Raw genomic sequence first — 53,652 nt, forward strand, 5'->3', positions numbered from 1 at the left:
GGGTCGGGGTCGCCGGTCCAGTGCAGGTGGTTGAGGATCTTGCCGGTGCCGGGGCCGGCCGGCGCGGCAGCTTCCCGGTGGGTCAGGCGAGGTCCTGCACTGAGCGGGACAGGATGCAGAACTCGTTGCCCTCGGGATCGGCGAGGACGACCCACGACACGTCCGGGCCCTGGCCGACGTCGGCGCGCCGCGCGCCGAGGGCGAGGACCCGCTCGGCCTCCTCCTGCTGGGTGCCGCCGTCGGCGCGCAGGTCGAGGTGCAGGCGGTTCTTCAGCGTCTTGTGCTCGGGCACCCGGACCACGTCGATGCCGGGCAGGGCGCCGGCCGCGGGCGCGAGGCTGAGGACGTCCGGCTCCTCCTCGACGATCTGCCAGCCGAGCACCGCGGCCCAGAACTCGGCGACGGGGCGGGGCTCGATGGCGTCGATGGCGATGGCGGCGAGGCGACTGGTCATGATCAAACGATAGGCGCGGCCCCGGCCCGGCCCGGGTCCGTCAGCCGGGTGACGGTCGCGCGCACCTGCAGCGGCAGGGCCGCCGGGTCGTCCAGGGCGCCGCCGACCACGATGCCGTCGCGGATCGCCATGAGGATCGTCGCGGTGCCGTCCGGGTCGGGGTGGGCGGACGCGGCCAGCAGGTCGCGGAACAGGCCGCGGTTCCAGCTGCGGTAGTCGGCGATGGTCCGGCGCACCGGGTGGTCCGGGTCCGGGTACTCGGCGGCGGCGTTGGTGAACGGGCAGCCCCGGAAGCGCGGGTGGGCGGCGTTGTCGACGAGCAGCTCGAAGATGCCCAGCAGGGCCTCGCGCGGGCCGGCCGCGGCGCGGTGCACGGCCTCCAGGGCATTGCGCTGGCGTTGGTACTCCTCCACGAGATACCCGCGGACGAGCTCGTCCTTGCTCGCGAAGTGGTGGTAGAAGGTCGCCTTGGCCACGCCCGCCCCGGCGATGATGCGGTCGATGCCCACGGCGTGGATGCCCTCGGCGTAGAACAGCGCCGTCGCCACCGCCATGAGGCGGTCGCGCGCTGGTGGCTGGGTCACCTCTTGACTGTACCAGACAGGTCTGTCTACTCTGCCCTCGTAACTAGACAGACCTGTCTACCCAGTAGAGCGGAGCGGATCATGGGATCGATAGTGCGTGAGATCGCCGTCGGGGCCCCGGCGGATGCGGTGTGGGCGATCGTCGGCGACTTCGAGGGCGGGCCGGTGCGCATGACCGGCGGCGCCGTGCGCGAGAGCAGCCTGGTGGAGCCCGACGTGCGGGCGCTGACCTTCGCCGACGGCACGGTCGTGCGCGAGCGCCTGGTCGGCCGCGACGAGCCGGCCCGGCGCATCGCATACGCGTGGGTCGGCGACGAGGTCGCCCACGACAACACCTCGATGCAGGTGTTCCCGGAGCCCGACGGCACCAGTCGCCTGGTCTGGGTGCACGACACCCTGCCCGACGACCTCACCGGCTGGCTGTCCACGACCATGGACCGCCTCGCGCCGGTGCTCGGCCGGGAGCTCGGTCGCTAGGTCCTGTCCTGCCGGTCATGTCGAGCCGAGACGGAATCTGGGCCCGGCGCAGGCCGGCATGACCGGCAGGAAAGGACCTGAGTCAGGATCACTGGGTGGATCTGCAGGCCGGAGCAGCTGTCGGTGGTCCACGCCGGCCGGGTCGCCGGCCCGGCCCCGGTGCCGGTGCGCGGGTCAGCCCTGCTTGAGGCGCCAGGTCTTGCTGTCGAAGACGACGCAGATGCTGGGTGACATGACGATCACGCGCAGGGTGCCGTCGGACTCCTGGTAGTCGACGCCCTCGACCTCGAACGCGCCCGAGCAGGCGCTGGCGAGGGGGGCCTGGCGCAGGGCGGTCACGCGGCCGGTCACGTCCGTGCCGTCCGGGGTGCGCGCCAGGTCGATCCGCAGCAGCGGCTTGGTGATGCCGAACAGCGTGCCGTCGGGGTCGTCGGACGAGCACAGCAGGGCCGTCGCGGAGAGGAAGTCGCAGCCCTGCACGTCGCGCACCGGGCGGTCGAGGCGCACGGTGAAGGCGAGCGGCAGGTTCGCGCCGGGCACCGCGGCGGGGTTGAGGCCGGGGGTGGCGAAGCCGAGGAGGCGGTCCATCGTGCCCCACTCGCCGGCCAGCATCCACGCGCCGCCCGGGGTGATCGCGTCCCACGAGTTGTTGTACTGCTCGCCGGCCGCGAGGGCGTGGCGGTACTCGGTCCAGGCCCCGCCCGGTGACTGGGCGCGGAACATCTTGCCGTTCTGGTCGCCGCGCTGGTACGGCTCCACGTACCAGCCGGCCACCGAGTCCGGGTCGCCGACGTGGTCGAACCCGCGCGCGGCCACGTCGGGCGGGATGGTGCCGACGCCGGTGTAGCGGTACTCGACGCCGGTGCCGCGGCGGATGACGGTCAGGCCCTGGCTCTCGTCGAGCGCGCGGGCGCGGTCGGAGCCGACGGTGACCCAGCCCGTCGCGGCGTGCGCGGGCGCGGCGGAGGCCAGGACGGCGGCGAGGACGGCGGCGGCGGCGACACCGCGGCGCAGAAGGGAGGATCGCATGCCGCGGAGCCTGTCAGGCATAGATGGCCGTCGCTAGTATGCGGCGTTGAGGCACTATGGAGCGGTGACGGACAATGTGCTGGACGAGCAGGTGGGGTACTACCGAAGCCGGGCGGGCGAGTACGACGTGACCGCCTACGGCGACGTCGAGGCGGCCCGGCGGCGCATCGCGCGGCTCGTCGCGGCCATGGCGCCGCGGGGGCGCGTGCTCGAGCTCGCCTGCGGCACCGGGATGTGGACCGAGGCGCTCGCCCGCGAGGCCGGGTCGGTGCTCGCCGTCGACGCCGCGCCCGAGGCGATCGAGATCGCCCGGGCGCGGGTGCGGGACGGGGACATCGCGTTCGAGGTCGCCGACCTGTTCGCGTTCCGGCCGCAGGAGCGCTTCGACGTCGTGTTCTTCGCGGCCTGGCTCTCCCACGTGCCGGAGGACCGGTTCGACGAGTTCTGGGCGCTGGTCCGGTCGCTGCTCGCCGACGAAGGCCGGGTGCTCTTCGTCGACGAGCACGTGGACGAGCAGGGCAAGGAGGCGTTCGTCGGCGCGGAGGTGGTCGAGCGGCGGCTCAACGACGGGCGCGCGTTCCGGATCGTGAAGCGCTTCGTCGACCCGCGGGCGCTGCGCGACCGGCTCGCCGGGCTGGGGTGGCAGTGCCGGGTCGAGCGGGACGGCGCCGACTGGATCCTGGCGACGGCGACCGTCAATGAGAGCCGCGGCTGAGCAAAGACCGGGCGACCGTCAGCGGGAGCCGTGGCTGAGCAAAGACCGGGCGACCGTCAGCGGGAGCCGCGGATGAGGAACGACCGCGCCGCCCACAGTGCGCCCAGGACGATCGCGCCGATCACCGCGAAGGTGCCGAGCGCGTCGGAGTCGGTCACGGCCACGATCGCCACCGCGGCGCCGTAGCAGACGGACAGGATCAGCATGATGTTCATCGTCAGGCGAGGAGTCATGGGCCCAGGCTCCCGCCGCCGGGCGGCCGGCACATCCAACGACCGTTGGATGTGCGCGCGGCGAAACCCGGCGATGCTGGTGCGATGAGCGACCCGGGGCAGCACGAGTGGCACCGCCTCGCGGTCGGGGTCGGGCTGTGGATCGGACGGATCATCGACCAGAGCGCGCACCGGGCCCGGCTCGTCGCCGAGCTCGCCGCCACCCGGGCCGAGCTCGCCGAGGTCAGTCGCGAGGCGGGGGTCCTGGCCGAGCGGGCGCGGATGGCCCGCGACATCCACGACACCGTCGCGCAGGGGTTCACGAGCGTCCTGCTGCTGCTCGACGCGCTGGAGTCCGAGCTCGGCGACGGGCCGGAGCAGGCGCGGGTGTACCTGCAACGAGCCCGCGACACCGCCCGCGACAACCTCGGCGAGGCCCGTTCGCTGATCGAGGCCGCCACCCCGCCCGGGCTGCGGGCCGCGTCGCTGCCGGCCGCCCTGCGCCAGGTCGTCGACCGGCTCGGGCCCGACCTGCCGGGCGGGGCCACGCTGACCGTCGAGGGCGAGCCGCGCCCGCTCCCCGCCGAGCTGGAGGTCGTCGCGCTGCGGGCCGGGCAGGAGGCGCTCGCGAACGTCCGCCGGCACGCGGGGGCGTCGCGGGTGGAGGTCTGCATCCGGTACAGCCGCGGGCTCCTGGGTCTTCGGGTCAGCGACGACGGGCGGGGCTTCGACCCGGGCGCCCGGAACACCGGCTTCGGCCTCGCCGGGCTGCGTGAGCGCGTGACGGCCGCGGGGGGTTCGGTGGCCGTGCGGAGCAGCCCCGGCGCGGGCGTCACCGTCGACGTGGAGCTGCCGGCGTGAACACCGTGCGGCTGCTCGTGGTCGACGACCACCCCATCGTGCGCGAGGGGCTGCGTGCGGTGCTCGACCGCGAGCCCGACCTGGTCGTGGCGGCCGACTGCGGCCGCGGGCAGGACGCGGTGCGGCTCGCCGCGGCGCTGCGCCCGGACGTCGTGCTCATGGACCTGCGCCTGCCCGACCTCGACGGGATCGCCGCGATCGAGCGGATCACCGCCGAAGGCACCGCCCGCGTCCTGGTGCTGACCAGCTACGACACCGACGGCGACGTGGTGCGGGCGGTGGCCGCGGGCGCGGTCGGGTACCTGCTGAAGGGCTGCAGCCGCGAGGAGCTGACCGCGGCCGTGCGCACCGCGGCCCGGGGCGGCACCGCGCTCGCCGCCCCGGCCGCCGACCGGCTCGTGCGGCACCGGCGCGGCGACCTGCCGCAGCTGACCAACCGCGAGCTCGACGTGCTGCGCTGCCTCGCCCGCGGCCTGTCCAACCCGGAGACCGGCCGCGAGCTGTTCGTCAGCGAGGCGACCGTGAAGAGCCACGTCATGCGGATCTTCGACAAGCTCGGCGTGAAGGACCGCACCGCCGCCGTGACCACCGCCATCGCCCGGGGCCTGCTGCCGCCGCTGTGATCAGTCGACGCCGATGCGGTCGCGCAGGTCGTCGGCCCAGAGATCGGCGGTGTACACGGTGGTGCCCGGCTGGTGCTTGCGCCCGCCGTCGGCCAGCCCGCCCGCGTCGACCGGCTCGAAGCCGAGCTGCTCCACCAGGTCGAAGACCCGCCACTTGGCGTCCTGGTCGTCGGCCGACACCGGGATGCCGTAGCGGCGGTTCGCCCCCGCCGAGTGCCCGTAGGAGCGCAGGTGGTCCCAGCGCATCGCGTTGAAGGCCTTGACCACGTGGGCGCCCGGCAGCTCCCACTGCACCAGCTCGCTGCTGGTCACCCGGCCGTCCTCGAGCTCGGCGAAGCGGCCGTCGCGCGGCCGGGAGTAGTTGCACGCGTCGACCACGGTCTTGCCGGCCAGCTCCGCGGCGGGCAGGTCCCGGTACTGCTCGAACGGCACCGCGAGCACCACGATGTCGCCGAAGCGGGCCGCCTCGCCGGGCGTCGCCGCGTGCACCTTCGGCCCCAGCTCCACCTCCAGGTCGTGCAGAGTGTCCGGCCCGTGACGGTTGGCGATGAGAACCTCGTCGCCCGCCTCGGAGCATAAGTACGCCAGCGTCGAGCCGACGTGGCCCGCACCGATGAGTCCGATTCGCATGCGCCCCGGCTACCCGGTCGCCGGGCGGTTCACGCAAAACTTGCCGGAGGCTACGCTTCTGGTGTGCGCCCCGAGGCCGCGGACCAGCACATCTGCTGGACGTACGACGACCGGCGGGAGCTGCGCGCCTACGCCCGGTCGTACCTGGCGGCCGGCATCGCGGCGGGGGAGCGGGTCTGGTTCGCCGGCCCCGGCGACCCCGGATGGCTGCCTGCGGGCGCGGAGTTCGTCTCCCTCGACTCCACCTACGCCGCCGGCGCCGCCGTGGACCCGCACGCCCAGGTCGCCGCGTACGCCGCCGCCACCGAGGCCGCGCTCGCCGCCGGGCACACCGGCCTGCGCGTCTTCGCCGACTGCACCGCGCTCGTGCGCACCGGGGCCGGGCTCGACGCGTTCGCGCGGTACGAGGCGCTGGTCGACCGCTACATCGCCGTCGCGCCGATGCGGGCCGTGTGCGCGCTGTACCGCCCGGAGGCCGGCGACCGGGCCGTCGGCGAGCTGGCCTGCCTGCACCCGGCGACCAACGCCGGCGACGTGCGCTTCGCCCTGCGCGGCGACCCCGGCTCGCCCGGGACCGCCCTGCTCAGCGGCGAGCTCGACGGCGACGCCGAGCGGCTGTTTCCGGCGGCGCTGGGCCGGGTACAACCGCAACCGGAGAACGGACAGATCGTGTTCGACGCGCACCGGCTGCGCTTCGTCGACCACCGTGCGCTGCTGCACCTGCAGCGGTACGCGGAGCGGCACGACGCCACCGCGGTGCTGCGCACCCCGCTGACGACCGCGACGCACCTGGTCGAACTGCTGCGGCTGTCGCGAATTCGGGTAGAGGCGGCGCGATGAGGACGGGGGCCGGGGCCGGGCGGTCCGGGTACGTGCACGAGGCGGTGTGCTACGACTCCGACGAGCACCTGCTCGCCGTCGTGGTGCCGTTCCTGCTCGGCGGTGTCGCGGCCGGCGAGCCGACCCTTGTCTCGTTCGGCGAGCGCAACGCGGCACTGGTCGCGGCCGCGCTCCCGCCCGGTTGCCCGGTGACGTTCCTGACCGGCGGCGACGTCTACGCCCGCCCGGCCGGGGCGATCCGCGCGTACCGCACCCTGCTCGCCGACCACATGGTCACCGGCGCCGCGCAGATCCGCATCGTGGGGGAGCTGGGCCGCGAGCAGCTCGGCGACTCCTGGGACTGGTGGGCCCGGTACGAGTCGGCGATCAACTACGCGTACGACGAGTACCCGCTGTGGAGCATGTGCGCGTACGACACCCGGGCCACGCCCGCCGCCGTGCTCGCCGACGTGCGGCGCACCCACCCGACGACCGCCGGGCCGCGCGAGCGGCACACGGCCAACGCGGAGTACACCGGCCCGGAGACGTTCCTGCTGGAGAACCGGCCCGAGGCCGCCGACCCGCTGCAGCGCCACGCCCCGGCCGCCGACGTGGCGGACGTGGCGCCCGACGCGGCCCGCCGCATCGTCCGCGCGGTCGGCGAGGGCCGCGTCGGCCCGGCGAAGCTCGACGATCTCACGCTCGCGGTGAGCGAGATCGTGGCGAACGCGCACCGGTACGGCCGCCCGCCGGTGCGGGTCCGGGTCTGGGCCGCCGATGGGCGCGTCGTGGTGACCGTCGACGACGCCGGCCCCGGCCCGAAGGACCCGTTCGCGGGCCTCCTGGCGGCGCCCAGCGAGCGCTCGGCCGGCTTCGGGCTGTGGATCACCCACCAGGTCTGCGACCACGTGAGCCTGCAGCGCACGCCCGACGGCTTCGCGCTGCGGATGACCGTCGGCGGTTAGGCCGGCTGGGGCGCCGGCTGCAGCCGCACCGCGAGGTCTTCCGCGGCCAGCGGGCGGGCGTAGAGGTAGCCCTGGCCCAGCTCGTACCCCTGCCGGCGCAGCACCTGCGCCTGGTGGCCCACATGAGCACGCGGGGCGCGGGGAGCCCGGCGGCGAAGAACGCGGTCCACGCACAGCCGAGCCCGAAGATGCCCAGACACAGCAGCAACAGCGGCCGCGTGTCGGCGCGCTCGGCCCGCAGGTCCGTCCAGCCCCGTGGCGGATCGACGGCGCTGCCGGGCTACGGCAGCGCGGCGAGGATCTGGGCCGCGTGCCTGGCGGGCTCAGCTTTCGTCGTGTCCAGCCTGAGGTGGTAGGTCATGCCGGCGTGGGCGTGGCGGGCGGACCAGAGGGCCAGGCCGGGCCGGTTGCCACGGGCCCGCTCCCGGCGGACCAGTTCCTCGTCGCTGCAGTACACGCCGACGAGCAGCGGCTGCCATGGGGTGAGGACGTCGAGCCAGTCGTCGCGGGCGCGGTCGTCGAGGAGCACCTCGTCGACGATGACCGGGTTGCCGGCCCGGGCGAGCTCGACCACGGCGCGGCGGAAACCGGCCAGCATCCGCCGGCCGACGTCGCCGTAGGTGATGGCGAGCATCGGGTGGCCGTCGTCCTCGGGCAGCTCGCGGTAGGCGAACCCGTCCCGGCTCAGCGGCCCGCCGCGGCCGCCACCCCACTTTGGCGGCACCATCGCGAAGCAGGTGTCGAGGCCGAGCAGCAGGAACGGGTCGTCGGCGAGCTCCTGGACGGCCTTGCCGATCGTGGTCTTCCCGGCTGAGGACGCGCCATTGAGGAACACGATTCGGGCCATGCGGGCATTGTTCCAGGCCGCCGGGTCAGCCGGTGTGGTGGCGTGTCCAGGTGGTGGCGGCGGCTCGCACGCAGCGCGGTAGTGGGCAGGCACGACCGCTGTTCGTCGGGTGCGAGTCCTCAGCCGGTGGTGACGGGCAGCTCGGTGATGAGCTGCTCGACGCGGCGCTTGATCTCGTCGCGGATCGGGCGGACGGCGTCGATGCCCTGCCCGGCCGGGTCTTCGAGCTTCCAGTCGAGGTAGCGCTTGCCGGGGAATACGGGGCAGACGTCGCCGCAGCCCATGGTGATGAGCACGTCGGAGGACTCGGCCGTCTCGTAGTCGAGTTTCCGCGGGGTGTTGGCGGTGATGTCGATGCCGACCTCGCGCATCGCCTCGACGGCGACCGGGTTGATCTGGTTCGCCGGTTCGGAGCCGGCGGAGCGGACCTCGACGGTGTCGCCGGCGAGGTGGCGCAGCCAGCCGGCGGCCATCTGGGACCGGCCGGCGTTGTGCACGCATACGAACAGGACGGTGGGTTTGGTGCTCATGCGGTGGTTCCTCCGAAACGGCAGTGCGGTCGGTTCAGGAGCGGACGGACTCGTCGGGGTGGGCGACGACGACGTCACCGGCGGCGCTGCCGACGGACGGATAGAGCGCGAGGAGCAGCCCGACCCCGACGGCGAGGCCGACGAGCTGCGCGACGACGAACCCGGGCACCGAGGCGGGGGCGATCCCGGCGAAGGTGTCGGTGAACGCGCGGCCGATCGTGACCGCCGGGTTCGCGAACGACGTCGACGAGGTGAACCAGTACGCGGCGCCGATGTACGCGCCGACCGCGGCCGGTGCGACCGCGGCGCGGCCGGAGCGGGCCAGGGCGAAGATCAGCAGGAGCAGGCCGGTGGTGGCGACGACCTCGCCGAGCCACAGGTCGGTGCCGGTGCGGTGCTTGTCCGAGAAGTCGACGGCGGGCAGCTTGAACATCAGGTCCGCCAGGACCGCGCCGCCGATCGCCCCGGCCACTTGCGCGACGACATAGCCGCCGAGATCCCGGGCCGACAGGCCGGTGCCGGTCCGGCGGCCGAGGAACCAGTCCGCGGCCGACACGACCGGGTTGAAGTGCGCGCCGGAGACGGGCCCGAAGGTCAGGATGAGGGCGCCGAGCGCGAACGCGGTCGCGACGGAGTTTTCCAGGAGTTGCAGGCCGATGTCGTCGGAGAGGCGGGTGGCCATGACGCCGGAGCCGACGACCGCGGTGACGAGCAGGGCGGTGCCGACGAACTCGGCGAGCAGCCGCCGCCACAGGGTGGGGTTCACGTACGTAGCAGTCCTGTCTCGAGGTTCAGGAAGTTCGGCACGCTCGACAGTTCGGCGAACTGGTCGTAGCTGGTGTGCAGGAGCCGTTCGATCGTCTCGGCGCCGTAGGTCCCGTCGGCCTCCCGCGCGGGACGGCTCGCGGCGGTACGCAGCGCGAGCTGCTGGTCGACGGATAGATCCGGGTGGTAGAAGTGCGCAAGCGATTCGGTCATGACGAAGACTCCAAGGTCATTCCGGACGGCACTGAGCGGGGGTGACCGCGGGCGCCAGGCGGGTGATCCGGTCGGCGAGATCGGTGTAGGCGGCCTCGAACGCCGCATCGGTGTCGACCCGGACCGGGTCCGGGACCGACCAGTGCAGCCGCGGGTGCACTGGCGCGTCCGGGCCGGCGAGGTCTTCGTGGGCGTTGTCGCAGACCGCGATGACGAGGTCCCCGTCGTGCACGACGTCGGTGACGTACGCGGTCCCGGCCGGGTCGAGGGCGAGGCCGTGGCGGTGGGCGACCTTGACTGCCCGCGGGTGGACTCGCTGCGCCGGATGCGTGCCGGCGGAGGCGACCGGGCCGCCGACGCGGTGGCGCCATAGCGCGGCGGCCAGCTGCGAGCGGGCCGAGTTGTGGGTGCACACGAACACCACCCGCTCGGCGGCGCCGAGGCCGGGCGGGGTGAGGGAGGCGAGGATCTCAGGGACGAGGCGGAGATAGGTGCGGCGGCGGTCGCCCTCCGAGCGGATGCGGGTGACGAGGCCGGCGTCCTGCAGCACCTTGACGTGGTGTGCGACCAGGTTGGTCGGCAGCCCGAGGGCGTGGCCCATCTCGCCTGGCGAGGCGTCGCCGTGGACGAGGGTGTCGACGATCGCGAGGCGGGCGGGGTCGCCGAGCGCGGCGTGCACCCGGGCCCGCACCTCTACGGAAGAAAGCTCGGCGTTCATTGAGGCAATGATTGCTGAACTATTCTCCTCGCGTCAAGAAGCATAGCCTGGCTATATGTAGCTCGGCTACTTAGGTGAACGGAGGCGGCGATGCGGGTCTTCGGGTTGGTGGTTCCGGATGCCGGGCCGCTGTTCGTCGGCGTGCTGGTGGTACACATCGCGGCCGGGCTGGCCGGTGTGGTGACGGCGACGGTCGCCTGCCTGGCGCGGAAGCGGCCCGGGACGCATCCGCGGTGGGGGCGGATATACCTGTGGGCGCTCGGGGTGGTCGCGTCGAGCGCGGTCGCGCTGGCCGTGATCCGCTGGCCGGCCGACGTGCACCTCGCGGTGATCGGGATGGTGGCGGCCGGGCTGGCCGGGTTCGGGTGGCGGGCGCGGCGACGGCACCGCCCGGGCTGGCCGGTGCGGCACGCGATCGGGCTGGGCGGTTCGTTCGCGGCCCTGCTGACCGGCTTCTACGTCGACAACGGCCCGCAGTTGCCGGTGTGGCGGTCGTTGCCGCATCTGACGTACTGGCTGCTGCCCACGGTCGTGGCCGCGGTGCTGATCCGGCGGGCGCTGCGCCGGTTCGCGGCCGGGGTCAGTTCGCGGCCGCGCGCAGCCGGACCACCCGCCGCCAGGCCGGCGCCGCCGCGATGAGCCGGACGCCGCTCGCCGTGGCCGCGGCGAGCAGCGCCCATCCGGCGGGCGCGGCGCCCAGCAGGACCCGGCCGGCGCCGCGGACGTCGCCGCGGCCGATCCGCGCAGGCCAGGCTGTCGGCCATTTCGGCGCGGATGGCCGCGCGGGCCCGGCGCCCCGCCGGCAGCGCGCCCGTCACCTCGTCGAGGTAGGCGCCGATCCGATTCGTGGCCGACGGGCTCATACCGCCGATGCTACGGCCGTGCCGCGGCTTCCTGCACGGTCAGCAGCGCGGCGAGCTGGTGCATGATGCCCGGGCGGGCGCGGTAGTACACCCAGGTCCCGCGCCGGTCCGCGTCGACCAGGCCCGCCTCGCGCAGCGTGCGCAGGTGGTGCGAGATCGTCGGGCCGGACAGCTCGAACGCCGGGGTCAGATCGCACACGCAGATCTCGCCGCCGGCGGCGGAGGCGATCATCGACATGAGCTGCAGCCGCACCGGGTCACCGAGCGCCTTGAACGCCGGCGCGAGGACGGCGGCGGTCTCCGGCGGCAACGCCTGCTGCGCGATCGGCGGGCAGCACGGCTCGCCCGCGTTGAGGTCCGTGAGCGTCAACGGCCCCGACTGTTTCGACATGCCTCTAGGTTGACAGATCTCGAAACAGCGTGCAACTGTTGATTAGACGGACGTCGAGACAGTCTCGGCGTCACGGCTCAGGAGGTCGTCATGTTCCGTACGCTGCGCCGCTCCCGGTCGCGGGCCGAGGTCCGGTTCTGCGACGGGTGCGCCACGGTGTCCACGCCCGAGCAGCGGGTCGCCGCCCGGATCGAGCGCACCCGCACTTATGTCGCGGCCCTCACCGGACCGCGCTGACCGCCGCGCCGCGGCCGGCCCTCGTTGACCTCGAACCACCACGCTCAGCCATCCAGAGGAGACCGATCATGAGCGAGAACACGACCACCAGCACTGCCGCCGCGTCGATCGGCGGGTTCGACGGCGACCCGGTTGCCGCGCTCAGCGTCGCCGGGACCGGCGGCTGTTGCGGCAACCCGCCCGCCGCCACCCTCGCCCTGCCGGAGCCGGCCGCCGCAAGCAGCCCGTGCTGCGGCACGCCGGCCGAGGCGAGTACGGAGGGCTCCTGCTGCGGCAGCGCGGCGAAGGCCGACGCGGTCGCGGCCGGCCAGGGCTGCTGCGGATGAGCACCCCGGCCCGACCGGTGGACGCCGTCGCCCGCCTCGTGGTGGCCACGGGATTGCTCGTCGCTGCCGACCCGGCTACAGTTTCATCGTAGATCGGCGATAGACGATGAAGTTGGTGGATGGTGTCGGAGCTCCTCAACCGTGCGACCGCGGAGACGTACGCGTCGTGGTTCCGCGCCCTTGCCGACCCGTCGCGGGTGCAGATCGTGGAGTACCTCGCGCGGCAGGGCCGGCCGATGAGCGTCGGCGAACTCGTCTCGGCGGTTGGTTTGGCGCAGTCGACGGTGTCGCAGCACCTGAAGGTCCTCACCGAGGTCCGGTTCGTCCTCGTCGACGCGGTCGGGACCGCCCGGCATTATCGGATCAACGAGGCATGTATCGGCTGTTTCCCGTCCGCCGCGGACGTCGTCATGGGCCGCCCCGCCCCTACCCCGATCGGTGGCTGCGGATGACGACCACCACGAACAAGGCCGGCGTCACCGTCCGCGCGATGACCGCCGCGGACGCCGAACGCGTCCTTGCCATCTACCAGGCCGGGATCGACGGCGGCAACGCCAGCTTCGAGGACGCCGCACCCGAGTGGACGGCGTTCGACGCGGCGAAGCTGCCCGAGCACCGCCTGGTCGCCGTCGATGCCGCCGGTCAGGTGCTCGGCTGGGTCGCCGTCTCCCGGGTGTCGACTCGGGCCGTGTACGCGGGCGTGGTGGAGCATTCCGTCTACGTCGACCCGGCCGCACAGGGGCGTGGGGTCGGCCGGGTGCTACTCGACGCGCTCGTCGCCTCCACCGACGCCGCCGGGATCTGGACCATCCAATCGGGAGTGTTCCCGGAGAACACCGCGAGCCTCGCCCTGCACCACGCTGCCGGGTTCCGCACCGTCGGCGTCCGCGAACGCATCGCCCGCCACGCCGCGCGGGGAAATCGGTGGCGCGACGTGGTGTTCATCGAACGCCGCAGCCCGCGCGTCAGCTAGCACGACCCACCGCAAACCGCGACGTGGGCGCAGTCCGCGTTTCTGATTCGACATTGTTCAAGACAGTTGAGGAGATCCCCGATATGACCAGCCAGCTCGACGGCCTGCCCGTCGTCGTCATCGGCGCCGGCCCGGTCGGCCTGGCCGCCGCCGCCCACCTCGCCGAGCGGAACCTGCCGTTCACCGTCCTCGAGGCCGGCGACCGGCCCGCCGCCGCCGTGCGCGAGTGGGGGCACGTGCGGCTGTTCTCGCCGTGGCGGTACAACATCGACGCCGCCGCCCGCCGCCTCCTCACCGACGCGGGCTGGGTCGACCCCGACCCGGACGTCCTGCCCACCGGCGCCCAGCTCGCCGACGACTACCTGCAGCCCCTCGCGGATGTGCCCGCGCTGAAGCCGCACGTCCGCTACAGCGCCCGCGTCACCGCCGTCACCCGGCTCGGCGTCGACCGGCTGCGCACCGCCGGCCGCGACACCGCCCCCTTCCTCGTCCGCCTCGACAACGGCGACGACGTCCTGGCCCGGGCGGTTATCGACGCGTCCGGCACCTGGAGGATGCCGAACGTCCTCGGCGCCTCGGGCATCCCCGCCCACGGCGAGAACACCGCCGCCGGGTTCGTCGAGCACGCCCTGCCCGACGTGCTCGGTGCCGACCGGGACCGGTTCGCCGGCCGGCGAACCCTGGTCGTCGGGGCCGGGCACTCCGCCGCGAACACGCTGCTGTTCCTGGCCGAGCTCGCCGGTCAGGCGCCCGGCACGTCGGTGGTGTGGGCGATCCGCTCGGGGAGCGCAGCCCGCACGTACGGCGGGGAGATCGCCGACGCGCTGCCGGCCCGCGGCGCGATCGGCACCCGGCTGCGCGAGCACGTCGAGGCCGGCACCATCGAGCTCGTCACCGGCTTCGCCGTCCGGGCGCTCACCGCCACCTCGGACGGCCGGGTGGCCGTCTCCGACGGCGCCCGCGAGGTCACCGCGGACCGGATCGTGTCGGCGACCGGGTTCCGGCCCGACCACAGCCTCGCCGGCGAGCTGCGTCTGGACCTCGACCCGATCCTGGGTGCCACCCGCGCCCTCGCGCCGCTGATCGACCCGAACGAGCACTCCTGCGGCACCGTCCCGCCGCACGGCGTCGACGAGCTCACCCACCCCGAGCCCGGCTACTATGCGCTCGGCGTCAAGTCCTACGGCCGGGCCCCGACGTTCCTGCTCGCCACCGGCTACGAACAGGCCCGCTCCGTCGTCGCCGCCCTCGCCGGCGACTGGACCGCCGCCCGCGACGTCCAGCTCGACCTGCCCGAAACCGGCGTGTGCAGCAGCGACGTACCCCTCGAAGCGGACACCATCACCGGCGGCGGCTGCTGCGGACCTACCCCCGTCGCCCCGGCCGGGCGCGGCCTGGCCACCGGGATCAGCGGCGGCCTGCTCGCCGCGCCGCTGGCCCTGCTGCCCGTCGCCGGCGGGGAGCAGTCCGGCGACGCGTGCTGCAGCTGACCGCCCGGGATGGACACCACGGCGCCGGCGGCCGCGACCGAGCAGGTTCGCGGCCGCCGACCGGTCTTCCACGGCTGGCGGATCGTCGCCGCGTTCGCCGTCACCCAGACCGCCGGGTACGGCTGCCTGTACTACTCCTTCGCCGTGCTCCTCCACCCGATCGCCGCGGACCTGCACACCAGCCCGGCCGCGGTCACCGGCGCCCTCACCACCGCGATCCTCGCCTGGGCCGCCGCCGCGATCCCGATCGGGCGGTGGCTGGACCGGCACGGCGGCCGCGGCCTCATGACCGCCGGCTCCGCCGCCGGCGCTCTGCTGCTCGTCGCATGGTCCCGCGTCGAGGCCGTCTGGCAGCTCTACGCCGTGTTCGCCGCCCTTGGCGGGGCGATGGCGATGGCCCTGTACGACGCCGCCACCGCCGTCATCGTCGCCTGGTTCGACGCCGAGCGGCGGCCGAAGGCGATCCTGGCGATGATCCTGGTGGCCGGGTTCGCGTCCACTGTCTTCATGCCGCTGACCGGCCTGCTCGAACACCGCTACGGCTGGCGCAGCACGCTGCTCGTCCTGGCCGCCGTGTACGCGGCCGTCGCCCTCCCGCTGCACGCCCTCGTCGTGCGCCGGCCGCCCGTCCCGGCCGAGCGGCATCCGGCCGCAGCGGATGCCGCGGTCCGGGTCGCGGCGGTGCGGGCCGCCCGCCGCGACCTGCGGTTCTGGTGCCTGGCCGGGGCGTTCGTCGCGCACAGCGCCGCGATGAGCACCATGACCGTCCACCTCGTCGGGTTCCTCGTCCACGCCGGGCACCCGGCCACCTTCGCCGCAACGACCGCCGGGCTGCTCGGCGTGCTGTCGGTTTCCGGCCGGCTGCTGCTCACCGGCGCCCGCCGCCGGCTGCCCCTCACCACCGCGGTCGCCGCGATCTTCGCCGTCCAGGCCGGCGCCGCAGCGGCGCTGCCATGGCTCGCCGCCACCCGCACCGGCGCGATCATCGGCGTCGTCGCGTTCGGCGTCGGGTTCGGCGTCGCATCCCTCGCCGCGCCCGCCCTGCTCACCGAGCGGTACGGCGCCACCGGCTACGCCACCATCGCCGGTACCCTCAACACCCCCGTCACCCTCGCCAAAGCCACCGCCCCGCTCGCCGCCGCCACCGTTGCCGGCACCGCCGGCTACCCCGCCGTCCTGCTCACCTCCGCTGCCGCCTGCGCCCTCGCCGCGGTCGGCATCCTCGCCCGCACCAGGACCCCGGACGCGGCATGAGGACCAGCGGGCACCCCGGCCGGCACCGACGGACGCCACCAGCCGCGGACCGGCGGGACGCTGTCCAACGGCCGCCCGCGGGTGCACGATGGGCAGTTTGCTGCGGGGCCGCGGCGTCGACGGCGTCGGCGAGGTCGCCGACCTGGTGCTGGCCGGGCTCCTGGGGCGGCTCCGGCGTGCGCTCAGTCCGTCGCGGTACAGCAGTCGTCGCCGCAGCCGTCACCGGTCCCGGCCGCCGCGTCCGGCGTGGTGGCCGGACGGCAGCAGGTGTCGCCGCGCCAAGCCTCCCGGCCCTCCCTGACCGCCACCGCGGCGATGACCAGGGCGGCGGCCGGGTCGGCCCACCACCACCCGAACACGCTGTTCACAGCCAGCCCGGCCAGCAGTACCGCGGACAGGTAGGTGCACAGCAGCGTCTGCTTCGAGTCCGCCACCGCCGACGCCGACCTGAGTTCCCGCCCGGCGCGGCGCTGCCCGGCCGACAGCAGCGGCATCACCGCCAGGGACACCGCGGCCAGGACCAGCCCGACCGTGGAATGCCCGGCCCGGTCACCGCCCAGCAGCGCCCGAACCGACTCGACGGTGACGTAGGCCGCGAGGGCGTAGAACGACCCGGCGATGATCCGCAACGCGGCTCGTTCCCGCCGCTCATGGTCCGGGCCCGAGAACTGCCACGCCACCGCGGCCGCCGAGGCCACCTCGATCACCGAGTCCAGGCCGAACCCGATCAGGGCCGTCGACGACGCGCGGGTGCCGGCGCTGATCGCGACGACCGCCTCGACCACGTTGTAGGTGATCGTCGCCGCGACGAACAGCCGGACCCGGCGCGCAAGCACCGCCCGCCGCGCCGGGGCGGGTCCCGGTGGTGGGGGCGCGAGGGGCAGTGGCCCGGCCATCAGCAGCAGCCGTCCCGCTCCGCCACCGGGCACGCGGCCGGATCAACGGCCAGCACGAGCCCGAGCAGATCACCCAGCGCATGCGCTAGGCGCGGATCGGCGAGCTCGTACCGGGCACGGCGCCCCTCCGGCACGGCCACCACAAGACCGCAACCACGCAGACAGGCCAGATGATTCGACAGGTTCTGCCGACTCGTACCCAGCGTTGCAGCCAGCTCGGCCGGATACCCGGGCGCCTCACGCAGGGCCAGCAGCAGCCGCGCGCGGACCGGATCGGACAAGGCGTGGCCGAACCGGGCCAGGACCTGGCCGTGCGTCAACGTCTCCACCCCACAACAGTACAGCCAGTGCTGAATAAAGTAGACGCTGTACTATTGTGTGAATCCTGCTCAGGCTGAGGGTTGCAACCGGTGCTCCGGTACAGGCTTACCGTCGAGGCACAGGAGCCGGTCCGGTGCCTGCCGGGCCAGCGCAAGGAGCCTGCAATGACCTTCGAAGTTCCCGATGCCTGTACCTTGCCGACCGCGGAACAGCCGTTGCGGCTCGCCGAGTTCGACGCGCTGTTCACCAGCGCCGTCCGCGACGTCGAGGCAGTGAGCGCGACTCACGCCCGGATGTGGCTGACCGGCCCGCCCGGCCTGGAGTCGATGGTGCGTGACCTCGCCGCCCGCGAGGCGGCATGTTGCTCGTTCTTCACCTTCACCATCACTCCGCAACCCGCAACCGACGGCGACGTCCTCGTCCTCGACATCGAGGTCTCCGCCGCGTACACCGACGTCCTCACCGTTCTGGCCGGGCGGGCGACCGCCGCGACCGCGGCGTGACGCCGTGACCGCCGGGCTGTTCGAGCTGCCGGGTCGTGTACGACCGCGGCACGGCGGAAGGTTCAGGGTTTCCGCGCGACGGCGCAATGGGAGGCGATCTCGGCTGCCGTGGGACGCGTACCGGGCTCGTTGTCGGCGCGCCATTCCGCGACCGACACGATGCCTGGGGGCAGGATCTCCAGGCCATCGAAGAACCGTGCGAAGTCCTCCCGGCTGCGTGGGTGGAACGTGATCGGGCCGCTGTCCGCAGCGTCGAGTTGGGCGATGACTTCGGGCGGCATGTAGTCGTAGGTGGCGTGCGACATGACGAGGTAGCTACCGGAGGGCACGGCCTCGACCAGGCGGGCAACGATGCCATGCGGGTCGGCGTCGTCCGGGATGAAATGCAGGAGCGCGACCAACATCAGCGCGACCGGCTCGGACATGTCCAGCACGCGACGCAGGTCCGCATCGGCGAGGATCTTGTCAGGGTCGCGGACGTCAGCGTCAATGTAGGCGGTGGCGCCCCCGGGGGCGCTGGTCATCAGGGCCCGTGCATGCGAGAGCACGATCGGATCGTTGTCGACGTAAACCACCCGGGCGGCCGGTGTGATGCTCTGGGCGAGTTCATGCACGTTGGGGCTCGTGGGGATACCCGTGCCGACGTCGAAGAACTGGCGGATGCCGACCTCCGCAGCCAGGAACGTGACCGCTCTGCGCAGGAAAGCACGGTTCTCAAGGATCGCAGTCTTGATCGACGGGAATGCGGCAGCGACCGCGTCGCCGGACTCCCGATCGGCGGCGAAGTTGTCCTTGCCGCCAAGCCAGTAGTCATAGCGGCGGGCGGGATGCGGCACCGACGTGTCGATCTTCGGCAGCGGGTCCGTCGCTGACTGATCGCCGTGCATGCGTACCTACCTATCGTGAGGGTCGCTCTGAGTGTTCCACGGCCACGATCGATCCCCGCGGCTGCCCCCGGTACCGCCTCCACGTTGGCCGTGACCAGCTGCGTTTCGCGAAGCCGGTGGGGGCGGGGCGTGGACCCGGCCCGCCCCCACAGCCATGCGCGTCAGTGACTGGGTCGCTCGCTGGGTTTGCCAGTCTGGTGAGCACTGGGCTTGCCGGTCGGGTGGTCCGTCGGCGTGCCGGTCGGGTGTTCGCTGGACTCGGCGTTGCGCTGGGGGCTGGGTTGGGCGGACGCCGAGGCGAGCAGCTTGGCGCAGTACTCGTCGACGTTGTCCTTGCCGCCGGCGGCGGTGACCAGGGTGGCGAAGGCCGGGTTCTCGAGGGCCTTGCCGTGCTCGGAGCCGGCGCCGGCCGTGTAGGCGTGGCAGAGCCCGACCAGCGACGGCGACGGGCTCGCGCCGGACGCGTGTTGCGACCCTGAGGAGCCAGCCGGTCCGAGCGAGCTGCGGGCCGACGCGGCGGGGTCGGCGTGCTTGCTCAAGGGGTTGGGAAGCGTGCCGGTGGTGGCGGCCAGAGCCACCCCGCCCGCGCCGATCACGAGCGTGGTGACGACGACGGCCTTGACGGTGAGTAGTTTGAGCAGTGCGGTCTTGACCACAGATTGTCTCCGAGGAAGTGGGATGGGCTGCAGCTGAGCGCTCCGAAACCCGGCCACGGCCTGGTGCAGACCGGTGAGCTCGGCCTGCAGGGCTGGGCCGGCCGAGGCGGTGAGTACGGCGGCCAGGCGGTGGTGCTGGTCATCGACGCTGTCACCGGCGAGAAGGCGCTCGGAGGTGGCGGCGTTGACGCGGGTTCTGCGGATGCTCATCTCACCTGCTTCGGCGCCGGCGCCGCGCCGGGTGTTACACCCGGCCGGCGAGAGTCATGTGGACGTTCGTCGAGCAGCGCGGCAAGCCGACGCAGTCCGCGGTGCGCCGCGACCCGGACCGCGCCGGGCCGTTTGCCCAACACTTGGGCGGCGCTCTGGGCGTCGAGGCCGATGACGACCCGGAGCATGACCGCCTCGGCCTGGTCGCGGGGCAGCGAGGCGATCAACGCGACGGCCTGATCGGTGGTGATTGCCGCGATGGCCTCGTCACCGACGTCGGGCTGGCCGGCGGGTAGCTCCGCCAACTCCTCGATCGGGGTGGCCACCGCCGGTCGGCGGCGGTGATGACGCAGATGGTCAAGGGCTCGATGCCGGGCGATCGACGCCGACCAGCCGCGAAACCCGCCGGTGTCGCGCAGCCGGGGCAGGTCGCGGGCAATCTGCAGCCACGCCTCGGAAGCGACATCCTCGGCATCGTCGCCGACCAGCGCCCGCAGGTAGCGCAACAGCCCGGGCTGTACCGCCACGTACAGCGCCGCGAACGCCGTTTCGTCCCCACGCTGCGCCGCGACCACCGATGCGGCCAGGTCATCCACTTCACCCCGCGCTTCCTGTTCACGGCCGGACCGTTCGGACCGCGCCACGCCAAACGACAGCAACGCCACAAGCACCCCATCTGGACGGATGAGTTCCAACATCCGGTATTACGGCGCGGCAGGCGTTCGCCGCGTTACACCTCCGGGCCGCACCCGGAGCCGGTCGGCGGTCTCGCATCGACGCAACCGGCCGGAACGGCTACATTCACCCCTCATGACCAGTGACGGCGAGGGCAACAGCCGGCTGCGGATCGGCAGCTGGCTGCCCGAACCCACCGTCCGTCCCACGCGCGGCACCACCACCGTGCCGGCGGCTCCACCCGACGAGGCCGGCGCCGAGGGCGACCGGGATACGACGGCGCCGGCGCCGGGACACCGGCGGGAGAGCCGGGGCGGTCGGCGCCCGCTGGGCGCCGCCGCGGGCGGGCTGGCGCTGTGCGCGGCGATCGCGGCGGCGGTGACCATGTGCTCGTCGCCGACCGGCGACCACCGTACCGAGGGCCGGGACGCCGCCATCGCTCCCGGCGACGAGCCGACCACCGACGAAACGTCGGCCGAGAGCGGCGACGCCCACCTCAACCGGCGTGCATCCCCGACGCCGTCACGCGCGCCCACCCGCTCGGCGTTCCAGCCGATCGGCCTGGAGGCAGAGACGGCCTCCGCCGAGCTGACCGGCCCAGCGGAGATCGTCACCTACACCGGCGCGTCGGGCGGCCGGATCGTGCAGAATCTCGGCCGCCAGGGGCCCGGAGCTAAGCGAAACGGCACCCTGGCCTTCCCAGATGTCGTCGTGCCCGCCGACGGGGCATACACGCTCACGCTGTACCTGGTGAACAACGGCACTGACGGCCCGGGCACAGCCGTGGTCTCTGTCACCGGCGGTGGCTCGGTCAGCATCACGGCGGCGGGTGGCGCCGACTGCTGTATCCGCACCGCGGTGACGATCAATCTCAAGAAGGGTCCGAACAGCGTGACGTTCGGCAACTCCGACGGCCGCGCGCCGTCCCTCGACCGGATCGTGATCAGCGCACCCTGACCCCCCGCCGGCGGCGCACCCTGAGCCGGGCCACCCCGCCGGCGATCAGCGCGGCGCCGGTCATGGTCATGCCGGTGAGCGCGACGCCGGTCACCGGCAGGCTGCCGCCACCGCCACCGCCACCGGGCGCCGACGGCGTCTCGGTGGCGGGCGAGCTGCCTTCGACCGTGCCGGAGCCGCTCGGTAGGGGGCTGCTCGACACGCTCGTCGAGGGCGATACCGAGACCGATGGTGAGGCGGACGGCGAGGTCGACGGTGAGGTCGACGGGGACGGGGAGCTGCCAGCCCCGGCACAGGTGTGGGTCAGGTTGAAGTCGTCGGCCTTGGTGTTGTCGTGGTCGACAGTCGCGCTGCCGTCCAGCAGCGTCCAGCCCGAGGGCGCCACCACCCATGCCTTGCTCGTGCTGTTCGTGGTGATGCCGTCCGGATAGGCGTCCGACGGGTCCGGCATCGAGACGGTGACCTCATCGCCGCCGGTGGTGCGGAACGCCAGGGTGAGCGTCAGGAATTTCGCGCCGTTCGCGGGCAGTACGAAGACGAACCCGTCGGAGCCCGCTCCCCGGTTCGCCGCGGGGATCTGGTCGCAGCTGTGGGTGCCGAACGCAGCGGCGGTCGTGTTGCGGTGCGCGGTATGCAGCGGCAGCGTGGTCGACGCCGCGGCCGGCCCTGCGGCCAGGACGGCCGCGAGCATGGCGCCGCCGGCTAAGCGGCATAGGACGTTCGGTTTCTGAAGATTGCCGCAGTGAGGGATTTCTGACCCCAGGGGTCCAATTAGCTTGGTGCCGTGGTGTCTGGGGTGGTTCGGCTTGGCGTCGATTTCGGTACATCGAACACTGTTGCGGCACTGCAGACCCCGGACGGCCGAATCCGGCCGCTGTTGTTCGACGGCTCGCCGTTGCTGGCCTCGGCGGTCTTTGCCGGACCGGACGCGGACCTGCTGGTCGGCATGGATGCGCTCCGGGCCGCGGTCGGCTTCCCGGCCGGTCTCGAGCCCAACCCGAAACGTCGCATCGACGACGGCACCATGTGGCTGGGTGAGCGGGAGTACCTGGTCGTCGACCTGATCGCAGCCGTACTGGGCCGGGTCAGCGGCGAGGCGGTGCGGGTATCCGGCCGGGCACCTGACGAGGTCGTCCTGACCCATCCGGCGACCTGGGGCCAGTCCCGGCTCAGCCTGCTCGCCGATGCGGCCGGTCGGGCCGGGCTCGGACCGGTACGGCTGGTCCCGGAACCGATCGCGGCCGCGGCGTACTTCGCCACAACGCTCGCCCACCGAATCCCCGCCAACCGAGTGATCGTCGTGTACGACCTGGGCGCCGGCACATTTGACGTCAGTGTTGTCCGTCCGTCGCTCGGCGGGTTCGAGGTGGTCGCATCCGAAGGGCTGGCCGATGTCGGCGGTCTGGACCTTGACGCTGTCGTGGTGGAGCACGCTCGTGCTGTGACCGCGGGCGCGACGAATGCGTGGCAGCGGTTGGACTGGCCGCAGACCCCAGGCGACCAACAGGCGCGACAGACCCTGTGGCACGCCGCTCGCGCGGTGAAGGAGCAGCTCTCCCGTCACACCACTGGCAACATCCAGATCCCGCTGGTCGACCAACAGGTCCACCTGACCCGCGAAGAGTTCGAGAAGGCGGCCCGGACCTACCTGGAGCAGACAGCCAGGTTGACGCTCGCGGTGTTGCGCAGTGCCGGCATCCCTCCTGAGCAGATCTCCGGGGTGTTCCTGGTCGGTGGGGCCTCACGCATGCCGCTTGCGGCCACGTTGCTGCACCGGGCCCTTCGGATCGCCCCGACGGTGATCGACCAGCCCGAACTGGTCGTCGCCGACGGAGCGCTCCACTACCGCGCCACCGAAGCCGGCAGCCCGGCCGTCGACACGGTCAGCGCCACCACGACCGCACCCGTTGCGGGCCTGGCCGAGGCAGCTCCGGCGGAGACTGTCGAGCTTCAGCCGAGCCCGGCACCACTGTCAGCAACTGCGCAGCCCGACACCACAGCCAGTCACCGCAGCCAACCAGCCGTGGTTGCTGTCGCGCTCCCTGACGCGGCGGCTCCCGACGTCATCGCATCGACCACCGTCGCATCGCCACCGCCCGTCTCCGCCGTTGCGCAGGACTCCATCGCCGATCACTCCGCTGCACCGGCCGACGTGCGAAGCCCGGCCAGTCGGCTGGGACGAGGGTCTCGGCGCTGGTTGGGTGCGCTGCTGCTGGCTGTTGTTCTCGCTGTGGCGTCCCTGGTGTACCTGAACTGGCCCGACGCGGGCGGCGGGTCAGGCTCCCCAGCCCGCACGCCCTCCAACAGCGCCGCCGCAACGGCCGCCGGCTCCGCGGCTGTTCCCACGATCGCCATGGGTACCAGCATCGGTACCAACGGGGTAGACCTCCCGAACGGTATGGGCATCGCCTTCAGCCCGGTCGGATCGGAGTTGGCGGTTGCCACCGACGGCGGCGTCGAGTTGTGGAATCCAGCCAACCCGGGGCAGCCGGTGCGCGACGGCATCATCCAGATGAAGAACGCGTGGGGCATGACATTCAGTCCGGACGGGCAGATCATGGCAACGATCGCCGGCGAGCTGACCGTGCAACTGTGGGATGTGAGCCATCCGGCGACTCCACGACCGATCACAACGATCGCGCATGATCAGAAGGGAGTCCTCGCGGTTGCCTTCAGCCCTGATGGAAAGACGCTGGCGTTGGGCGGAGGGCCGTACAGCTCCGCCGTGGAACTTTGGAACATCGCCGATACGGCCCACGTGACCAAGGTGGGCACCGTCAACCATGCGAAGATCGGCCGGGTTCGCTTCGGCCGCGACGGCAAGACGCTGATCACATGCAGCAGCAACGACAAGACCTTTCAGCTGTGGGACACGACCACTGCAGGAACTCTGTCCCGCCTTGCCAGCACGACGGTGAGCGCATTGAACGATTGTGCGATCAGCCCCGACGGCAACACGCTGGCAACCGCCGGCTTGGACGGCACCGCACGGATCTGGGACCTGTCCGACCCAAGCAATCCAAAATCCGGTCCGACGATCAGGACGCACGGTGACGCCGTCTGGAGTGTCACCTTCGGGCCGGGCGGCCGCACGGTTGTGCTCGCGAGTTGGAACGCCGGCGCCGAGTTCTGGGACGTCTCGCAGGCCGCCGAACCGAAGCTGTTGACATCCGCCCCGCTGCGCGCGGGCTATCCCACGGAATGGATCGTATTGAACGTCGCCGGCACAATCCTGGCGACGTTCGACTCCGGCCATGTCGCAACGCTGTACACGATCCGCTGAGCCCTATCTGCGACGAAGGGCGGCGCGGGGGCGCATGACCGCCCGCACCGCCGTACCCACCAACGGCGGCATCCGCCATCGCCATAGTTGCCTGCACCCCTGCGCGCCGGGCCCCGCGACGAACGGTCTCATCGCCTCAATCAGCTCATTGTCGCTGCCCGCCGCGAGCGTCCGCCCAGCGAACGCCAACAGTGCGGTGGCCAGCAGCGCCGACCGCGGCTTGCTGCGGTAGCCCGGCAACCGCCCCGCGGGCGCGGGAGTTCCGTTCGGCGCGACCTCGCTCGACCAGACGAGCAGGGGATATGTCGAGGAGGAGTACATCGCGAGCGGGACCGCGAACCGGTACCGCATGCATTTCGCCTCCACCGATGGCTCGGCCGGCACGATGACCCGTTGGCCACCGCTGAACCGGTCGACGGCGGCCATCCGTTTGTCGTCCAAGTATTCTCTCGGTGTGCACTCTCAGGTTATAGTTGCGCGGTGAACGTACCGACAACCTTGCTGGGATTGCTGGAGCCCGTTCCCACGCACGGCTACGACCTGAAACGCGCGTACGACACCATGTTCGGCGGTGGGCGGAGTCTGCCGATCGGTCAGGTGTACGCCACACTGTCCCGGCTCGAGCGCGACGGTCAGGTCGCTGTGCAGGGAGTGGCCCGAGGCGGCGGCCCGGAGCGCAAGCAGTACGTGATCACGCCGACCGGAGTGGAGCGGCTGGAGCACTGGCTCGCCACGCCGGAACAGCCGGAGCCGCATCTGCAGGCGGTGCTGTTCGTCAAGGTGGTGCTGGCGCTGCTGTCGGGCCGGCCGGCCTCCAGCTACCTCGACGCGCAGCGCACGGCGCATCTCGCGCGGATGCGGGAGCTGGCGGCGCTGCGTAAGGCCGGGCCTGCGAGCCGGGGGCTGCTCGCCGATTTTGCCATGTTCCACCTCGACGCCGACCTGCGCTGGATCGATCTCGCTGCGGGCCGGCTCGATCAGCTGCGACAGGAGTTCGCGCGATGAACGCGATCCTCACCGCCCGGCGGGTGCGGAAGTCTTTCGGTGCCACCCCGGCCCTGCGCGACGCCGATCTCGCCGTGGATGCGGGCGAGGTGGTGGCGGTCATGGGTCCGAGCGGTTCCGGCAAATCGACACTGCTGCACTGCCTCGCCGGCATCCTGCGGCCGGACGAGGGTGTGGTGACGTTCAACGGACGTGAGCTCAGCGCCATGTCCGAGAACGAACGGACGCTGGTACGCCGCGACCACTTCGGTTTCGTGTTCCAGTTCGGTCAGCTGGTGCCGGAACTGCCGGTTATGCAGAACGTCATGCTGCCGCTGTTACTCGCCGGCCGATCGCGGCGCGTCGCGCGGGAGCGGGCCGGGATCCTGCTCGAACGGCTGGACATCGCCGGCCTCGGCCGGCGGCGCCCGGGCGAGCTGTCCGGCGGGCAAGCGCAGCGGGTGGCGGTGGCCCGGGCGCTGGTGACCAGCCCGGAGGTGGTGTTCGCCGACGAGCCGACCGGGTCCCTCGACTCGCTCGCCGGTGAACAGGTGATGGATCTGCTGCTGACCGCGGCGCGGGAGCAAGGGACGGCGGTCGTGCTGGTGACCCACGAGGCGCGGATCGCGGCCTGCACCGACCGGGAGATCCTTGTCCGCGACGGCGTCGTGATCGACCAGGCCCACCCGTCCGTACCGGTGCCCGTCCCCGGACACGAGCGATGATCGGGCTCGCACTGCGCCTCGCCGTCTCCGGCGGCCGCGAACAACTCCTCCGGCTGGCCGTGACCGCGCTCGGCGTCGGCCTCGGGGTGACACTGCTGCTCCTGGCGGCCGTCGCGTTCCCGGCCTTCCGGGCCCACGAGGCCCGCGACGGCTGGACCGACACCTCGGCCCGCAACGCCCGACCCGCACAGGACGAACGGCGCACCGATCCGCTGTTGTGGCGGCTACGCGACGACGGGTACCGTGGCCAGGACGTGCTACGGGTCGATGTCGCCGCGCTCGGACCCGCCGCACCGCATCCTCCCGGCCTCACCCGGATCCCGGGCCCGGGCGAGCTCGCGGTGTCGCCCCGAATGCGCCAGCTGATGGCGACCGCGCCCGCCGACCAGCTCGCCGACCGGTTCCCGGGACGGATAACCGCCACCATCGGCGACGCCGCGTTGCGTTCGCCCGACGCCCTGGTCGTCTTCGTCGGCTACGACCCGGACCAACTCGCCGGGCACGCTGACGTGATCCAGGTCCGCTCCATCGAGGCGGCCCCCCGCAACGCAGCACCGACGCGGTTCGGCCGCGTCGTCATCGGCCTCGGCGCCGCGGCCGTCGTCCTGCCGATCCTCGTGCTGATCGGGACCGCCACCCGGCTGGGTACCGCCCGACGCGAGCAGCGCCTGGCCGCAATGCGGCTGGTCGGCGCGCTGCCCCGGCAAATCCGCCTGATCGCGGCCGTCGAGGCGGCCGTCGCCGCCGTGACCGGCGTAGCCCTGGGTTTCGCCGCCTTCCTCGCCGCCCGCCCGTTCGCGGCCCGGGTCGACATCGACGGATCTGGTTTCTTCGTCGCCGACCTGCGGCTCACGTGGCTTGCCGCGATGATCGTCGCCGGCGGGGTGCCGGTACTCGCCGTGGCCGCCGCGCTCGCCTCGCTGCGCGGGGTGCAGATGTCGCCGCTGGGCGTGGCCCGGCAGAGCCCGGCCCGGCGCGTCCACTGGTGGCGGCTGGTACCACTGCTCGTGGGGGCCATCGGCTTCGCCGTGACCCTGCCGGTGCTGACCCGAAGCCAGGGCGACGGTCCACTGTGGCTGATCGCCGTGGTGATGGGGGCGCTGATCCTGGGCATCGTCGTCATCGGCCCGTGGATCACCCGGGGCGTCGGGTTGCTCCTGACCACCGGCGGCCGGGCCGCCGGCCTGCTGGCCGGCCATCGCCTGGCCGCGAGTCCCACGACCGGATTCCGTGCCATCAGCGGGGTGGTGGTCGCCGTCTTCCTGGTCACGGTCATCGGCGCGCTGTCCGCCTCCACCCTCGCCCAGATCCCACCGTCCGGCCGCATCGTCCTGCCGCCCAGTGCGGTGGGCGTCCAGTTCACCGACCCGGCCGGCAACCCATTGTCGGCCGACCGCGCCCGCACCCTGACCGAACGAATCCGGACGGTACCCGGCGTGGTGGCCCTGCTCGACCTGCGCGTGCAGCCCGGCCGTGACCAGACGACCGTGCTGACCCGCTGCGGCAACCTGCGAGCCGCCGGCCTGGCCACGTGTTCCGCGCCGGACGCCGTCGTGTCACTTGACGCCAGGGGCCTGCTCTCCGGCGAACTCGGTGACGTCCGGCCGGTTCCGGCCGCGGACCTGCCGTCCCTGCCCCTCGCCGCGCTGCTCGTCGCGACCGACACACGCCCCCAGACCGGGGATCTGGTACGGACCGTCATCGAGACGACCGTGCCCGGCGACCTGTCCGACCTGCCCTGGACGGCCGGTGAGCTCAAAGCGCAGAACCACCGGCAACTCACCCAGATGACCGACATCAGCGAGGCGATCCTGCTCGTCACGCTGATCATCGCCGGGTGCAGCCTCGCCGTTGCCGTGACCGGCGGCCTGCTCGAGCGCCGGCACCCGTTCACGCTCCTGCGACTGGCCGGCATGCGCCCTCGCGACCTGTCGCGCGTGCTCGTATTGGAGACCGTGGCGCCGCTGCTGGGCATCGCCGCCGTGAGTGTCGCACTCGGACTGGCGGTCGCGGCCGACGTCCTGCGCGTCAACCACATGCCGTGGCGTCTCCCGCCCGCCGGATACTGGTGGACCCTCAGCGGCGGAATGGCGATCGCGGTCATCATCGCGCTGGCCGCCATAGCCCCGTTGCGCCAACTCACATCGCTGGACAACACCCGTTTCGAATAGTGCCGATGCGCGTATCCCGTTACCGGATGCCCTCATCGTCAACAGGTGGTGGTCCGGCGTACCGTGACCGCGGTGCCGTCGTCGGAGGCGTCCACGACCACGCTCACCGCGCCGTCACGATAGGCGACCCGGTTCGACGCGGCCACCACGAACAACCGCGCGGGTTGCGGTACCGGCACCCGCCCGGCCAGCCGCCCGCTGTCCGTGCTCACGCTGGACCCGGCGACCGTCACGACCTGCCCGCCCGGGCACGGCACCGAGGCCATGTTGAACCCCGCCGGCGTGGTACCGAGCGCGGCGAAGACATCGTTGATTGCCGGCACCGCCGGATCCCCGGCGGCCGGACTGGCGTCGACCGGCTGCGCCGGACCGGCCACGCACCCGGTCTGCGCCTCAGCCACCAGCCAGCCCGGGCCGAGCTGCCGCACCGACAACGCCACCCCCGCACCCGCCGTGGCGACCAACGGCCGGACCGAACCCGACAGCGCCGTTTCCCGCCGAGGGTGATACGACGCATCCAGTCGTTGCTCGATGCCGCTGATCGCCCCGTCCTCCTGGCCGCCCGGCACGTACAGGTCCGCCGCCCGCGAATACCGGCCGCCGCCGCGCAGCAACCCGAGTGAGCATGTCGCCGCCCGGACCATGCCGCTCACCGCGACCGCCGCGTCACTCCCGGCGGCGGCCAACACATCCGCCACCCCCCGATCCATCGCCGCCACGCTGTCGCCCACCAGCGGATCCCGGGACGCCTGCCATCGCCACAGCCCGACCGCCGCGACCGCCACGACCCCCGCCACCGACCCCGCAACAATCCAGCGACCCCGCCTCGACATACCCCGATTGTCCACCGTGCCGGAGCAGTGCCGGACCGGCGCCGGGCTCGCACGCCCGCGACGCCCGGCACGTGCCGGGGTTCGTACAGGCCTGGACAGACGCCGTAAGCCCCGCGCGGTATAGCGTCATCGAACATGGCAACCTTTCGGAGCGCAGCAGCGCTCCTCTCCGCGGACGGCACACGCACGCCAGGTACCGCCGCGCTCTTCACCGAACCCGGCAAACGCGGGGCAACTCCGCCGTGGGCGGGTGACTTCCGGCCGGCCACGAACGCCAGCGGCCCCATGAACGCGGTCGGGAAGACCTTCACGCTGGAAATGCCCGACGGACGCACCGGCAAGGTCGTCGTGCAGAGCCTCAAGACCGGCAAGGGCGGCATCACTCTGGCCCTGCTGGGCGAGGACGTCGCCCCGTTTTGACCGTGACCGTCAGGACGGTCGTCGGCAGGTCACGCCGCTGACGGCCGTTGACCGGAGGCAGCCGGAGCAACTCGTGGGCCGGGTGCCCGCGGCGGCGGTGAACAGCACGAGGTTTCCCGCCCGGGCCCAAGAGCATGGGCACCGTTGGCCGCCCTGGGCGAGGGGCCCCTGCTGACGCGTCTGGCCTGCCACGGCGGGACCTCCGCCGCCGTGCTGGCCGCGGAGCTGATCACGCACGACGGCCCGGCTCAGGCCGCGGCGGCGCTGGGAGAGCTGCTGGAGCCGCGGCGGCAGTGGTGGCGGCCGTATGCGTGGGGCCTGCTGCGGCTGGGCCGTGTTGCCGAGGCCGAGGCGGTCGTCGTGCGGCTGGTACTCGGTGCTGTCCGTCGCGGCTCGTTGTTCGGCCGTGCACGGGCGGGTCAGCGTTCGCGCTGGGCGGCGGTAGCGGCCGCCGGCCGGATCAACGCTTCGACGTGCTGACGTAGTCCGGGTGGGCAGGGCTGCGCTCCGGCCGGGATTGCAGGGATGGCGTTGCCGGGTTTGAGCAGGCTGATGCGCTGGGCGGCGAGCTGGAGCTGGTCTTCTTGTGCGAGCTTCTGCATCGGGTTCGGCGTGCATCGCGTTGCCGTCTGGAACATCGCGTTCAGCGCAGGGTCCATGCGTCGATCGTGTCGGCGGCGTGGCGGGCGCTCACCACGGTCCTGCCGTCCGGCGACAGCTTGAAGCGCCCGGGCCCTGCCCCGATGCGTGTCTCGTCCGTCAGGTGCAGCATGCGGCCCGGCTGCGAGACGTCCCAGGCGGTGGCCTTCTCGCTGCCGATGACGGTGACCAGGGTGCGACCGTCGGCGGTGAACGCGACGGCGGTGCCCTCAGCCACGCCGCCGGTGAAGCCGCCCTTGATCGCGACGGCGTCCAGTGTGGACGTCAGGGCGGGCCGGGCCGGGTCGGCGACGTCCCACACCTGCACCTGGCCGTCCTGGCGCACGTCGACGAGGGTTCGGCCGTCCGGGCTGAACGTCGTGCCCTCGGCCTCGACCGCGTCCACCGGCAGGGTCGCGACGACCGCCGGATGGGCAGGATCGGCAACCGTCCACAGGGCCAGCGGCGCGGAGTGGCTGCTGGTCGCGAGCGTGCGGCCGTCGGGTGAGAACGTGAGGTTCATGAACGACTGTCGCGGTACCGCCACCGGGTGGGCGGGGAAGGCGGTGCGCTGGACCGGACGGTACGGGTCGGTGATGTCGTAGAAGATCACGGTGTCGTGGTAGCCCATGGCCAGAAGCCGCCCGTCCGGAGAGAACGCCACGTCCTGCGCGCCGCCGTCCTCGGCGAAGCGGGCCGCGAGGGCCGGCCGGTCCCGCTCGCGCACGTCCCACAGCTGGACGTGCTTGCCCAGCGCGGCGATGAAGCGGCCATCCGCGGAGACGGCGACGAAGTTGCCCGCATCCACAGTGGACAGGCAGACCGGGTCGGCTGGGTCGCCGATGTCCCACAGCCGCACAGTCGAGGCGCCGCTGGAGGTGGCTACGAGACGCCCGTCGGCCGAGAAGGCGATGTCGTGCGCGCCGGTCACGCCGAACTCGGTCTCCTCGTGGAAGGTCACGGTGTAGACGAGCAGCAGCAATGCGGCGAGGGTGGTGGCCCCGAAGACGCCCATGAGGGCGGTCCGCAGCCTCGGTGGCAGCGGGCCCCGGTGGTGCGGGTCGAGGCGGGCGGCGACCGCGTTCGCGGCGAGGTCGGCGAGTGTGCGGACGCTGACGCGGTGCTGGTCGAGCACGTCGAGGAACTCCTCGGCGTAGCGCTCGCGCCAGCGCCGCGGATACCAGCGCACCAGCCGCCGGGCCAGCGCCGCCAGCACCGGCCGGCTCATGCCGGGGCGATGCGTCGGTGGCCGACCCGGGCGATCTCGCGCATCGAGGCCAGCTGCTGCTGCAGGACCGTGCGACCGGTTGCGGTGATCCGGTACGGCCGGCGCCGCGTCTCGGAGGCGAGGGGTTCCACCCAACCCTGCCGCTCGAGGCGGGCCAGCGCGCCGTAGAGGGTACCGGGCTCGAGACCGACGCCGCTGAAGTCCGCGACGTCGGTCATGATCGCGTAGCCGTGCTTGTCGCCGTCGGCGAGACTGGTCAGGATCAGCACCGAAGGGTCGGCGAAGCGGCCGAGCTCATCGAACTTGCTGTGCATGTCCACCACCGCTCTACTCAGCACCACATACTACTTGGTACTGAATAGAGGAACGGTGTGCCCGTGTCAACCCGCGACTTCGGCATCCTCGGATCCGGCCGGGCGCCGGCTGGCGAGACTCGTGACGGTCAGGATCAGCGCGGCGAGTCCGGCGAGGAACAGCAGCGCGACATAGGGGTCCTGCACCTCGATCCGGCTGTTCTCGAGGTCGTCGGCTGGGGAGATTGCCGCCGGGACCAGATCGGGGATGAGCCATGCCGGGCCGTACCCGGACAGCACCAGCACCTGCGCGAAGACCAGCAGCGGGGTCAGGACGGGCACGCACAGCGCGGCCAGCAGCGTCTCCTGGGCCCCGTCGTCGCGGCGGGCGCCAACGTACACCACCGTAGCGATGCCGAACCCGGTCACGACCACGGTGCCGCCGACACCGGCCGGCATCGGCGGGAGCGCGACCTGGCTGATCAGCCACCAGCCGGCGGCGGCGAGCGACACCGCGGCGCTCGTGCCGAGCGCCCGTCCTGACACTTCCGTGCGTTCGGCGGTGACGGTCAACAGGCCGAGCAGGCACGCCGTGAGCACCACGGTGAAGATCGGCAACCCGAAGACGGCCTGGTCCCGGGGCGAGCCGTGCGAGCCGGCCGTCGAGGCGAACGTGGCGGCCAGGGCGCCGACCAGGACGCCGCCGCCCGCTCGCAGTGCCCGCGGGGCGCGGCCGGCGTCGACCGGGCCCAGGACACCGGGGCGGCGACCCCACGCGGCCACGCTCAGCAGCAGCGCTACGACCCCGACGACCCCCCAGCGCAGCGGCGCAAAGGAGATCCCGCCCGACCAGCGCAGCACGCCGGCAAGCACCGTCACGCCGAACAGCGGATAGCCGATCGCCCGCAGCGCGGCCGGTTGGGCGAGCACCACCCGCAGGCAGCCCAGCGTATGGTGCCGGCGCTCGCGGCCGGGTTCGATCGCCGCGGACTCGGCGCACATCGCCCGGCCCCAGTCGCGGCGTCCGGGCGGCAGCAGGCGCACCGCCAGGGCCAGCAGCCGGTCGGCGCGGTCACGCCCATCAATCACCACAGTCAAACTCTATCTACATAGAGATGCGGCCGGGATCGTTCGACCAGCTACTCCGCGGCTGGCGACGCCAATCGGCTGGGCCCGACCGGCGATAGGCTCACCCGGTGCCGTTCGAACCGTTCCGGGCTGCTGTTGCTGTCCACGGCATCCTCCGCGACGGCGAGCGGACGCTGCTCATGCGCCGCGCCGACACCACACATCGCGACGGCCAGTTCGGCCTGCCGGCCGGGCACCTCGACGGCGGCGAGGACGCCGTCACCGGCCTGCGCCGCGAGCTGCGCGAAGAGCTCGACATCCACGTCGACCCGGGCAGCTGCCGGCTGCGCCTCGTCCTGCACACCGCTCCCGAGCGCATCAGCGACTTCGAATACCTCCACCTGTTCTTCGACGTCGCACGCTGGGACGGCGCACCGCGCATCGCCGAACCGCGCAAATGCACCGAGCTGCGGTGGGCCGACCCCCGCGCAACACCCGATCTGGTCGACTACGTCGGCGCCGCCCTGGCCGCCATTGGACGCGGCGAAACCCTCGCGGTGCACGGATGGCCACCCGGCACGACGTCGGAGCCGGGTCGAAGTACGCGCCGTGGCGCGTGCGGCTGACCTGCCTCGACGGCCGCGGCGTGCTCCGGGAGGCCCTCGCCGCCTGCACGAACCGCGGCTTCACCGTCGCCGAGCTGCTCGTCGAACAGCCCCGCGGCGATGACGGCCACCCGTGGTGACGGTGCTGCTCGTGCTGGTCGGCGGGCGGGACCTGAACCTGCTGACCGCCGCGCTCACCGGAGTCGAGGGCGTCCTCGCCGCAGCCGTGGACGATCCCGCCGGAGCCTGAACAACACTCGGCAGCCATGGACGTTCGACCGATCCGGCAGCTAACTCTGTATAGATAGAGTTGTGCCATGAAGCGATTGTTGGTCCCGGTGGCGGCCGCAGTGCTTGCGGTCGCCGGGCTGCTCGACGCGGCGCGGATCCCGGACGCCTCGCTGCGCCATCAGGCCTTCGCTATGGTGCTGGCGCTGACGGCCGTAGCCGTGCTGGCGTGGCTGCCGTTCGCGCTGGGAGTGGCCGCCGGCCGCCTCGGCGCCGGGCTGCGCGCTGCCGCATGCGCCGTGGTAGCCCTCGACGTGGTCGGCAGCATCGAAGCGATGCGCGCGGAGCCGTATCCCACCAGCATTGACCCGGCGGTGTCGATTGTCTGGACGGTGATGCTGTCGGCGCAGCTCCTGGCCGTCCTGGCGGTCACCGCGCGGCGCGTCCGTGTGCCGTCGGCCGCGGTGGCCGCCGGCGGGCTGGCGGGCTTGTCCGCGTTCGCGCTGTGGGGGCTGCTGTGCCTGATGCAGCCCGACGTCCCGCAGTCCAACGCGCCGACGGTCCTCGCGCTCGCGCTGGCGGCGGTGGTCGCCGTACAGTGGGCCGGACCCCGACGCACGTCGCCGGCACACAGTGCCGCCGCCGGGCTGCTCGCCGCCGTCACCGTCGCCCTGCTCGCCGGCGAGCTGATCGACGCCGGCCTGCCACACCTGGGCCGGTGGGTCACCAACGCCGCGCCGCCGACGCCAGCCGGCCCGCACGGCCTGCACCGACTCGTCGACCCGGTCGGCATCCTCATGCTCGGCACCCTGCTCGCGATCGCGCTGCTGGTCACCGTCCTCGTCGCCGCGCGCACTCGACAGGATAACGAGGCCGTCACGAGCACCGATCTGGCCGCCGCGGCCTGACGCTCGGGCCGGGAACGCGACGCCCAGCCCGAGCGGTCCGGCGCGTGGAACTCCGGGCGCCCACCGGCGCGCAGCGGGCCGATGACACCTGAGACGCTGCCGGTGAGTACCGATGGCGGTCCGCACGTGGCGAAACTCCTGGATGGTCACTGTATCGGAGGTGCTGTTCCGCGCGTTGGTTGCGCCGGGTCCGCAGCGCTCGAGGTGGGCGCCTGCCGCGGTATCGGGGGGCGCTGACCTATTGCCCTGAACACGGCCCGCGAGGTGCTGAGTCTGGCCGGGGAGAGCCGCGCCGAGAAATCCGGGCCCGCGCCCGGCATCTCGGACCCTAACGCCTACCCGGCCAGACCGCGCACCCGCCGGATGCGCGCCCTCTCCGACCGGCCGCGTCAGACTTCGTGCCAGCATTCGGCAGCGGTCGGCCCGCAATCGGGCGCTCGCCGCGCCATCCTCCCGCTCGGCCTCGGCAATCCGGTCGGTGAGGTTGGTGCAGATCTCGGCCAGCCGCGCGCGTTGCGCCGGCTCCGGGCGCAGCACGGGCACCGAGGGCGTGCTCATGCTGGCAGGGTGTGGAGTAGGCGTGGCCGCAGGTGCGCTGGGAAGGTGCCATCATTGGCCCGTGAACTGGGTCGTGCGTGTGCCGCGGGCTGCGCTGGCCCGTGACGGTGCGCTGGCGGTAGTCCTCGCCGTCGTCGGGATGATCACGGCGGGTGAGCCGGTCCCCGCGCTGCTGGCCGTCGGCGCTGCGCTGCCGCTCGCGGCCCGCCGGGTATGGCCGCTGCCTGTCGCGTGCATCACTGCGACCGCGACGGCGGCGTACCTGGTCTGGGGCTATCGGTACGGGTTCATCTTGGTGTCCTTCGCGGTGGCGGTCTACACCGCTGCGCTGCTGCTGCCGCCTCGGCGCGCGGTGTTCGTCGGGACGTTCGCGCTCGCTGCCCTGCTCGCCCATGTCATCGCGCTCGGGGGCCGCTCGGGACTGGGTGGTCTGCTGCCCGGTTCCACCTGGGCAGTGCTGCCGTTCGCCGCGGGTTGGAGCGTGCGGATCGGCCGAGAGTCGGCGGCACTGCGGCGGGAGGAGCAGGCGCGCTTGTGGGCGTACGAGGAGCGGCTGCGGGTGGCCCAGGAGGTCCACGACGTCGTCGGGCACGGGCTGGCCGCGATCACGATGCAGGCCGACATCGCGCTGCACATGCTGCCGAGCCGGCCTGAACAGGCGCCCATAGCGCTTGCCGCGATCAGGAGTGCCGGCAGGGCGGCGCTCGACGAGTTGCGGGCCACGCTCAGCATGGTGCGGGAGGAGCCGACGCCGGGTGTGGCGGGCCTCGCCGACCTGGTGGAACGGATGTCCGGCACGGGCCTGGAGGTCGCCCTTGCGGTCGCTGACACTGTGCGGGCGTTGCCGGAGGCGGTGGACCGCACTGTGTATCGGATCGTGCAGGAGGCGTTGACGAATGTGCTGCGGCACGCCGGTGCGACGCGGGTCGACGTCGATGTCGCGTACGGGCGAGACGTGATCGTGACAGTACGCGACGATGGCCGGCACGCGCCGGTGTACGTCCCCGGGCGCGGCATCGCGGGTATGGCCGCGCGGGCGGAGGCGTTGGGTGGCACTGTGGAGGCGGGGCCGGACCCCGAGGGCGGTTTCCGCGTGTGCGCCCGCCTGCCGGTGCCGGCGGTGTCCGCATGATTCGGGTGCTCGTCGCCGACGATCAGGATCTGGTCCGGCTCGGCCTGCGCGCGCTGTTGTCGAACGAGCCGGACATGGAGGTTGCTGCCGACGCGGCGGACGGCCTGGACACGGTCGCTCAGGCGCGGCGCGTACACCCGGATGTTGTGCTGATGGACGTGCGGATGCCCGGCATCGACGGGATCGAAGCGACGCGGCGTATCGTTGCTGATCCGCAGCTCGGCGGGGTGCGCATCATCGTGTTGACCACGTTCGAGGTGGATGAGTACATCTTCGAGGCGCTCGCGGCCGGTGCGAGCGGTTTCCTGCTCAAGGACACCGCCTCCGCCGAACTGTTGCGGGGGATACGCCTGGTCAACGCCGGTGAAGCGCTGCTGTCGCCGTCGGTGACCCGCCGGGTCGTCAGCTCCTTCACGCGCCGCCCGCCCGGGACGGCAAGCCTGCACCCCCGGCTCGGTTCGCTCACCGGCCGGGAACGGGAGATCGTCATGCTCGTCGCCGAAGGGCTGACCAACGACGAGATCGCCGGCCGGCTGGTCATCAGCCCGGCGACGGCACGCACGCACGTGAGCCGGGCCATGGTCAAACTCGGTGCCCGGGACCGGGCGCAGCTGGTGGTGTTCGCGTACCAGTCGGGCCTCGGCTACGTTCCCTGACGTACATGGAGGAGCCGCGCCCGGACGGATGCCCGGGCAGCCCGTGGCGGGCAGCATCGGCGGTGTGAATGATCTCGACAATCGGCGCTGGGGCTGGTGGGGCTTCGTCTTCACCGCCGCGTTCGTCGCCTCCCTCGTCGCCGGGGGCGCGCTCACCGTCGGCAGGACGCTGTACCTGCCCGGCGCCTCCGCGGCGCAACTGCGGGACTTCTACTCGACCAACGGGCTCGCGGTCGGTGTGCAGTCCGGCTTGCAGGTGGTGGCCACGTTGGCACTGTTGCTGTTCGGCCGCCGGCTGCGTGCTTTCGGCCGGGCCGGATACGGGGGCGCCGTCGCGGCGGCGGGGTTCCTCGGGCTGTCGGTCGTGCTCTCCGTGCTGCTCACCGTCGTCGCCGCGTCCGCTTCGGACGCCGTGCTGTCCGGGCTCGGCCGGGCCGCGCTGATCTGCGGCGGTGCCTTGCATCTGCTCGGCACCGCCGTGCTGATGCGGTCAGCCTCCACCGGGGGCCTGCGGTCCGGTACGCCGACGCGCTGGGTGTTCCGCTACGGGCTGGTCGCCGGCCCGCTCATCGCTCTGGCGTGCGTGTCGATCCTCTGGTCACCGCTGATCAAGCTGGAGCCGTTGTTCCGGCTGCTGGCCATCGTCTGGATCATCGGCGTGGCCGTCGCCGTCCTGCGCGGACGGATCGGCCGTTTGCCCGAGCCTGCGCCGTGACGACGACCCTGCCCCGCCCGCTCCGGCGGGTGTTGATCGTGGTGCATGTGGCCGTCTCGGTGGGCTGGCTCGGACGCACTCCTCTCGTTGGGAGCGCGGAGCGCCGCCCGAATGGCTTACGGCTCCGGCGCTGGCGCGCCGGAGCCGTAAGCCGTGCGGAGCGGTTTCCCGCTCCCGAACATGCCGGTGCGGCTCCGCCGGAGCGGAGTCTCCCCGTATGCCGTCGACCACCCCGCCTTAAGCGGGGCGGCGCGGGTGCGCCAGAACCAGGTCACGGGATCCCGTGACCTGGGGAAGGTGTCAGACCGCGGTGCGGCCGCCGTCGACGGCGATGGTCGCGCCGGTGACGTAGCGGGCTCGCGGGGTGGAAAGGAAGGCGATCACGTCGGCGATCTCCTCGGGCTTGGCGCCCCGGCCGAGCAGCGTCGTGGCCGCCAGGCTGTCGATGACGGCGGTGCTGGCCCCGTCGGAGTAAACCGGTCCGGGTGCGACGGCGTTCACGCGTACGCCGGATGGGCTGAACTCGGCGGCCCACGCCCGGGTGAGTGCGGCCATCGAGGCCTTGGTGGCGCTGTAGGCGGCACCACCCGCCAGACCCACCGAACCGGCCATGCTGTCGAGGCTGACGATGCTGCCCTCGCCGCGGGCGGCCATCGCCGGGGCGATCGCAGCGGTCAAGAGGTACGCGGAGCGCACGTTGCCGTCGAAGAGCTTGTCGTAGGTGTCGACGTCAAGGTCCGCGGTGGGGCCGAACCACGACGAACCGGCGTTGTTGATGAGGATGTCCACCTCGCCCGCCTCCTCGGCCAGGCGGGTGATCTCGGCGGGCTCCCGCAGGTCCGCGCCGATGAATCGCGCCTCGCCGCCGGCCGCCTCGATCTCCTTGACGGTCTGGGCACCGCGCTGCGGGTCACGCCCGTGCACGATGACGGTCGCGCCGAGGGCGGCGAGAGCGGTCGCGGTGGCCTTGCCGATGCCAGATGTGGCGCCGGTGACCAGGGCCGTCCGGCCGGTGAGCTCGTTCATTTCTTCCTCCGTTTGAATTGGTCTGTATAGGGCGCCTTTAGACAGCGCTGTCGAAAAGACAAGGTGTTGTCGATCACCGTGGCAGTGACGAGCGGCTCATGGCGTCACTCGGCGATGACCCACCAGCGGTCCTTCTCGGCACCATCAATCTCGCGGGTCTGGCCGGTGCGGGCGCCGGTGCTGGTGAGGATGACGACCGGTTTGCCCTCGAGCGTTCCACCTTCGCGGCCGTCCGCCGCCTCATACTGTGCAACCTGGGCACGGACGCTTCTGCTTGGGCTCGGTGCGTCGTCGTTCATCCTCGTAAGGCAACCATCGGGCGGCGTACCGTGAACCACCTGGAATGGTGAGATCGACCGTCACGATGTGCCACAGCTGCGAGTTGGTTCCTCGTCAGAAATGGTGAGAGGCGAAAGATGAAGGGGCGGGTCCTGCGGGGGCGCGCGGACGAGATGCGGACGGCGCGTCAGGCCCTGGATCGGGCCGTCCGCAGCGGGCAGGGATCGATGGTCCTGGTGTCCGGTGAGCCCGGCATCGGGAAGTCGGCGCTCGCCGAGGCCATCGCCGGCGAGGCGACCGCGCGTGGTTTCGGATACGGGCTCGGCAAGGCGGAGGAGGCGGACCGGATCGCTCCGCTCGTACCGCTGCTGATCGCGTTGCGTTCGGGTCCGTCTCCGCTGCTGGCCGACGATGTCTTCCACGGTCTGGCGGAGTTCGAACGGCAGCAGCTCTGGCTGGTGGACCGGATCGCCGACGCCCTGGAGCGGCGGGCGATCGAGCAGCCGCTCCTGATCTGTGTCGATGATCTCCAGTGGGCGGACGCCCTGACCCTGTTCGCGCTGCCGGTGCTGCCCGGGACGGCGGCCGCTGGACGCGGTGCCACATATCCTGGTCGACGCCGAGCCCGGCGACGTACGGGCCGCGGAAGTGCTGCGCGACGCCGCGATCGGCCCCCCGGCAGTGATCCCGGAGGTGGCGGCCGAATTGATCCGGCAGGCGTTCACGCTGCTGCCGGCCCGCGACCCGCGGCGGGCGCACTTCGGGATCGAGGCGATCGAACTGCTGACCGTCGCCTGGCACACCGAGGACGCGCTCACCCTGGCGGACACCCTGCTCGGGGCGGGCCTGCCGGCCGGGCAGACCGCCGAGGTGGAGGACCGGGCGGCGGACGCGCTGTGGAACACCGGGCAGACGCCCCGGATCCTTCGCAGGGTCGAGGCTGCCCTGGCCCTCGACGGCGTACCGCCACCACTACGGGCCCGGCTATCGGCGCAGCGGGCGCTGGCTCAGTCCACCGAGGAACCTGAGACTGCCTGGGCGGCGGGCCGGGAGGCGCTCGCGGCGGCCGACGAGACCGGGGACGACCGCGCCTGGATCACCGCACGACGCGCTCTCGGTGAGATCGCCCGCAACGACGGCCGCAATGATGTCGCGCTCGGGCACTTCCGCGAGCTGCGTGCCCTGACCGCCGAGACCTATTTCGCCGACGAGGTGCTGTCCCTTCAGCTTCTGGACCGCTACGACGAGAGCGCCGGGCTGCTCCACCAGATCCGTGCCGAACTGGAGCTGCCCAGCTCGTCCGCCCGCGTCTACGCCTACCATTTCGCGCAGATGTGGCAGGATTTCTGCGTCGGCCACCTCGATGACGCCGAGACCGCCGCGAACACCCTGCTACGCCTCGGCGACGACCTCAAACAGCTGACGTACCACAACGAGGCCAGGGTGCTGCTCGGCCGGATCGCCCAGCTGCGCGGCGAGTACGACACCGCCCGCGACCAGCTGCGGCGGGTGATCCCGCCGGCCGGCCACGCGGACCGGGGAACGCCGTTTCTGCAACGACACGCGCAGGCGCTGCTCGCGGCCGCCGAGGACGATCCGGCCACGGCGCTGCGCACCGTACACGCCATGCTCCAGCCCGAGCGTTTTCTCCGGCACCGCTGGCGCTGGCAGCCGACCTGGTTCCTCGAGATCACCCCGATCGCGGTCGCGGGCGGCGACGCCAAGCTGGCCGGCGAGCTCGCCGGGCAGGCGCAGGAACTGGCCGACCGTAATCCGGCGGTCCAGACCAACGCCGGGGTCGCCGCGCTGGTCGGCGGCCTGGTGGACGGCGACCTGGCCCGGATGGACCACGGCACGGCGCTGCTCCGCGACTCGCCCAGGCCCTCGATCCGGGCCACCGGTGTCGGGGCGGTGGGATGCCGAGGACCGGCGTCCCACCGCTCTTCAGTCGACCCAGCCGAACATCAGCTGGTACGCGTAGGACTCGTTGTCCTGGTGCCCGAAGAAGGCGTTGACGGTACATCGGCTGTTCGCGCGCTCCGACTTGAAGTAGAGCTCACCGCACCGGTTACAGAAGACCCAGCCCTGCTGCCACCCGTCGCCGGCGCCGAGGTTGTGGGCCAGCGCGTAGTTGAGGCTTCCGGTCTTGTTGTGGGTGCCGCCGGCCTTGCAGGGGTAGTCCCCGCCGCCCCAGGCGAGCGCCTGGCACTTGTTGCAGTATCGCCACCCGGTCTGGCTGTACGTGTTGTCCTGGTCGTCGTAGGAGATCCAGTAGTTGAAGCTGCCCGATCGGTCGTGGCCGGTGGCGCTGCCCGGGCAGGGGTTGTTGTAGGGCGAGTCGTAGACCAGGGCCTTGCAGATCTTGCAGTACCGCCAGCCCTGCTGCGACGGCGCGATGGCGGCTGCGGCCGGCTGGGCCGCGGCGAGCACGCCCGCGCCGAGCAGCACCGCACCCGCGCCGGCCTTTAGGGTGCCGGTGATCAGCGAGCGCCGGCTCAACTGTCGCCGTTCTGTCGACTCCTCAGTCACGCTTCCTCCTTCTGTGCTTGCCATCCCGGACGCGGCACGCCTTCCCCCGATCCCCGTCGATCGGCGTCCCGCGCGGTTGCCTTATGCTAGGAATGACCCGTATCGATGCCGTATCGGCGGCGTATCGGGCGATCCGGGGCGGGGGCTCGGAATGGAGTACGGCATTCTGGGGCCGGTCGAGGTCCGGGCCGGCGGCGTGCCGGTCAACATCGGCGGCCCGCGAGAGCACCGCAGCCTCGCCGCCCTGCTGCTGCAGGCCAACCGGACCGTCAGCGCCGAACGGCTTGTCGACGTCCTGTGGGGCGAGCGGCCCCCGCCGACCGCGGCGGCCCAGGTCCGCAACACCATCGCCACGCTGCGCCGGCACCTGGCCGCCGCGAGCGGCGGCGAGCCACCCGTCGCCCGGTCCGGGACCGGCTACCTGATTCAGGTCGCCGACGGCGCGCTCGACGCGGTCGTGTTCGACGGCCACGTCACCCGGGCCCGTTCGCTGGCCGAGCAGGGGCGGCTCGGCGCCGCGGCGGAGGCGCTGCGGGCGGCGTCGGGGCTGTGGCGCGGGCCGGCGCTGGGCGGGCTCGGCGGACCGATGTTCGACGCGGAGGCGCAGGGGCTCGAGGAGCGGCGGCTGGCGTGCGTGGAGCGGCGGATCGAGCTGGAGCTCGCGCTCGGCCGGCACCAGGATCTCCTCGGCGAGCTGGCCAACCTGGTGGCCGCGCACCCGTTCCGGGAACGGCTGGCCGAGCTGCAGATCCTCTGCCTGCACCGGGCCGGCCGCCGCCACGAGGCGCTCGAGGCGTTCGCCGCCACGCGGGCCCGGCTGGCCGACCGCACCGGCCTGGAGCCGGGGCCGGAGCTCGCCCGCCTGCAGCTGGCGATCCTGCGCGGCGACCCGGCCCTGGATGCACCGCCCACGGCCGACCGGGCCGCGGCGCCGCCCGCCGTGCCACGGCCAATTCCGGCCCAGCTTCCGGCGGACGTGCCGGCGTTCACCGGCCGTGCCGCCTGCCTCAAGCAGCTCGACGCGCTCCTGCCGCCGGACGAGCCGGACCACGGCGCGACGGTTGTCGTCTCGGCGATCGCGGGCACGGCCGGGGTGGGCAAGACCGCCACCGCCGTGCACTGGGCCCATCAGGTGCGGGACCGGTTCGGCGACGGCCAGCTGTACGTCAACCTGCGCGGCTTCGACCCGGGCGAGGCGAGCGTCGGCCCCGGGGAGGCACTGCGCGGATTCCTCGACGCGCTGGGCGTCGAGCCGAGTCGCGTCCCGGCCGAGACGGACACGCAGGCCGCCCTCTTCCGCAGCCTGATGCGGGACCGGCGGATGCTGGTCGTGCTCGACAACGCCCGCGATGCCGCGCAGGTCCGCCCGCTGCTGCCCGGCGGCCCCGGCTGCCTGGTCGTGGTGACCAGCCGCAACCGGCTGCCCGGCCTGGTCGCCGCCCAGGGCGCGCACCCGGTCCTGCTCGATCTGCTGTCTCCCGCGGAGGCGCGCGAGCTGCTGGTCCGCCGCCTCAGCCGGGACCGGGCCACGGCCGAGCCGCAGGCGGTCGACGAGATCGTCGCGTACTGCGCCGGCCTGCCGCTCGCGGTCGTGATCGCCGCCGCCCGCGCCGCCGCCCGCCCGGACTTCCCGCTCGCCGCGCTGGCCCGCGAGCTGCGCGAGGCCCAGGACCGCCTCGACGCGTTCGCCGGCGACGACCCCGCGACCGACCTGCGGGCGGTGTTCTTCTGGTCGTACCGCGCACTGCGCGACGACACGGCCCGGCTGTTCCGCCTCGTGGGACTGCACCCCGGCCCCGACATCGCCGCCCCGGCCGCGGCCAGCCTCGCCGGCCGCCCGCTGCCGGACGTCGTCCCGCTCCTGGCCGAGCTGGTCCAGGCCCAGCTCATCACCGAACACGCCCCCGGCCGGTACACCCTGCACGACCTGCTCCGCGCCTACGCGGCCGAACTCGCGCGCACCCACGACCCCGAGCCCGCCCGGCGCCTGGCCACGCGCCGGATGCTGGAGCACTACCTGCACACGAGCCACAGCGCCGCCCGGCTGCTGACCCCGGTCCGCCGCCCGATCGCGCCGGCTGGACTTGTGGAAGGCGTCACCGTCACCGCCCTCGCGGGCTCGGCGGAGGCGCTGACCTGGCTCACCGCCGAGCAGCCCGTCCTGCTGGCGATCCTGACCAGCGGCCCCGACGAGGACGTGCGGCACCTGGCCTGGTCCCTGGGCACCTTCCTGCACTGGCGCGGCCGCCTGCACGACTGGGTCACCGTCGAACGCGCCGCCCTCGAGGCCTGCCGCCGCCTGGCCGACCGCCGCGGCCAGGCCCACGCCCACCGCAGCCTGAGCCGCGCTTTCACCCTCCTGGTCCGTTTCGACGACGCCCACACCCACGCCGAACACGCGCTGCACCTCGCCGCGGACCACGCCGACCCGACCGGGGAGGCCCACGCCCGCTTCGAGCTGACCTGGGCCTTGTCCCGCCAGGGCCGCTACCGCGAGGCGCTCGCCCAGGCCGAGCGGGCCCACGAGCTGTTCGAGGCCGCCGGCCACCGCCCAGGCACCGCCAAGGCCCTCAACGGCGTCGGCAACTGCCTTGCCCTGCTCGGTGACTACGACCGGGCCCTGGTCAACTGCGAGCGGGCCATGACCCTGTTCCGGGAGCTCTCCGACCGCAAGGGCGAGGCCGCCTCCTGGGACGGGACAGGCTTCGCGCGCCACCACCTCGGCCAGCACGACCTGGCCGTCGACTGCCACCGGCGGGCCATCGAGCTGTACGTCGCCCTGGGCGACCGCATCGGCGAGGTCGAGGCCCTGATCCGCCTGGGCAACGCCCAATACGCCACCGGCGACACCGGCGCGGCCCGCGAGACTTGGGGGCGAGCCCTGAGCATCCTCGACGACCTCGCGCACCCGGACGCCGAGCACGTCCGCGCCCAGATCACCGCGGTCGCCACCGGCCTGGGCCGCGCCCGCACCGAAACGCTGTACTGGCCGCACCGCTGACGGCAGCCCCGACGCAGACGCGCAGCTCGGCAGCCCCGGGCATAGAGTCGGCCCATGCGGCCGCCGACGATCTACGACGTGGCGAAGGCGGCCGGCGTCGCCTCCTCGACCGTGTCCCGGACGTTCTCCCGCCCGGGCCGGGTCAACGCGGCGACGGCCGAACGCGTCCGGCGGGCCGCGGCCGCGCTCGGCTACCGCAGCAGTTCGCTGGCCGGCGTCGCGCCGATCGGGCCGTCGCTGATGATCGCCGTGATGGTCTCCGACATCAGTAACCCGTTCTACAACGAGATCATCCTGGGCGCGCAGGCCGCGGCGGCGGACGCGGGCTACACGGTGCTGATCGCCGACGCCCAGGAGTCCGGCACCCTGGAGCGGCAGGCGCTGGAGCGGGCGCTGCCGAGCCTCGCGGGGATCGTGCTGGCCACGACCCGGATGCCGGACTCGGCGATCCGGGTGATGGCCAAGCAGCGGCCCGTCATCGTACTCAACCGCGCCGTCGCCGACGTGCCGTCCGTGATCACCGACAACCGGCACGGGATCCGGCAGGCGGTGGAGCACCTGGCCGGGCTGGGGCACCGGCGGGTCACGTACGCGGCCGGGCCCGAGGCGTCGTGGGCCGACGGCATCCGCTGGCGGTCGCTGCGCGAGGCGGCCGCCGAGCTCGGCGTGCACACCCGGCGGATCGGGCCGTTCCCGCCGACCGTCGCCGGTGGCGCCGGCGCGGCGGCCGAGATGGGCCGGCGGCCGGCCGGTGCCGTCGTGGCGTACAACGACCTCATCGCGATCGGGATCATCCGGGCCCTCGCCGGCGCCGGTGCCCGCCTCCCGGCCGAGCTCAGCGTCGTGGGCTTCGACAACATCTTCGCCGCCGACCTGGTCACCCCCGGCCTGACCACCGTGGCCGCGCCGCTGCGGGCGATGGGGGCCACGGCCGTGCAGCACCTGCTGGCGATCGTGCGGGGCGCCCGCCCGCCGGTCCTCGACCCGGTCAGCCTGCCGTGCCGGCTGGTGGTTCGCGGCTCCACCGCCGCGGCAACTTATGGCAACAGATAGCTAACCTGTCAGTCCGTCGCCCACCCTTGCATCCACGAAGGCCACCATCGGAAACCTTCGATACGGAGCATCTGGAGCGCACCTCATGCGAATCGCCGTCAGACGGTGGGTCGCCGCCACGACCCTCGTCATCACCGCACTGGCCGGCGGAGTGCTGACCTCGGCCTCGCCGGCCTCGGCCGCCACCTACACCCCGCCAGCGGCCCGCCAGCGCGTCGACCTCAACGCGGGCTGGAAGTTCGTCAAGCGCGACGTCGCCGGGGCCGAGGCGCCCGGCTTCGACGACTCCGCCTGGTCGTCGGTCACCGTCCCGCACACCTGGAACGCCGACGACGCCGGCGACGGGGGCGGCGACTACTACCGCGGCACCGGGTGGTACCGCCGCCACTACACGGTGCCCGCCGCGCTCGCCGGCAAGATGCTCTTCCTGCAGTTCGCCGGGGCCGACCAGGTCGCCGACGTGTGGGTCAACGGCACGTACCTCGGTGTGCACCGGGGCGGCTACTCCCGCTTCCGGTTCGACGCCACCGCCGCGCTCGGCGTCGGTCGCGACAACGTCATCGCCGTGCGGGTCAGCAATGCCGCGAACCCCGACATCCCCCCGCTGCAGGCGGACTACAGCTTCGACGGCGGCATCTACCGCAACGTGAGCCTGTGGGCCGTCGATCCGCTCAACATCCGGATGCTCGACAACGCCGGCCCGGGCGTCTACGTGCGCCAGCGGAGCATCAGCGGTACCGCCGCCGCCGTCGAGGTGACGACCAAGTTCTGGAACAACTTCACCGCATCCCGCTCGATCAGGGTCCGCACCGTCGTCACCGACGCCGGCGGTGTCGTGGTCGCCGACCAGAGCGCCGCGGCCCAGAACTTCGCGGCGGCCACGGGCGGCATCACCGTGCAGAGCGTCACGATCCCCGCCCCGCACCGGTGGAACGGCACCGCCGACCCCTATCTGTACCGGGTGAACGTCGAGCTTGTCGACGCCGCCACGGGCCGGGTCGCCGACGTGGTGACCGAGCCGCTCGGCCTGCGCACGTACGCCGTCGACGCCGCGACCGGCTTCTCGCTCAACGGTCAGCACCTTGCGCTGCACGGCGTCGACCTGCACCAGGACCGGGCCGGCAAGGGCTGGGCGATCAACGACGCCGACCACACCGAGGACCTGACCCTGATCCGGGACATGGGCGCCAACGCGGTACGCATGGCGCACTACCAGCACGACCAGAAGGACTACGACCTCGCCGACCAGATGGGCCTCGTGGTCTGGGCCGAGATCCCAGTCGTGGACCTCAACACCGCCTCGGCCGCGTTCGTCGCCAACGCCGAGCAGCAGCTGCGCGAGCTGATCCGGCAGAACTACAACCACCCGTCGATCGTGTTCTGGGGCATCGGCAACGAGCAGCGCACCGACAACGCCGCGACCAACTCGCTGCTCGACCGGCTCGCCGGCCTGGCCGACACCGAGGACCCCGACCGGATCTCCACGTACGCGAGCTGCTGCGTCGCCGACGGCAGCGCGGTCGCCGGGCACGCCGAGACCACCGGCTACAACAAGTACTACGGGTGGTACGACGGCACGACGAGCGACCTCGGCGGCTGGGCCGACGCCCGCCATGCCGCGAACCCGGCTCAGAAGATCGCGCTGTCGGAGTACGGCGCCGGGGCCAACGTCACCCAGCACGCGCTCAACCCGGCGAAGCCGCAGACCGACGGCCAGTGGCATCCGGAGGAGTACCAGTCGCTGCTGCACGAGGCCTCCTGGAAGCAGCTCGCGGCGCGACCGTACATCTGGGGCACGTTCGTGTGGAACATGTTCGACTTCGCCTCCGACGGGCGCTCCGAGGGTGCCCAGCCCGGGATCAACGACAAGGGACTGGTCACCCGCGACCGCCTGGTCCGCAAGGACGCCTACTACTGGTACAAGGCCAACTGGGCGAGCACGCCGACGCTCTACATCACGAGCCGGCGGTGGACGCAGCGAACCGATGCATCGACAGAGATCAAGGTGTACTCCAATGCGCCGACGGTCACCGCCACGCTGAACGGCGCCTCCCTGGGCAGCCGGTCCAGCACCGACCGGATCTTCAAGTGGACCGGCGTGACCCTGCGCCCGGGCGACAACACCGTCACCGTCACCGCCACCGTCAACGGCACCGCACAGACCGACACCGTCACCTGGAGGCTGGGATGAACCGCAGGGCACTCTTGGCGGCCGGGTCCGCGCTCGGGCTCGTGGCCGTCCCGGGCGTGGCGCTCGCCGCCCCGTCCAGCCAGCTGCCGACCCGGGCCCAGGTGCTCGCGGTCATGCAGCGGGTGAACGACAACTGGATCGCCGCCAACGCCAACCCCGGTAACAACCAGTGGGCCCGGGCCACGTACTTCTCCGGGAACATGGCCCACTACCGGGCCTCCGGGACGCGCAAGTACCTCGACTACGCGGTGGCCTGGGCCGAGCAGAGCGCGTACGGCCTCAACGGCGGCAACGCGACCCGGATCGCCGACAACCACTGCGCCGGCCAGACCTACCTTGACCTGTACGAGCTGCTGGGCGGCGCGAACAAGATCGCCGCGATCGAGGACAGCCTGCGCCGGATGGTGAGCTCGACCGCCCGCGACGACTGGTGGTGGGTCGACGCCCTGCACATGGCGATGCCGCCGTTCGCCCGGCTCGGCGCGCTGCGCAACGACACCAGCTTCTGGCTGACGATGTACCAGCTGTACCACTCCACCAAGCGGCTCCAGCCCGACCAGCAGGGCCGGGTCACCGGCCTGGCGGCCGAGTCGACGGCGCTGTGGTACCGCGACAGCGCCTACACCGTCGACGGCTCGGCCCAGTCGAGCCCGTCGGGCAAGCCGGTCCTCTGGTCGCGGGGCAACGGCTGGGCCATCGCCGCGCACGCGAAGGTCCTGAAGGTGATCCCGCTGAGCAACAAGCGCGGCCCGGAGTACGCGAACACCCTGCGCTCCATGGCCGCGGCGCTGGCCCCGCTGCAGCGCACCGACGGCTTCTGGAACGTGAACCTCGCCGACCCCGACCACTTCGGCGGCCCGGAGACGAGCGGCACCGCGTTCTTCGCGTTCGGCATCGCCTACGGCATCGGCGCGGGCCTGCTCGACCGGGCGACGTACCTGCCGGTCCTGGCCCGGGCCTGGAACGGCATGGTCGCGACCGCGGTGCGGGCCGACGGCTTCCTGGGCTACTGCCAGGACGTCGGGGCCGCGCCGGCCGCGGTCGACCCCGGCCGGACCGCCGACTACGGGGTGGGCGCGTTCCTCATGGCCGGAGCGGAGGTCGCCGCGCTCACATCATGACGCCGGGTCGGCCGTCGCGCTCGGCATCCGGCATCGTCTGAACTTCGCCGGGTCGTAGCGGATTTCCTCGCCCCGGTGGGTGTGTCGGTCACCGCAGGAACTCCGCCTTGTGACGCTGGAACTCCGCCTCGCTCAGGGTGCCGGCGAGGCGCTGTTCGTTGAGCTCCGCGAGCCGGTCGAGCGGGTCCACCGGCGGCGCGGCGGCGGCACGGGCCTGCGCGTCCACCCGATCGCGGAGCCGGCCTACATCGTCGGGGACCTCTTCGCCGGCGACGACGAGGGTGAACCGGTCGGGCTCGGCCGGGTCGTAGTACGCCGCGAACCGGTGGCCGGGCACCGGCAGGCTCACCCGCGACACGGGGAAGGTCCGGGCCGTCTCGAAGGCCGGGCCGCCGTCGACCGGCTCCATCCGCACCCGGATCAGCGCCACCGGGTTGTCATTGACTGAGCCGCCGGTGTCGGTCAGCGACAGCAACGTCGCTACCGCCGGCCGTCCCGTCGCGTAGAGGGCGGCGCTGCCGTCGGTGGTGTCGAGGTTGCGGGTGAACCACCAGATCGTGACGCCGCCGGCGGCCAGGAGCAGGGAGCCGCCGCCGATGAAGTATCCGGCGGACGACGCGCCGGGGGAGCTTGCGGTACCGGCGACGAACCCGACGCCGACGGCGCACAGCAGCGTGAGGAAGACGATGTTGGCGGAGCCGACGACGCAGGCCAGCAACGCCACCGGGAGCCCTACGCCGAACAGCCACAGCTGCGGGGGGCAGCTGCTGGAGCAGGAGTCGATGGGGGCGAGGTAGAAGGAACCGATGCCTGTCAGGACCGAAGCGACGGCCCCGACGCCGGTGCCGATGGATCGAAGCCAGCGCACAACCGGCAGCGTATGCGCCGATGTCCAGCCCGGCCGCCGCGCTACAGGTCCAGCTTCGCCTTCTGCCGCTGGAACTCCTCCTCGGTCAGGGCGCCGGAGAGGCGCAGCGCGTTGAGCTTGCCGAGCCGCTCGACCGGATCCACCGTCGGCGTGGCGGCCGGTGCGGACTCGGCCCGCAGCCGCTCGAGTAGCCGGCGCGCCTCGTCCGGCGCCTCGCCGTCGGCTTCGGTGACCAGGACGAAGCGGTCGCGATCGGCTGGGTCGTAGTACACCGCGAGCCGCTGGCCCGGCCGCGGTACGGCCAGCCGGGAGACCACCAACGTCCGGGTGCTGTCGAACGCCGGGCTCCCGTCAGCAGGCTCGATCCGCACCCGCATGATCACCTCGGGGTTGTCGTTGACAGAGCCGCCGGCGTCGGTCAGCGACAGCAAGGTCGCGAGCCCGGGGCGGCCGGTCGCGAACAGCGCGGCGCGCCCGTCGGTGATGTCGACGTTGCGTACGGCGAACCACACCACGTTCCCGCCCAGCCCGATGAGCAGGCAGAGGCCACCGGGGAAGTACGACTGGACCGACTGGTGCCCGTTGCCGACGGCGGCGGCGAGGAGTCCGAACCCGACCGCGGCGAAGGCCGTGAACAGCATGATCGGGCTCGTCGCGACGATGCCGGCCACCACTGCCGTAGGCGCCCCGAGCCCGATCAGCCACCCGGGAGCGACGCAGACGGGCGAGCACGGGGTGCCGCCGGCGAGCGCGTAGGCGCCGGTGCCGGTGGCGGCCGCCCCCATGAGGCCGACCACGAACGCGATGATCCGGCCTGTCCGCATGGCGCCACCGTAGGCGTACTCCGCAACGCCCCGCGGCGGCCTGCGGTACGGATCGACTGGGATACCTCGACTTGAACGTCCTCGCCAGTCCAGGACCAACCAGGTTCGCGGGAGCCCAGCGACTCTGAAGGTCGTGGCGGTCACCACCAGCGCCGCGACGGGCGCGAACGGCCGACCGCATGCGCGCGCGGCCGGCCCTTCACGTCGTGCATCACAGGCGCCGGCGCCAGCCAGACAGACACGCGGCGACGGTGATGGTCCCCCCGAAGGCAGCGAAACCCGTCATGATGGAGTTCGCTATGTTTGCACCCCCGAGCCATGACAGGAGCCCGCCGCAGGCCCCGCACAGGGCCGCGACGCCGAGCACGATGGGGATCGTGATTCTGGACTGCATGCTGTTCCTCCGATCGGTTCCGGCTCACGAATCCGCCGGCCGTTTCGGAGTGAACGCGTCCATTCGTCCAGCCACGAGGGCGTTGGACGACGTTGGCCGCGATTGTGACGGCGACCGGTGATCGAGACGTGGGCCGACCTGGCCGCCAGCCTCGCCCGTCTCAAGGACAACTCGGGCTACTCGTACGCCGAAATTGCCCGGCTTTCCGGCCGCGTCATTTCGAAGAGCACCGCGGCGAACCTCGCGAAGGGCCTGACGCGCCCAGTCAGGGCGACGCTGGTGGGGTACCTGATCGGAACCAAGGTCCCTCCCGAGGAGCACGCGCCGTACCTGGAGGCGCTGGGACGGCTCAAGGCACCCCCCGTGCCGCCTCCGGGGCCGGAGCCCTCTCCCGCCGCCATGCTTGGGCCGTATCTCGAATATCTGCGGCAGCGATGGATGTACCTCGATCTGTCGATCCTGTCCGACGTGGCCGCGTCCGCCGATCAGCGCGGCACACGCCGGACCATGGCACACCAGTTCGTCGAGCCACATCTCGGGCCCCTCAGCTCACCCCAGGACCCGATCCCGGCGTCGGCCGCGTTCGCCAGCTCGCCGACCTTCGCGGTGGTGGGCGAGCCGGGCACCGGCAAGAGCACGCTGCTGCAGCATATGGCCTGGGCGACCGCTGAGGCGTGCGCCGCCGGCGATCGGCTACGGGTACCGTTCCTGATCCAGGTCGGCGACCTGGTGGGGTGGAATTGGGCTGAAGACCGCGACACTTTCCCGTTCGGCTACATCATGCAGGAGGCGAGCGCGACCGGAGTACCGGTTGCCGCCGATGAACTGCAGGAGCTCCTCAACACCGGCGCCTGCCTGTTCCTGTTCGATGGAATCGACGAGGCCGGCCCGTCCACGGCCGCCATGCTGCTGAAGCGGATCCGCGGCCTGGTGAGCGTGATCAACGCCCGCCACCCTGGTAACCAGGTCGTCGTGTCCACCCGGCCCACCTACCTCGACCTGCTGGCCGACCTGTTCGACATCTACTGGCTCGACGGCTTCAGTTGGCGCGAGGTGGAGCAGTTCGCGCGCCGTTGGGAGCAGCTCGCGCCGGGCGCGCCGACCCGGCGACGCACGCTGCTGGGCTCGGTCAGCGACCCACGGATCCGCCGGCTCATGACCCGCCCGCTGTATCTCACGATCGTCGCGCTGCTCCACGACGGCCGGCATGGCGTCGCCGTGGAGCAGCGCGACGACATCTTCCGCCTGCTGACCGACCACATGCTCAGGCGCGACCAGCACAAGGGAGCCCAGCACCTCGATATCGCCGCCGCGACCCGGACCCGCCGGCTCCGGCTGGAGGAGATGGCCTTGTGGATGCAGAACACCTCTGGCGCGGACGAGTTCACCCTCACCGCTCCCGACATGGAGGACCGGCTCGTCGAATACCTGGTAGTACACAATGAAATGGACGCGGACAAAGCAAACCGCGAGGCGGAGGCGTTCCTGCATTGGTGCGTGGATCGGTCCGGGTTCCTCACCCTCAACCGGCGGGGTTACCACTTCCAGCAACCCCTCGTCCAGCAGTACCTCGCCTCGTGTGCCCTCCTCCACGACCTCATGGACTCCGGCGCGCCGGCCGAGCGGCTGACGGAGATAGCCGTCGCGCGAGCCGACGATCCGCACTGGGCGGAGGTGATCCTGTTCCTGGCCAGCCAGTTGCCGAAGACACCGGCGACCCGTCTGGTGGCAGGCGTGGGATCGGCCCGAACCGGCTACGACGACCTCAGCCGTCGCGGCGTGCTGACCGCAGTGCGCATCATGGCTGAGTGTCTCGAGGTGGGAAGGGATGTCCGGCTGGCGACACTCGGCGCACTCTGGAACGAGCTGGATGTGGGGGCGGTACGCCAGTCGCGACAGCGCCTTTCCGGAAGCTGGCGGCGGGTATACCGCGAGGGCCTCGCTCTCCTGCCAACCCTGCGCGGAACCGAGTCCGAGGAGGACGCCGTGCTCTGGCTGGTGAGCCGCACGGCGCCGGAGCGTCCGCCGGTGGTTCGCGCCAGGGCTTTCGAGCTGCTCGGCGCGCTCGGCAGCGCACGCCAGGAGGCGCTCGAGGCGCTCCTGGAAGCACTGAGGGCTGGCGAGGACCCCACGGTGCAGGACAACGCGCGGCGAGCGCTGGCCGGCATCAGTCGCTCCCAGGAGCGGGCGCTCGCCGCGCTCGAGGCCCTCGCTGGCGACGAGGCGAGGGACCGGACGCGGCGGGAACACGCCGGCCGCGCGCTCATGCAGTTGCGCCGCCGCTTCGACGTGACCCTCCGGCTCGGCCTGACCGCCCGGTCTGCCTCGAAGGCGAAGCATTTCCTCAAGGACTGGCTGCGCGTGGCACGGGAGGGCGCGAACGATCCGTACTCGACCTGGCACGCCGAAGTGCCGACCGTCCTCGATGCGCTGCGGGAGGCGCGGCGCGATGGTTCTGAGACGGTGCGTGCGCTTGCGGGTCGCCTGCTGACCGCCGTCGGTGAGGACATGCACCTCTCGGAGACCCGACGCACTCCGAGCGGCCCGCTCCGGCCGGCGGAGACACCCGCTCCGGGCATTTACGCAGGGGAGATCCGGCACTACTGGCCCGGCGTGGCGGCCGCCGTCATCGCCGTCGCCCGGACCTTCGAGGTCGGCGCCGAGCTCAGGATCGTTTCCCCGGAGAGCCGCCAGAACAACGGTACGCCGACCGACTTCCGCCAGCGTCTGGCGTCGATCCAGGTCGAGCACGAAAGCGTGCAGCAAGCCTTTGCCGGAACGCACGCCGCGATCCGGGTCATGGAGAAGGTTCGCCCGGGCGACCGCGTCTACGTTGTCG

The 53,652-nt window shown here is 72.5% G+C and carries 61 protein-coding genes and 2 pseudogenes (1 of these 63 only partly in view); 33 read left to right on the forward strand and 30 right to left on the reverse strand.

The window, feature by feature from the left end; genetic code table 11:
• Positions 1-82 precede the first annotated feature (82 nt).
• Together AB0B76_RS48715 and AB0B76_RS48720 are read right to left on the reverse strand one after the other, a co-directional pair.
• Positions 83-454 carry a VOC family protein gene (locus AB0B76_RS48715; RefSeq protein WP_360389833.1) on the reverse strand — a complete coding sequence of 124 codons (372 nt, stop codon included), beginning with the start codon at positions 452-454 and terminating at the stop codon, positions 83-85.
• A 2-nt stretch (positions 455-456) separates the two neighbouring features.
• Positions 457-1,038 carry a TetR/AcrR family transcriptional regulator gene (locus AB0B76_RS48720; RefSeq protein ID WP_360389836.1) on the reverse strand — a complete coding sequence of 194 codons (582 nt, stop codon included), beginning with the start codon at positions 1,036-1,038 and terminating at the stop codon, positions 457-459.
• 81 nt (positions 1,039-1,119) lie between these two features.
• Here AB0B76_RS48720 and AB0B76_RS48725 point away from each other — a divergent pair, with 81 nt between their 5' ends.
• The gene (locus tag AB0B76_RS48725; RefSeq protein ID WP_360389838.1) at positions 1,120-1,515 is read left to right on the forward strand and encodes an SRPBCC family protein; all 396 of its coding nucleotides are present in this window, start codon (positions 1,120-1,122) and stop codon (positions 1,513-1,515) included.
• Between the two features lie 174 nt (positions 1,516-1,689).
• Here AB0B76_RS48725 and AB0B76_RS48730 read toward each other — a convergent pair whose 3' ends face one another.
• Positions 1,690-2,544 carry a hypothetical protein gene (locus AB0B76_RS48730; RefSeq protein WP_360389841.1) on the reverse strand — a complete coding sequence of 285 codons (855 nt, stop codon included), beginning with the start codon at positions 2,542-2,544 and terminating at the stop codon, positions 1,690-1,692.
• Positions 2,545-2,608: 64 nt separating this feature from the next.
• Between AB0B76_RS48730 and AB0B76_RS48735 the strand changes: the two genes are divergently transcribed.
• On the forward strand, positions 2,609-3,259 hold the full coding sequence (locus tag AB0B76_RS48735; RefSeq protein WP_360389844.1) for a class I SAM-dependent methyltransferase: 651 nt from the start codon (positions 2,609-2,611) through the stop codon (positions 3,257-3,259).
• A 56-nt stretch (positions 3,260-3,315) separates the two neighbouring features.
• Here AB0B76_RS48735 and AB0B76_RS48740 read toward each other — a convergent pair whose 3' ends face one another.
• Positions 3,316-3,492: a hypothetical protein gene (locus AB0B76_RS48740; RefSeq protein WP_360389847.1), complete on the reverse strand. Its 177-nt coding sequence runs from the start codon at positions 3,490-3,492 to the stop codon at positions 3,316-3,318.
• Between the two features lie 84 nt (positions 3,493-3,576).
• Between AB0B76_RS48740 and AB0B76_RS48745 the strand changes: the two genes are divergently transcribed.
• The gene (locus tag AB0B76_RS48745) at positions 3,577-4,332 is read left to right on the forward strand and encodes a sensor histidine kinase (protein WP_360389850.1); all 756 of its coding nucleotides are present in this window, start codon (positions 3,577-3,579) and stop codon (positions 4,330-4,332) included.
• Positions 4,329-4,955: a response regulator transcription factor gene (locus AB0B76_RS48750; protein WP_360389853.1), complete on the forward strand. Its 627-nt coding sequence runs from the start codon at positions 4,329-4,331 to the stop codon at positions 4,953-4,955. The genes AB0B76_RS48745 and AB0B76_RS48750 overlap by 4 nt, the downstream gene beginning before the upstream one ends.
• On the opposite strand, the gene AB0B76_RS48755 is transcribed toward AB0B76_RS48750, so the two are convergent.
• Positions 4,956-5,585, reverse strand: a complete 630-nt coding sequence (locus AB0B76_RS48755) for an NADPH-dependent F420 reductase (protein ID WP_360389856.1) — start codon at positions 5,583-5,585, stop codon at positions 4,956-4,958.
• 63 nt (positions 5,586-5,648) lie between these two features.
• On the opposite strand from AB0B76_RS48755, the gene AB0B76_RS48760 reads away from it, so the two are divergent.
• Positions 5,649-6,425: an MEDS domain-containing protein gene (locus AB0B76_RS48760; protein WP_360389858.1), complete on the forward strand. Its 777-nt coding sequence runs from the start codon at positions 5,649-5,651 to the stop codon at positions 6,423-6,425.
• On the forward strand, positions 6,422-7,369 hold the full coding sequence (locus AB0B76_RS48765; protein ID WP_360389861.1) for a sensor histidine kinase: 948 nt from the start codon (positions 6,422-6,424) through the stop codon (positions 7,367-7,369). Before AB0B76_RS48760 ends, AB0B76_RS48765 begins: the two co-directional genes overlap by 4 nt.
• Here AB0B76_RS48765 and AB0B76_RS48770 read toward each other — a convergent pair.
• From AB0B76_RS48770 to AB0B76_RS48795, 6 genes are all read right to left on the reverse strand, one after another.
• Positions 7,366-7,491: a hypothetical protein gene (locus AB0B76_RS48770; protein WP_360389864.1), complete on the reverse strand. Its 126-nt coding sequence runs from the start codon at positions 7,489-7,491 to the stop codon at positions 7,366-7,368. The genes AB0B76_RS48765 and AB0B76_RS48770 overlap by 4 nt on opposite strands.
• Before the next feature lie 158 nt (positions 7,492-7,649).
• Complete coding sequence (locus AB0B76_RS48775; RefSeq protein WP_360389867.1) at positions 7,650-8,216, reverse strand: AAA family ATPase; 567 nt, start codon at positions 8,214-8,216, stop codon at positions 7,650-7,652.
• Positions 8,217-8,335: 119 nt separating this feature from the next.
• Entirely contained in the window at positions 8,336-8,746 is a 411-nt protein-coding gene (locus AB0B76_RS48780) for an arsenate reductase ArsC (RefSeq protein ID WP_360389870.1), read from the reverse strand.
• 34 nt (positions 8,747-8,780) lie between these two features.
• Positions 8,781-9,512, reverse strand: coding sequence for an MIP/aquaporin family protein (locus tag AB0B76_RS48785; RefSeq protein ID WP_360389873.1), 732 nt, complete (start codon positions 9,510-9,512; stop codon positions 8,781-8,783).
• Complete coding sequence (locus AB0B76_RS48790; RefSeq protein WP_360389876.1) at positions 9,509-9,724, reverse strand: hypothetical protein; 216 nt, start codon at positions 9,722-9,724, stop codon at positions 9,509-9,511. The genes AB0B76_RS48785 and AB0B76_RS48790 overlap by 4 nt, the downstream gene beginning before the upstream one ends.
• 16 nt (positions 9,725-9,740) lie before the next feature.
• Entirely contained in the window at positions 9,741-10,442 is a 702-nt protein-coding gene (locus AB0B76_RS48795; protein WP_360389879.1) for a helix-turn-helix domain-containing protein, read from the reverse strand.
• Between the two features lie 90 nt (positions 10,443-10,532).
• Here AB0B76_RS48795 and AB0B76_RS48800 point away from each other — a divergent pair, with 90 nt between their 5' ends.
• Positions 10,533-11,081 carry a hypothetical protein gene (locus tag AB0B76_RS48800; RefSeq protein ID WP_360389881.1) on the forward strand — a complete coding sequence of 183 codons (549 nt, stop codon included), beginning with the start codon at positions 10,533-10,535 and terminating at the stop codon, positions 11,079-11,081.
• Between the two features lie 234 nt (positions 11,082-11,315).
• Here the strand turns inward: AB0B76_RS48800 and AB0B76_RS48805 are convergent, their stop codons facing one another.
• Entirely contained in the window at positions 11,316-11,696 is a 381-nt protein-coding gene (locus AB0B76_RS48805; RefSeq protein WP_360389884.1) for a metalloregulator ArsR/SmtB family transcription factor, read from the reverse strand.
• Between the two features lie 90 nt (positions 11,697-11,786).
• Here AB0B76_RS48805 and AB0B76_RS48810 point away from each other — a divergent pair, with 90 nt between their 5' ends.
• The 6 genes from AB0B76_RS48810 to AB0B76_RS48835 all read left to right on the forward strand — a co-directional run bounded on the left by AB0B76_RS48810 (position 11,787) and on the right by AB0B76_RS48835 (position 15,976).
• A complete protein-coding gene (locus AB0B76_RS48810) occupies positions 11,787-11,933 on the forward strand; it encodes a hypothetical protein (protein WP_360389887.1) in 147 nt (48 codons plus the stop codon).
• Between the two features lie 68 nt (positions 11,934-12,001).
• Positions 12,002-12,259 (forward strand): hypothetical protein, encoded by a 258-nt coding sequence (locus AB0B76_RS48815; protein WP_360389890.1) that lies wholly within the window; start codon positions 12,002-12,004, stop codon positions 12,257-12,259.
• Between the two features lie 119 nt (positions 12,260-12,378).
• Entirely contained in the window at positions 12,379-12,711 is a 333-nt protein-coding gene (locus tag AB0B76_RS48820; protein ID WP_360389893.1) for a metalloregulator ArsR/SmtB family transcription factor, read from the forward strand.
• The gene (locus AB0B76_RS48825; protein WP_360389895.1) at positions 12,708-13,232 is read left to right on the forward strand and encodes an N-acetyltransferase family protein; all 525 of its coding nucleotides are present in this window, start codon (positions 12,708-12,710) and stop codon (positions 13,230-13,232) included. The genes AB0B76_RS48820 and AB0B76_RS48825 overlap by 4 nt, the downstream gene beginning before the upstream one ends.
• Before the next feature lie 83 nt (positions 13,233-13,315).
• Positions 13,316-14,722, forward strand: coding sequence for an FAD-dependent oxidoreductase (locus AB0B76_RS48830; protein WP_360389898.1), 1,407 nt, complete (start codon positions 13,316-13,318; stop codon positions 14,720-14,722).
• Positions 14,723-14,731: 9 nt separating this feature from the next.
• Positions 14,732-15,976, forward strand: a complete 1,245-nt coding sequence (locus AB0B76_RS48835; RefSeq protein WP_360389901.1) for an MFS transporter — start codon at positions 14,732-14,734, stop codon at positions 15,974-15,976.
• A 182-nt stretch (positions 15,977-16,158) separates the two neighbouring features.
• Here AB0B76_RS48835 and AB0B76_RS48840 read toward each other — a convergent pair whose 3' ends face one another.
• Positions 16,159-16,872, reverse strand: coding sequence for a cation transporter (locus AB0B76_RS48840; protein WP_360389904.1), 714 nt, complete (start codon positions 16,870-16,872; stop codon positions 16,159-16,161).
• On the reverse strand, positions 16,872-17,201 hold the full coding sequence (locus AB0B76_RS48845) for a metalloregulator ArsR/SmtB family transcription factor (RefSeq protein WP_360389907.1): 330 nt from the start codon (positions 17,199-17,201) through the stop codon (positions 16,872-16,874). Before AB0B76_RS48845 ends, AB0B76_RS48840 begins: the two co-directional genes overlap by 1 nt.
• A 156-nt stretch (positions 17,202-17,357) precedes the next feature.
• On the opposite strand from AB0B76_RS48845, the gene AB0B76_RS48850 reads away from it, so the two are divergent.
• Positions 17,358-17,696 carry a hypothetical protein gene (locus AB0B76_RS48850; protein ID WP_360389910.1) on the forward strand — a complete coding sequence of 113 codons (339 nt, stop codon included), beginning with the start codon at positions 17,358-17,360 and terminating at the stop codon, positions 17,694-17,696.
• A 62-nt stretch (positions 17,697-17,758) separates the two neighbouring features.
• Here AB0B76_RS48850 and AB0B76_RS48855 read toward each other — a convergent pair whose 3' ends face one another.
• The 3 genes from AB0B76_RS48855 to AB0B76_RS48865 all read right to left on the reverse strand — a co-directional run bounded on the left by AB0B76_RS48855 (position 17,759) and on the right by AB0B76_RS48865 (position 20,147).
• A complete protein-coding gene (locus AB0B76_RS48855; protein ID WP_360389912.1) occupies positions 17,759-18,583 on the reverse strand; it encodes an SAM-dependent methyltransferase in 825 nt (274 codons plus the stop codon).
• Between the two features lie 161 nt (positions 18,584-18,744).
• Positions 18,745-19,449: a hypothetical protein gene (locus AB0B76_RS48860; RefSeq protein ID WP_360389915.1), complete on the reverse strand. Its 705-nt coding sequence runs from the start codon at positions 19,447-19,449 to the stop codon at positions 18,745-18,747.
• Positions 19,446-20,147, reverse strand: a complete 702-nt coding sequence (locus AB0B76_RS48865) for an RNA polymerase sigma factor (protein ID WP_360389918.1) — start codon at positions 20,145-20,147, stop codon at positions 19,446-19,448. Before AB0B76_RS48865 ends, AB0B76_RS48860 begins: the two co-directional genes overlap by 4 nt.
• Before the next feature lie 112 nt (positions 20,148-20,259).
• On the opposite strand from AB0B76_RS48865, the gene AB0B76_RS48870 reads away from it, so the two are divergent.
• Positions 20,260-21,081 carry a hypothetical protein gene (locus AB0B76_RS48870; protein ID WP_360389921.1) on the forward strand — a complete coding sequence of 274 codons (822 nt, stop codon included), beginning with the start codon at positions 20,260-20,262 and terminating at the stop codon, positions 21,079-21,081.
• On the opposite strand, the gene AB0B76_RS48875 is transcribed toward AB0B76_RS48870, so the two are convergent.
• The gene (locus AB0B76_RS48875; RefSeq protein WP_360389924.1) at positions 21,068-21,772 is read right to left on the reverse strand and encodes a hypothetical protein; all 705 of its coding nucleotides are present in this window, start codon (positions 21,770-21,772) and stop codon (positions 21,068-21,070) included. The genes AB0B76_RS48870 and AB0B76_RS48875 overlap by 14 nt on opposite strands.
• A gap of 93 nt (positions 21,773-21,865) precedes the next feature.
• On the opposite strand from AB0B76_RS48875, the gene AB0B76_RS48880 reads away from it, so the two are divergent.
• The 5 genes and pseudogenes from AB0B76_RS48880 to AB0B76_RS48900 all read left to right on the forward strand — a co-directional run bounded on the left by AB0B76_RS48880 (position 21,866) and on the right by AB0B76_RS48900 (position 28,244).
• Complete coding sequence (locus AB0B76_RS48880) at positions 21,866-24,364, forward strand: Hsp70 family protein (RefSeq protein WP_360389926.1); 2,499 nt, start codon at positions 21,866-21,868, stop codon at positions 24,362-24,364.
• A gap of 310 nt (positions 24,365-24,674) precedes the next feature.
• Positions 24,675-24,848, forward strand: a pseudogene (locus AB0B76_RS48885) (hypothetical protein); the annotation flags it as partial.
• Entirely contained in the window at positions 24,845-25,369 is a 525-nt protein-coding gene (locus tag AB0B76_RS48890; RefSeq protein WP_360389929.1) for a PadR family transcriptional regulator, read from the forward strand. The pseudogene AB0B76_RS48885 and the gene AB0B76_RS48890, both read left to right, overlap by 4 nt.
• Positions 25,366-26,073 (forward strand): ABC transporter ATP-binding protein, encoded by a 708-nt coding sequence (locus tag AB0B76_RS48895; protein ID WP_360389932.1) that lies wholly within the window; start codon positions 25,366-25,368, stop codon positions 26,071-26,073. Before AB0B76_RS48890 ends, AB0B76_RS48895 begins: the two co-directional genes overlap by 4 nt.
• Positions 26,070-28,244 (forward strand): FtsX-like permease family protein, encoded by a 2,175-nt coding sequence (locus AB0B76_RS48900; protein WP_360389935.1) that lies wholly within the window; start codon positions 26,070-26,072, stop codon positions 28,242-28,244. Before AB0B76_RS48895 ends, AB0B76_RS48900 begins: the two co-directional genes overlap by 4 nt.
• Positions 28,245-28,282: 38 nt before the next feature.
• On the opposite strand, the gene AB0B76_RS48905 is transcribed toward AB0B76_RS48900, so the two are convergent.
• The gene (locus AB0B76_RS48905) at positions 28,283-29,077 is read right to left on the reverse strand and encodes a hypothetical protein (RefSeq protein ID WP_360389938.1); all 795 of its coding nucleotides are present in this window, start codon (positions 29,075-29,077) and stop codon (positions 28,283-28,285) included.
• 135 nt (positions 29,078-29,212) lie between these two features.
• On the opposite strand from AB0B76_RS48905, the gene AB0B76_RS48910 reads away from it, so the two are divergent.
• Entirely contained in the window at positions 29,213-29,497 is a 285-nt protein-coding gene (locus tag AB0B76_RS48910) for a hypothetical protein (protein WP_360389941.1), read from the forward strand.
• A gap of 419 nt (positions 29,498-29,916) precedes the next feature.
• On the opposite strand, the gene AB0B76_RS48915 is transcribed toward AB0B76_RS48910, so the two are convergent.
• The 4 genes from AB0B76_RS48915 to AB0B76_RS48930 are packed head-to-tail and all read right to left on the reverse strand — an operon-like array spanning position 29,917 to position 32,749.
• Complete coding sequence (locus tag AB0B76_RS48915; protein WP_360389944.1) at positions 29,917-30,156, reverse strand: hypothetical protein; 240 nt, start codon at positions 30,154-30,156, stop codon at positions 29,917-29,919.
• On the reverse strand, positions 30,141-31,364 hold the full coding sequence (locus AB0B76_RS48920) for a hypothetical protein (RefSeq protein ID WP_360389946.1): 1,224 nt from the start codon (positions 31,362-31,364) through the stop codon (positions 30,141-30,143). The genes AB0B76_RS48915 and AB0B76_RS48920 overlap by 16 nt, the downstream gene beginning before the upstream one ends.
• Entirely contained in the window at positions 31,361-31,705 is a 345-nt protein-coding gene (locus tag AB0B76_RS48925; protein ID WP_360389949.1) for a helix-turn-helix transcriptional regulator, read from the reverse strand. The genes AB0B76_RS48920 and AB0B76_RS48925 overlap by 4 nt, the downstream gene beginning before the upstream one ends.
• A 39-nt stretch (positions 31,706-31,744) precedes the next feature.
• Positions 31,745-32,749: a hypothetical protein gene (locus AB0B76_RS48930; RefSeq protein ID WP_360389952.1), complete on the reverse strand. Its 1,005-nt coding sequence runs from the start codon at positions 32,747-32,749 to the stop codon at positions 31,745-31,747.
• A 104-nt stretch (positions 32,750-32,853) separates the two neighbouring features.
• Here AB0B76_RS48930 and AB0B76_RS48935 point away from each other — a divergent pair, with 104 nt between their 5' ends.
• The 6 genes from AB0B76_RS48935 to AB0B76_RS48960 all read left to right on the forward strand — a co-directional run bounded on the left by AB0B76_RS48935 (position 32,854) and on the right by AB0B76_RS48960 (position 37,527).
• Positions 32,854-33,351, forward strand: a complete 498-nt coding sequence (locus AB0B76_RS48935; RefSeq protein ID WP_360389955.1) for an NUDIX domain-containing protein — start codon at positions 32,854-32,856, stop codon at positions 33,349-33,351.
• The gene (locus AB0B76_RS48940) at positions 33,342-33,470 is read left to right on the forward strand and encodes a hypothetical protein (RefSeq protein WP_360389957.1); all 129 of its coding nucleotides are present in this window, start codon (positions 33,342-33,344) and stop codon (positions 33,468-33,470) included. Before AB0B76_RS48935 ends, AB0B76_RS48940 begins: the two co-directional genes overlap by 10 nt.
• Positions 33,471-33,647: 177 nt before the next feature.
• Positions 33,648-34,466 carry a hypothetical protein gene (locus tag AB0B76_RS48945; protein ID WP_360389959.1) on the forward strand — a complete coding sequence of 273 codons (819 nt, stop codon included), beginning with the start codon at positions 33,648-33,650 and terminating at the stop codon, positions 34,464-34,466.
• A gap of 619 nt (positions 34,467-35,085) precedes the next feature.
• Positions 35,086-36,156: a histidine kinase gene (locus AB0B76_RS48950; RefSeq protein WP_360389961.1), complete on the forward strand. Its 1,071-nt coding sequence runs from the start codon at positions 35,086-35,088 to the stop codon at positions 36,154-36,156.
• Positions 36,153-36,812, forward strand: a complete 660-nt coding sequence (locus tag AB0B76_RS48955) for a response regulator transcription factor (protein WP_360389964.1) — start codon at positions 36,153-36,155, stop codon at positions 36,810-36,812. The genes AB0B76_RS48950 and AB0B76_RS48955 overlap by 4 nt, the downstream gene beginning before the upstream one ends.
• A 64-nt stretch (positions 36,813-36,876) precedes the next feature.
• Complete coding sequence (locus tag AB0B76_RS48960) at positions 36,877-37,527, forward strand: hypothetical protein (protein ID WP_360389967.1); 651 nt, start codon at positions 36,877-36,879, stop codon at positions 37,525-37,527.
• Between the two features lie 300 nt (positions 37,528-37,827).
• Here the strand turns inward: AB0B76_RS48960 and AB0B76_RS48965 are convergent, their stop codons facing one another.
• Together AB0B76_RS48965 and AB0B76_RS48970 are read right to left on the reverse strand one after the other, a co-directional pair.
• Complete coding sequence (locus tag AB0B76_RS48965; protein WP_360389969.1) at positions 37,828-38,553, reverse strand: SDR family NAD(P)-dependent oxidoreductase; 726 nt, start codon at positions 38,551-38,553, stop codon at positions 37,828-37,830.
• A gap of 104 nt (positions 38,554-38,657) precedes the next feature.
• The gene (locus tag AB0B76_RS48970) at positions 38,658-38,852 is read right to left on the reverse strand and encodes a nitroreductase/quinone reductase family protein (protein WP_360389971.1); all 195 of its coding nucleotides are present in this window, start codon (positions 38,850-38,852) and stop codon (positions 38,658-38,660) included.
• A gap of 117 nt (positions 38,853-38,969) precedes the next feature.
• Between AB0B76_RS48970 and AB0B76_RS48975 the strand changes: the two are divergent.
• Positions 38,970-39,398: pseudogene (locus tag AB0B76_RS48975) on the forward strand (ATP-binding protein); the annotation flags it as partial.
• 418 nt (positions 39,399-39,816) lie between these two features.
• Here the strand turns inward: AB0B76_RS48975 and AB0B76_RS48980 are convergent.
• The 3 genes from AB0B76_RS48980 to AB0B76_RS48990 form a co-directional block, all read right to left on the reverse strand.
• Complete coding sequence (locus tag AB0B76_RS48980) at positions 39,817-40,191, reverse strand: hypothetical protein (protein ID WP_360389974.1); 375 nt, start codon at positions 40,189-40,191, stop codon at positions 39,817-39,819.
• Between the two features lie 33 nt (positions 40,192-40,224).
• Positions 40,225-40,683: a hypothetical protein gene (locus AB0B76_RS48985; RefSeq protein ID WP_360389976.1), complete on the reverse strand. Its 459-nt coding sequence runs from the start codon at positions 40,681-40,683 to the stop codon at positions 40,225-40,227.
• 93 nt (positions 40,684-40,776) lie between these two features.
• Entirely contained in the window at positions 40,777-41,361 is a 585-nt protein-coding gene (locus tag AB0B76_RS48990) for a hypothetical protein (RefSeq protein ID WP_360389979.1), read from the reverse strand.
• A gap of 151 nt (positions 41,362-41,512) precedes the next feature.
• Between AB0B76_RS48990 and AB0B76_RS48995 the strand changes: the two genes are divergently transcribed.
• From AB0B76_RS48995 to AB0B76_RS49010, 4 genes are all read left to right on the forward strand, one after another.
• A complete protein-coding gene (locus AB0B76_RS48995) occupies positions 41,513-44,362 on the forward strand; it encodes a BTAD domain-containing putative transcriptional regulator (protein WP_360389982.1) in 2,850 nt (949 codons plus the stop codon).
• 54 nt (positions 44,363-44,416) lie between these two features.
• A complete protein-coding gene (locus AB0B76_RS49000; protein WP_360389985.1) occupies positions 44,417-45,415 on the forward strand; it encodes a LacI family DNA-binding transcriptional regulator in 999 nt (332 codons plus the stop codon).
• An 85-nt stretch (positions 45,416-45,500) separates the two neighbouring features.
• A complete protein-coding gene (locus AB0B76_RS49005; RefSeq protein WP_360389987.1) occupies positions 45,501-47,606 on the forward strand; it encodes a glycoside hydrolase family 2 TIM barrel-domain containing protein in 2,106 nt (701 codons plus the stop codon).
• A complete protein-coding gene (locus AB0B76_RS49010) occupies positions 47,603-48,727 on the forward strand; it encodes a glycoside hydrolase family 88 protein (protein ID WP_360389990.1) in 1,125 nt (374 codons plus the stop codon). The genes AB0B76_RS49005 and AB0B76_RS49010 overlap by 4 nt, the downstream gene beginning before the upstream one ends.
• An 88-nt stretch (positions 48,728-48,815) precedes the next feature.
• Here the strand turns inward: AB0B76_RS49010 and AB0B76_RS49015 are convergent, their stop codons facing one another.
• Both AB0B76_RS49015 and AB0B76_RS49020 read right to left on the reverse strand, forming a co-directional pair.
• Positions 48,816-49,595 carry an SHOCT domain-containing protein gene (locus tag AB0B76_RS49015; protein WP_360389993.1) on the reverse strand — a complete coding sequence of 260 codons (780 nt, stop codon included), beginning with the start codon at positions 49,593-49,595 and terminating at the stop codon, positions 48,816-48,818.
• A 41-nt stretch (positions 49,596-49,636) separates the two neighbouring features.
• On the reverse strand, positions 49,637-50,419 hold the full coding sequence (locus tag AB0B76_RS49020; RefSeq protein ID WP_360389995.1) for an SHOCT domain-containing protein: 783 nt from the start codon (positions 50,417-50,419) through the stop codon (positions 49,637-49,639).
• A gap of 511 nt (positions 50,420-50,930) precedes the next feature.
• On the opposite strand from AB0B76_RS49020, the gene AB0B76_RS49025 reads away from it, so the two are divergent.
• Positions 50,931-53,652, forward strand: partial view of an NACHT domain-containing protein gene (locus tag AB0B76_RS49025; RefSeq protein ID WP_360389997.1) — the 5' portion only. The gene runs 8 nt beyond the window's last position; 2,722 of the gene's 2,730 nt are visible here — the first part of the coding sequence; its start codon is at positions 50,931-50,933; its stop codon lies beyond the right edge, outside the window.

This window comes from Dactylosporangium sp. NPDC049140 (assembly GCF_040648435.1).

Excerpts from the sequence above, each read along its gene's own strand:
- AB0B76_RS48740 (WP_360389847.1), bottom strand. The coding sequence starts at position 3,492 with ATGACTCCTCGCCTGACGATGAACATCATGCTGATCCTGTCCGTCTGC.
- AB0B76_RS48730 (WP_360389841.1), bottom strand. The coding sequence starts at position 2,544 with ATGCGATCCTCCCTTCTGCGCCGCGGTGTCGCCGCCGCCGCCGTCCTC.
- AB0B76_RS48810 (WP_360389887.1), top strand. The coding sequence starts at position 11,787 with ATGTTCCGTACGCTGCGCCGCTCCCGGTCGCGGGCCGAGGTCCGGTTC.
- AB0B76_RS48915 (WP_360389944.1), bottom strand. The coding sequence starts at position 30,156 with ATGGACCCTGCGCTGAACGCGATGTTCCAGACGGCAACGCGATGCACG.
- AB0B76_RS48855 (WP_360389912.1), bottom strand. The coding sequence starts at position 18,583 with ATGCACGGCGATCAGTCAGCGACGGACCCGCTGCCGAAGATCGACACG.
- AB0B76_RS48905 (WP_360389938.1), bottom strand. The coding sequence starts at position 29,077 with ATGTCGAGGCGGGGTCGCTGGATTGTTGCGGGGTCGGTGGCGGGGGTC.
- AB0B76_RS48870 (WP_360389921.1), top strand. The coding sequence starts at position 20,260 with ATGACCAGTGACGGCGAGGGCAACAGCCGGCTGCGGATCGGCAGCTGG.
- AB0B76_RS48800 (WP_360389881.1), top strand. The coding sequence starts at position 10,533 with ATGCGGGTCTTCGGGTTGGTGGTTCCGGATGCCGGGCCGCTGTTCGTC.
- AB0B76_RS48805 (WP_360389884.1), bottom strand. The coding sequence starts at position 11,696 with ATGTCGAAACAGTCGGGGCCGTTGACGCTCACGGACCTCAACGCGGGC.
- AB0B76_RS49005 (WP_360389987.1), top strand. The coding sequence starts at position 45,501 with ATGCGAATCGCCGTCAGACGGTGGGTCGCCGCCACGACCCTCGTCATC.
- AB0B76_RS48920 (WP_360389946.1), bottom strand. The coding sequence starts at position 31,364 with ATGAGCCGGCCGGTGCTGGCGGCGCTGGCCCGGCGGCTGGTGCGCTGG.
- AB0B76_RS48795 (WP_360389879.1), bottom strand. The coding sequence starts at position 10,442 with ATGAACGCCGAGCTTTCTTCCGTAGAGGTGCGGGCCCGGGTGCACGCC.
- AB0B76_RS49010 (WP_360389990.1), top strand. The coding sequence starts at position 47,603 with ATGAACCGCAGGGCACTCTTGGCGGCCGGGTCCGCGCTCGGGCTCGTG.
- AB0B76_RS48860 (WP_360389915.1), bottom strand. The coding sequence starts at position 19,449 with ATGAGCATCCGCAGAACCCGCGTCAACGCCGCCACCTCCGAGCGCCTT.
- AB0B76_RS48820 (WP_360389893.1), top strand. The coding sequence starts at position 12,379 with ATGGTGTCGGAGCTCCTCAACCGTGCGACCGCGGAGACGTACGCGTCG.
- AB0B76_RS48955 (WP_360389964.1), top strand. The coding sequence starts at position 36,153 with ATGATTCGGGTGCTCGTCGCCGACGATCAGGATCTGGTCCGGCTCGGC.
- AB0B76_RS48995 (WP_360389982.1), top strand. The coding sequence starts at position 41,513 with ATGGAGTACGGCATTCTGGGGCCGGTCGAGGTCCGGGCCGGCGGCGTG.
- AB0B76_RS48965 (WP_360389969.1), bottom strand. The coding sequence starts at position 38,553 with ATGAACGAGCTCACCGGCCGGACGGCCCTGGTCACCGGCGCCACATCT.
- AB0B76_RS48900 (WP_360389935.1), top strand. The coding sequence starts at position 26,070 with ATGATCGGGCTCGCACTGCGCCTCGCCGTCTCCGGCGGCCGCGAACAA.
- AB0B76_RS48840 (WP_360389904.1), bottom strand. The coding sequence starts at position 16,872 with ATGGCCGGGCCACTGCCCCTCGCGCCCCCACCACCGGGACCCGCCCCG.
- AB0B76_RS49020 (WP_360389995.1), bottom strand. The coding sequence starts at position 50,419 with ATGCGGACAGGCCGGATCATCGCGTTCGTGGTCGGCCTCATGGGGGCG.
- AB0B76_RS48875 (WP_360389924.1), bottom strand. The coding sequence starts at position 21,772 with ATGCTCGCGGCCGTCCTGGCCGCAGGGCCGGCCGCGGCGTCGACCACG.
- AB0B76_RS48865 (WP_360389918.1), bottom strand. The coding sequence starts at position 20,147 with ATGTTGGAACTCATCCGTCCAGATGGGGTGCTTGTGGCGTTGCTGTCG.
- AB0B76_RS48790 (WP_360389876.1), bottom strand. The coding sequence starts at position 9,724 with ATGACCGAATCGCTTGCGCACTTCTACCACCCGGATCTATCCGTCGAC.
- AB0B76_RS48725 (WP_360389838.1), top strand. The coding sequence starts at position 1,120 with ATGGGATCGATAGTGCGTGAGATCGCCGTCGGGGCCCCGGCGGATGCG.
- AB0B76_RS48715 (WP_360389833.1), bottom strand. The coding sequence starts at position 454 with ATGACCAGTCGCCTCGCCGCCATCGCCATCGACGCCATCGAGCCCCGC.
- AB0B76_RS48745 (WP_360389850.1), top strand. The coding sequence starts at position 3,577 with ATGAGCGACCCGGGGCAGCACGAGTGGCACCGCCTCGCGGTCGGGGTC.
- AB0B76_RS48815 (WP_360389890.1), top strand. The coding sequence starts at position 12,002 with ATGAGCGAGAACACGACCACCAGCACTGCCGCCGCGTCGATCGGCGGG.
- AB0B76_RS48945 (WP_360389959.1), top strand. The coding sequence starts at position 33,648 with ATGAAGCGATTGTTGGTCCCGGTGGCGGCCGCAGTGCTTGCGGTCGCC.
- AB0B76_RS48775 (WP_360389867.1), bottom strand. The coding sequence starts at position 8,216 with ATGGCCCGAATCGTGTTCCTCAATGGCGCGTCCTCAGCCGGGAAGACC.
- AB0B76_RS48765 (WP_360389861.1), top strand. The coding sequence starts at position 6,422 with ATGAGGACGGGGGCCGGGGCCGGGCGGTCCGGGTACGTGCACGAGGCG.
- AB0B76_RS48830 (WP_360389898.1), top strand. The coding sequence starts at position 13,316 with ATGACCAGCCAGCTCGACGGCCTGCCCGTCGTCGTCATCGGCGCCGGC.
- AB0B76_RS48835 (WP_360389901.1), top strand. The coding sequence starts at position 14,732 with ATGGACACCACGGCGCCGGCGGCCGCGACCGAGCAGGTTCGCGGCCGC.
- AB0B76_RS48850 (WP_360389910.1), top strand. The coding sequence starts at position 17,358 with ATGACCTTCGAAGTTCCCGATGCCTGTACCTTGCCGACCGCGGAACAG.
- AB0B76_RS48910 (WP_360389941.1), top strand. The coding sequence starts at position 29,213 with ATGGCAACCTTTCGGAGCGCAGCAGCGCTCCTCTCCGCGGACGGCACA.
- AB0B76_RS48780 (WP_360389870.1), bottom strand. The coding sequence starts at position 8,746 with ATGAGCACCAAACCCACCGTCCTGTTCGTATGCGTGCACAACGCCGGC.
- AB0B76_RS48895 (WP_360389932.1), top strand. The coding sequence starts at position 25,366 with ATGAACGCGATCCTCACCGCCCGGCGGGTGCGGAAGTCTTTCGGTGCC.
- AB0B76_RS48755 (WP_360389856.1), bottom strand. The coding sequence starts at position 5,585 with ATGCGAATCGGACTCATCGGTGCGGGCCACGTCGGCTCGACGCTGGCG.
- AB0B76_RS48970 (WP_360389971.1), bottom strand. The coding sequence starts at position 38,852 with ATGAACGACGACGCACCGAGCCCAAGCAGAAGCGTCCGTGCCCAGGTT.
- AB0B76_RS48825 (WP_360389895.1), top strand. The coding sequence starts at position 12,708 with ATGACGACCACCACGAACAAGGCCGGCGTCACCGTCCGCGCGATGACC.
- AB0B76_RS49000 (WP_360389985.1), top strand. The coding sequence starts at position 44,417 with ATGCGGCCGCCGACGATCTACGACGTGGCGAAGGCGGCCGGCGTCGCC.